Origin of the sequence: Ferrovibrio sp. (genome assembly GCF_025869515.1) — a bacterium.
In the GTDB taxonomy this organism is placed as follows: domain Bacteria; phylum Pseudomonadota; class Alphaproteobacteria; order Ferrovibrionales; family Ferrovibrionaceae; genus Ferrovibrio.
This window is the reverse complement of the sequence record NZ_JAOZVR010000094.1, coordinates 1-48,629: the sequence shown is the minus strand read 5'-3', so window position 1 is coordinate 48,629 and position 48,629 is coordinate 1. Positions and strand designations below refer to the sequence as shown.

Below are 48,629 nucleotides of genomic sequence, written 5' to 3'. Positions count from 1 at the left end.
ATCGGATGCATCCTTCGTGTTGCATCCCTGTTCAACCATCAGGCCGCGTTCCGGTTCCCGAACGGGCCTGCTCAGTCTCGCTGCATTGCCGCGACCAGACGCGTGATGTTCAGACGATACATCTTCACGAAGCTGTCGGCCTCGCCGCCCGGCGGCGAGAGCGCGTCGGAATAGAGCCGGCCGCCCACCTTCACCTTCGCCTCCCGCGCAATCTGCTCGATCAGTCGTGGATTGGCGATATTCTCGAAGAACAGCGCCTGCACCCGTTCGCGCTTGACCTGCCGGATCAGCCGCGCCACGGCTTCGGCCGAGGCTTCGGCATCGGTGGTGACGCCCTGCGGCGCCAGCAGCACGATCCTGAACCGGTCGGCCAGATAGCCGAAGGCATCATGCTGGGTGATCGCCTTGCGGTAGGCGACCGGCAAGGGCGCGAACTGCGCCACCGCCCAGTCATCCAGCGCCTTCAGCTCGGCCGCGTAGGCGGCACCGCGCTGGCGATACTGTTCGGCATGGGCCGGATCGGCCGCCGCCAGGCCGGCGGCGATGGTGGCAACGTAAGCCTGCATGCGCTGCAGGTCGTGCCACAGATGCGGATCGTCGACCGCGCCGGCCCTGGTTTCATGGCCATGATTGTGGCCGTGATCGTGGCCGGCCTGCGCGCCCATGCGGCGCGGCGTGATGCCCGCGGTGGCCACCACGCGCGGGCCGTTGAACCCCGAGGCTGCCACCAGACGGTCGAGCCAGGGTTCGAAATTCAGGCCATGCGAGACCAGCAGCCCGGCGGTGGCAACGCTGCGGGCATCGCTGGGCGTCGGCTGGAAGACATGCGCGTCGCCCATGGCCGGCACCAGCGTCGCAACCGCGACATGCTCGCCGCCGACCTGGGACACGACATCGGCCAGGATCGAGAAGCTGGCGATCACGCGCAGCTTCTGCTGCGCCTCGCTCCGGGCCGGCAGGACGACCAGCAATGCCAGGATCAATACCGCAAACAAGCGCATCTCAGGCCTCCAGATGACGGCGGCGGTGCCAGAGCAGGAACAGTCCCTGGCGACCGCAGCCGAGCGAGAGGATGTAGGCCGCGCCGGCAAACAGCACGATGGACGGGCCGGATGGCAGATCGGCATGGAAGGACAGCAGCAGGCCGCAGTAGCCCGACAGCGCCGCGATCAGCGCGGCTACCAGCATGGCGCTGACCAGCGAACGGCACCAGTAGCGCGCCGCCAGTGCCGGCAGCATCATCAGGCCGACCGCCATCAGGCTGCCAAGCGCCTGGAAGGCCGCCACCAGGTTGACCACCACCAGGCCGAGGAAAATGAAATGGTACAGCGCGCCGCCGCCGGGTTGCACGCTGCGCAGGAATTCCGGGTCGAAACCGTCGGCCAGCAGCGGGCGGTAGATCACGGCAAAGACCAGCAGGCTGATACTGGCCACCGCGCCCAGCAGCAGCAATGCCGGTTCATCGACCGCCAGCACCGAGCCGAACAGAATCTGCATGACATCGACCGCCGAGCCGCGGGTGGAGATCAGCGTGACGCCGAGCGCCAGCGCGATCAGGTAGAAGGCGGCGAAGCTGGCATCCTCGCGCTGGTCGGTGGCGCGCGTGGCGGCGCCGGCGGCCAGCGCCACCACCAGGCCGGCGATCACGCCGCCGATGCTGATCGCCGGCAGCGAAAATCCCGCAACCAGGAAACCGATGGCGGCACCGGGCAGGATGGCATGGCTCATCGCCTCGCCGAACAGGCTCATGCGCCGCAGCATCAGCACCACGCCGATCGGCGCGCTGCCCAGCGCCAGCGCACAGCAGGCGATCAGCGCACGCCGCATGAAGGCGAATTCGGCGAAAGGTCCGAACAGAAATTCATAGGCCGCGCTCATGCGGGTCTCCGGCGAGTCAGCATACGAGCATCAGGCCGCGTGATCGTGGTGATGATGATCATCACCATGATCGTCGATGGCACAGAGCGGCGCGTCTTCGTCCCAGGATTCCGACATCTGGCGCGCCGCCAGCTGGTTTTCCGGGGTCAGCACATCTTCGATATGGCCCCAGGCGATCAGACGGCGGGCGAGATAAACCGCGTCAGGAAAGTTCTGCCGCACCAGCTCGAAATCGTGCAGCACGGCGATCACCGTGCGCCGTTCGGCATGCCAGCGCCGCAGCAGCGCCAGCAGGTCGGCGATGGTGCGCGCATCCAGCGCATTGAACGGCTCGTCCAGCAGGATCACGCGGGCATCCTGCACCAGCACGCGGGCAAACAGCGCGCGCTGCGCCTGGCCGATGGAGAGCGTGCCGAGCGGACGCTGCTCGAAACCTTCGAGACCGACGGCGCTGAGGGCTGCCCGCGCCGCTTCGATTCCCTGCCTGCCGATGCGGCCGAAGGCGCCGGCGCGCTGCCAGTGGCCGAGCAGCACCAGTTCCAGAACCGAAATGGGAAAGCCGCGATCGAGGCTCGACTGCTGCGGCAGGAAGGCGATGTCGCGGGCCCTGAGCGGGCCGCGCTCGATGCTGCCCGCCGCCACCGGCAGCTGGCCGACAATGGCCTTCAGCAGGGTGGACTTGCCGGCGCCGTTGGGGCCGAGGATGGCGGTGAGCGAGCCGGGCGCAAAGCGGCCGCTGACATGATGCACCGCCGGATGACGGTCATAGGCGACCGTCACATCGGTGAGCCGGATTTCGCCTGGCAGCATCAGTCTGCTCCCAGGGCCCACCAGATCGCCGCCCAGAGCGCGGCGATCAGCGGCAGCAGCGCAGCCATGCGCAGGCCGATGCCGGCGGTGAGCACGGCAATCGGCAGATCGAAGGCTAGACGCTGGCGGGCCGGCCGCTGGGCGGCGGACCGATGGTGCTGGTGGTCGGGCATGGCGATGATCCTAGATGTTATCTTATAACATGCAGTATTCACCTCCCGTCAACCGCCATGCCCTAAACCGGTCACATTCCGCTGCCAAACCCGCCGCACCGGCCGGCTGGCCAGTCATTTCTGTGCAAAACCGAGTTCGATCCTCCATGGCCCGTTCGCCACGCCGCAGCAATCCGCAGAAGAAGTCCACCTCGGGCCGCGGCAAGCCGGGCAAGACTTCCGGTGGCCGGCTGAAACGGCTTTTCTCCTTCAACGCCTCCGGCAGCTGGCTTGGCCGGCTGGGCAGCCTGGCCCTGGTCGTCGGCATCTGGGGCTGCATCGCGGTCGGCGCGCTATTTGCCTGGTATGCCTATGACCTGCCCGATTTCGACGACCTCTATATCGTGGAGCGCAAAAGCTCGGTCACGCTGAAAGCCGCCGACGGCATGGTGCTGGCCACCTATGGCGACCTCTATGGCGAGCACCAGGCGCTGAAAGCCCTGCCGCCGCATCTGCCGCAGGCGCTGATCGCCACCGAGGACCGCCGTTTCTATTCGCATATCGGCATCGACCCGCTTGGCCTGGCGCGCGCGAGCTTCGCCAACCTGCGCGCCGGCCGCACCGTGCAGGGCGGCTCGACGCTGACGCAGCAGCTCGCCAAGAACGTCTTCCTCAGCCCGAACCGCACGCTGAAACGTAAGGTGCAGGAGCTGATGCTGGCCTTCCGGCTGGAGCAGAAATTCAGCAAGGATCAGATCCTGGAGATGTATCTCAACCGCGTCTATTTCGGCGCCGGCGCCTATGGCGTGGAAGCGGCGGCGCAACGTTATTTCGACAAGCCGGCAACGAAACTGACGCTGGGCGAGTCCGCCATGCTGGTCGGCCTGCTGAAGGCGCCGTCGAAACTGGCGCCGACCGGCAATATCAAATCGGCGCAGAGCCGCGCCGCGCAGGTGCTGCGCAACATGGCGGCTGCCGGTTTCATCACTTCCGAAACGGCCGAGGCGGCGATTGCCAGGCCGACGCAGCTGGCACGCTCGCGCCTGCCGCTGCCCAATGCGCGCTACTTCGCCGACTGGGCCATCGAGGAAGTCTACCAGCTGGTCGGCCGCGACCATGCCGATCTGACCGTCTACACCACGCTCGACAGCCGCCTGCAGGGTGGCGCCGAACGCTCGATCGACACCCTGATGGATCGCGAGGCCGAGAAGCAGGATGTCGGACAGGCCGCGCTGGTGGCGCTGGCGCCCGACGGCGCGGTGCGCGCCATGGTCGGCGGCCGCGACTATCTCGACAGCAGCTTCAATCGTGCGACGCAAGCCCGCAGGCAGCCCGGCTCGGCCTTCAAACCGATCGTCTTCCTGACCGCGCTGGAACAGGGCATCCGGCCCGACGATCAGTTCGTCGACGGACCGGTTGATATCAGCGGCTGGAAGCCGCGCAATTACGACGGCCAGTATCACGGCACCATGACGATGCGCGAGGCAGTGGCCCGCTCGATCAATACCATCGCGGTGCAGGTGGATGAAAAGGTCGGCCGCGAGAAGGTGATCGAGACGGCACGCCGCCTGGGGATAACCAGCGACCTGAAACCGCATCCCTCGCTGGCGCTCGGCGCCTTCGAAGTGGGCGTGCTGGAGCTGACCGCCGCATATGCCGCTTTCGTCAACGGCGGTTATGCGATACAGCCTTACGGTGTTCTGGAAATCCGCGACAGTCAGAACAGGGTGCTGTTCCGTCGCCAGACCGGGGGAGCTTACGCGCATATGATCGGCAGCGAAGTGCTGGGCGATCTCAACGACCTGCTGCGCGGCGTGGTCGAACGTGGCACCGGTCGCGCCGCCCAGATCGGCCGGCCGGTCGCCGGCAAGACCGGCACGACCTCGGATTACCGCGATGCCTGGTTCATCGGCTATACGCCGGACCTGATCTCCACCGTCTGGGTCGGCAACGACGACAATTCGCCGACCAGAAAGGTGAGCGGCGCCGGTCTGCCCGCCCAGATCTGGAAAAGCTTCATGGCCGATGCCCTGAAAGGCCGTGCGGTCAGCGACCTGCCGCAGGCGCCAAGCCGCAATTTCAGCCTGCCCTCGCTGTGGGACCGCATCGTCGGCAGCTTCGGCGGCGGCAGCCCGGCCCAAGCGCATCAGGCCGCACCGGTCCCGCCCCCGCCCCGCAGCACGATCGAGCCGGCGGCGCCGCCCCCCAACGAAATGGCACCGAATACACAGCCGAGCACCGAGCCGCAGATGATCTGGCAGGTCGGTCCGCAGCCGGTGGGCCGGTAATGCGGCGGTGGCTGGCGTCCCTGCTGTTCGTCTTCGGCCTCTGCGCGTCGGCGCAGGCGGCCGAGGGTGTGGTCAGTCAGCAGGTCAGCTTCACCTCCAATGACGGCAGCGTGCTGGCCGGCACGCTCACCCTGCCGGCCGGAACGACCGAGCGCGTCCCCGCCCTGGTGCTGCTGCAGGGCAGCGGACCGACCAACCGCGACGGCAACCAGCCGCCGGTATTGCGCACCGACCTGCTGCGCCAGATCGCCGAAGGCCTGGCACGGAAGGGCATCGCCACGCTGCGCTACGACAAGCGCGGCATGCATGCCAATGCCGCCGGCCGGCCAGCCGATCCGGCCGACTATGCCGCCTATTTCAACTGGGGCCATTTCGTCGACGACGCCTATGCAGCCTATGCCTTCCTGCGCGCGCAACCCGGCGTCGACCTGCACAAGACCGGCCTGCTCGGTCACTCCGAAGGCGGCACCATCGCGCTCGACCTCAGCAGCCGCCTGCAGGCCGGGGAGAAGCCGGCCTTCCTGATCCTGATGGCAACCGCGGGCCGCCGGCTCGATGTGATCGTGCGCGAACAGCTCGACCGCCAGCTCGGCAGCCTCAAACCCGGGCAGAAGCGCGCCTTCCTGGCCGAGAACGATCGCATCTCGCAGGCGATCCGCGATACCGGGACGGTGCCGGCGAAACTGCCGCAGGCGCTGAACGGACTGTACCCGTCTTACAGCGGGCCGTTCTGGCAAGCGCAGCTCAAGCTCGACCCGGCCGAACTGGCCCAGCGCTATCCGGGGCCGGTGCTGCTGGTGCAGGGCGATGCCGATATCCAGGTCTCGGCCCAGCGCGATGCGGTGGCGCTGGACCGCGCCCTGCAGAAACGCAGCGAGGACGACCACACCCTGATCCTGCTGCCGCGCACCAGCCACAATCTGAAACCGCTGCAGGACGACAAGGATTCGGGTATCGAAGGCGAGATCGATCCCACGCTGACCGACCGCATTGCCACCTGGCTGCTGAGCAAGCTCGCGCCCTAGACGGCCGCGCCAGACCGCCGGATCAGCAGCAGATAGCTGAGCAGCGTCGCCACGCCCATGGCGGCGACGGCGATACTGAGCGGCAGCGCCGTGTCATTCAGCGCATGGCCGACGGCGATGCCGGTGACAGCGGCGACGCTCATCTGCACGAAGCCCATCAAAGAAGCGGCGGCACCGGCCATATGGGCGAAGGGCTGCAGTCCGCCGGCCTGGCCCTGCGGCATGGTGAGACCGACCCCCATGGTGAACAGCATCATCGGGCCGATCAGGCTGAACCAGTGCCAGCCGCCACCCGCCATCCAGGCCAGCAGCTGCAGCAGTCCCATGCCCAGGCCACCCAGCGCGCAGAGGCCGGCGCCAAGCAGCAGCATGCGATCGACGCCAAACCGGTGCGTCAGCCGCGTGCCGATAAAGCCGCCGCAGATATAGCCGACCACGATCAGCAGGAAGCAGTAGCCGAACATCGTCTCGTCGACGCCGAAGACCACACGCAGCGTAAACGACGAGCCGGAGATAAAGGCGAACATGCCGCCATAGGAAAAGGCAACGCAGGCGACATAACCGCGGAAGCCTGCATGCCGCGCCAGCGTGGCGAAGTTATGCAGCATCGGGCCGATGCGGGTGGCCAGCGGATTGCGGCGCTGGTTGCTCTCGGGCAGGAAGACCAGCACGCAGAAACCGAAGATGCCGCCCGCCGCCGCCATGGCGAGGAAGTTGGCCTGCCAGCCGAACCAGCTGTGCAGATAGCCGCCCAGGATCGGTGCCACCGCCGGGGTCAGGCCCAGCACCATCGCCATCATCGACAGGGCCTGGGCGGCGGTGGCACCCTCGAACAGGTCTCGCGCAATCGCACGTCCCAGCACCACCCCGGCACAGGCGCCGAGCGCCTGGCCGAAACGCCACAGGATCAGCCATTCGATGCTGCCGGCAAAAACGCAACCGATCGAGGCCAGCGTATAGAGCGCCACCCCGGCCAGCAGCACCGGGCGGCGGCCGAAGCGGTCGGAGAGCGGGCCGTAGACCAGCTGCATCAATGCGAAACCGGCGAGAAAGACACTGAGCGTGAGTTGCACGGTGGCAGCGTCGGTGCCGAACAGCCCGATCAGCACCGGCAGCGACGGCAGATACATGTCGGTGCTGAGCGGCCCGAGCGCGATGGCGCAGCCGAGCAGAAAGACCAGGGCCGCAGAGTCGCGCGCCAGGGGTCGCAGCATCATTCTCACCCGTGCAGATGCAGGGCGGCACCGTGGCGGCGCAGCCAGGACCGGGCGGCGCGCAATTCGCTCTCGCTGCCGAGCAGGCGGGCGCAGAGCGACCAGAAGGCGACGCTGTGATCCATATGCTTCAGATGCGCCACTTCATGCGCCACCAGATAGCGGGCAATGGTCGGCGGCGCCAGCAGCAGACGCCAGGAGAAGGACAGGTTGCCATGCGCCGAGCAGCTGCCCCAGCGGCTCTGGGTGTCGCGCACGGTGACACGGCGGACGCTGACGCCGATCCCGGCCGCCATCTCGCGGGCTGCTGTGCCAAATTCCTCGCGCGCCCGGCGCTTGAGCCAGTCGCGCAGCCGGCGCGGCAGATGCTCGACCTGACCGGTGACATGGATTTCGCTCTCTTGTATCCAGACCCCACCACGCGCCGCCGGCCGGTGGCGGATCGTGTGCGGCGCACCATAAAGCGGCAGCACCGCCCCGTCCTGCCAGGGCTGGGTTTCCGGCCGTTCTTCCTGACGGGCCAGAATCCAGTCGACCTGTTCTGTCACGAATTGCTGCCCGGATTTCAGGCTTGCCCGAGTCGGCAGCACCAGGACCACCGAACCATCCCTGGGCATTACCCGCAACAGCATACGCCTGGCCCGGGAATCACGCTTTACGAGAAAGGGGAAGCTGCGCGCCCCGACGGTCAGGCTGTCCGGACCGATTTCCACAGGCGCAGAATAAGGCTTGGTCAATACCGGCCCCTTGTCATATAACCGTAACAAATCTTACGTGCGAACGTCATCGTAGGAACCATAAAAACGTCGGCCACCCCCGACTCAGGGCGGATTTCTTTAGCACTGGAGACTGAACAATGAAATCGACAGGGAAACTCGCGCGCGCCGCGTTCGCGCTGCTGGCTGGCACCGCTATTGCCTTCAGCGCCGGCGGCGCCTTGGCGCAGGCCAAGGATAATCGCATCGAGCTGCAGTGGTGGCATGCGATGACTGGCGCCCTGAACGAGCGCGTCAACGAAATCGCCGAAGGTTTCAACAAGGGCCAGGACAAGTACAAGATCGTTGCCGTCAACAAGGGCAGCTATCCGGAAACCCTGACCGCCGCCATGGCCGCCTTCCGGGCCGGCAAGGGCCCGCATATCGTGCAGGTCTTCGAAGTCGGCACCGGCACGATGATGGCCTCGCGCGCCGCGATCAAGCCGGTGTATGAGCTGATGGCCCAGAACGGCTACAAGTTCGACCCGGGTTCCTACATCAGTGCAGTGACCGGCTATTACAGCACCTCGGATGGCAAGATGCTGTCCTATCCGTTCAATTCCTCCACGCCGGTGATGTATTACAACAAGGATGCCTTCCAGAAGGCCGGCCTTGATCCGAACCAGCCGCCGAAGACCTGGCAGGAATTCGAGCCGATGCTGCGCAAGCTGAAGGCTTCGGGCAGCACCTGCCCGTTCCAGACCAACTGGCAGACCTGGGTGCAGCTGGAGAATTTCTCCGCGCTGCATAACGTGCCGTTTGCCACCAAGTCGAACGGCTTCGATGGCTTCGACACCGAGCTGAAATTCAACAGCCCGCTGCATGTCCGCCACATCACCACGCTCGCCGGCTGGATGAAAGAAGGCCTGATGGTGTATGGCGGCCGCAAGAACGAGGCGAACGCCAAGTTCGTTTCGGGCGAATGCGCCATCCATATGGAAAGCTCGGCCGGTTACGCCACCTTCGCCCGCGGCGCCAAGTTCAAGTGGGGCATCGCGATGCTGCCCTATTACAGCGACGTTCAGGGCGCCCCGCAGAACTCGATCATCGGCGGCGCTTCGCTCTGGGTTCTGGGCAAGCACAAGGCCGAAGAATACAAGGGCGTTGCCCAGTTCTTCGACTACCTGACCTCGACCGAGAATCAGGTCTGGTGGCACAAGAATACCGGCTACCTGCCGATCACCCCGATGTCCTATGAAGCCACCAAGCAGCAGGGCTTCTATGCGGCCAATCCGGGCACCGATACCTCGGTGCAGCAGATGATGCTGAAGCCGCCGACCAACAACTCCAAGGGCCTGCGCCTGGGCAACTTCGTCCAGATCCGCGATGTGATGGACGAGGAGCTGGAAGCGGTCTGGTCGGGCAAGAAATCGCCCAAGGAAGCCCTCGACACTGCCGTGGAGCGTGGCAACCGCCTGCTCCGCCAGTTCGAGCGCGACGCCAAGCGCTCATAATGAGCTGATTCGGTCCTCTTAACGGAAGCCCGCGCCTTGACTTTGTAAGGCGCGGGCTTTTCTTTGGCGCCCCATGGAAAAACGTGTCGTCTTTCAAAATCGCTATCTGCCCTATCTGCTGATCGCTCCGCAGATCGCGATCACCATTGTCTTCTTCTTCTGGCCGGCCAGTCAGGCGGTCGTGCAGTCGGTGCTGCGCGAGGATGCTTTCGGCACCCGCAGCTATTTCGTCGGCATGGAGAATTTCCTCGCCCTGTTCGAGGATGAGTACTACCTGAACTCCTTCAAGATCACCGCCCTGTTCAGCACGCTGGTCACCACGATCGGCCTGTCGCTCTCGCTGCTGCTCGCGGTCACCGCCGACCGCCTGGTGCGCGGCACCACCGCCTACAAAACCCTGCTGATCTGGCCCTATGCCGTGGCGCCCGCCGTGGCCGGCGCGCTCTGGGGCTTCGTCTTCCTGCCCGGCCCGGGCATCTTCGCCTGGCTGCTGCTGCAGGCAGGCGTCGACTGGAACTTCCACCTGAACGGCAACCAGGCGATGTTCGTCGTCGTCGTCGCCGCCACCTGGAAGCAGATCTCCTACAATTTCCTGTTCTTCCTGGCAGGCCTGCAGTCGATCCCGAAATCGCTGATCGAAGCGGCCGCCATCGACGGCGCCGGCCCGATCCGCCGCTTCTGGAGCGTGGTTTTCCCGCTGCTGTCGCCCACCCTGTTCTTCCTCGTCGTCGTCAACGTGGTCTACGCCTTCTTCGAAACCTTCGGCGTGATCCATTCGCTGACCCGCGGCGGCCCGGCCAAGAGCACGGAAATCCTGGTCTACAAGGTCTGGTATGACGGCTTCGAGGCGCAGGATCTCGGCGGTTCGGCCGCCCAGTCGGTGATCCTGATGGCCATCGTGATCGGCCTGACCGTAATCCAGTTCCGCTACATCGAGCGCAAGGTTCACTACTGATGATCGAGCGCCGCCCCGTTGCCAATGCCTTCGGTCACCTGATGCTGGTGGCGATGATTATCATCGTTGCCTTCCCGATCTATCTGGCCGTGGTCGCCGCCTCGCATACGATCCAGGATGTGTCGCAGACGCCTATGCCGCTGCTGCCCGGCGCCGAGCTGCTGACCAATACCGCGCGCGCCCTGTTCGACGGCCCGCAGCTGGTCGGCGTCAGTGGCGCGACCCCGGCCATCGTGCTGATGATGAACAGCCTGATCATGGCGATTGCGATTGCCGTCGGCAAAATCATCATTTCGCTGCTGTCGGCCTTCGCCATCGTCTACTTCCGCTTCCCGCTGAAGAATTTCTTCTTCTGGATGATCTTCATCACCCTGATGCTGCCAGTCGAGGTGCGCATCATTCCGACCTACAAGATCGTCGCCGATCTCGGCCTGCTGGATACCTATACCGGCCTGGTGCTGCCGCTGATCGCCTCGGCCACCGCCACCTTCCTGTTCCGCCAGTTCTTCATGACGGTGCCGGACGAGCTGGTGGAGGCCGCCCGCATCGACGGCGCCGGCCCGATGCGCTTCTTCTGGGACATCCTGGTGCCGCTGACCCGCACCAGCATCGCGGCGATGTTCGTGATCCAGTTCATCTACGGCTGGAACCAGTATCTCTGGCCGCTGCTGATCGCATCGGATTACAAATATCAGACTATCGTGCTGGCGATCGGCCGCCTGATCCGGGCGCCTGACGCCTTCTATGAATGGCCGGTGATCATGGGCATGGCCGTGCTGGCCCTGCTCCCGCCGGTGCTGGTCGTGGTGCTGATGCAGCGCTGGTTCGTCAAAGGTCTTGTTGAAACGGAAAAGTGAGCGCCCTCATGGCGAAGGTGACGCTGAAAAGCGTAAAGAAGAACTACGGCCCGGTTAAGGCCATCCATGGTGTCGACATGGAAATCGCCGATGGCGAATTCATCGTCATCGTCGGCCCATCCGGCTGCGGCAAGTCAACCCTGTTGCGCATGATCGCCGGGCTGGAGGCCATTACCGAAGGCGAGATCGTGATCGGCGACCGCGTGGTCAACGATATCGAGCCGGCCGATCGCGACATCGCCATGGTGTTCCAGAATTATGCGCTCTATCCGCATATGAGCGTGCACCAGAACATGTCCTATGGCCTGCGTATCCGTGGCATGGACAAGGCCAATATCGAAAAGCGCGTGCAGCGCGCCGCCGAAATCCTGCAGCTGCAGCCCTACCTGCAGCGCAAGCCGCGCGAACTGTCGGGCGGCCAGCGCCAGCGCGTCGCCATGGGCCGCGCCATCGTGCGCGAACCGAGCGTCTTCCTGTTCGACGAACCGCTGTCCAACCTGGATGCCAAGCTGCGCGTTCAGATGCGTCTGGAGATCAAGCGCCTGCACCAGCAGCTCGGCGTCACCTCGATCTATGTGACCCATGACCAGGTCGAGGCGATGACGCTCGCCGACCGCCTGGTGGTGATGAATCAGGGCCGCGCCGACCAGATCGGCTCCCCCTTCGATGTCTACGGCAATCCGGCTACCACCTATGTCGGCGGCTTCATCGGCTCGCCGGCGATGAATTTCCTTTCATGCCGGGTCGAAACCGGTACTGGCGGACCGAAAGCCGTGCTGGCTGACGGCACGGCCCTGATGCTGCCCGCCGAGTGGACGCCGCCGGCCGGCAATTACACGATCGGCATCCGCCCGGAAACCATGCGCATCGCCCGGCCGGGCGAGACGGCGCAGCTGCATCTCAATGTCGATGTGGCGGAAGAACTGGGCGCAGACACCCTGCTGCACGGCAAACTCGGCGATGAAGACCTGGTCGCGCGGGTGCCCAGCCATGCCGGTTATCACGACCATTCCCGTCCGGGCCTGATGATCGATATCGCCCGCGCGCATCTGTTCGATCCGGAAAGCGGCCTGCGTATCGCCTTGTAAAGCGGCAGTGAAAGCTTAATAGAGCTGGATAGCGCCGAGATAGGATCCGGACGAATTCAGATTCGGCCGGGCCTCTTCGGCCGTACGGCTGAGGGCGGTGCAACTATAGGTCGCCCGCACCGGTGCCGAGATCGAGCAGGAATACAGGTCAGCCTGGTTGTAGAAAAGCCGCGGGTCGCTGCAGTGTTTCTGCACCAGCGCCAGAATCTGCTCCGGCTTGTGGCTCAGCCGGTTATAGCAGAGGGAAAAATACGGCCGCCCGGTTACCGAATTATTGCTGGTCGGCAGCAGGCCGGTTTCGAACCGTCCGGAATCGCCAGGCTGCGCGCGGCCCAGCATATACGGCTCGCTGGAAACGATGCCGCAGCCAGCAAGTCCAAGCAGCAGGCCCGCGACCAGGCTGCGCCGAAAAGATGTTCCCGTCCCGACCATGGCGCCACTTTGCCGCGTCATACCGATAACGGCAAGCCCGGCCCTGACAAAACCGCCCGGTTTCAGGCATAATTGAAAGCGGAATAGCCTGATCTGCCAACACAATCCTGGAGATGTGATGTCGTGGCGCGGCAAGCCGGTGATTGTCACCGGGGGTATGGGGTTCATCGGGTCCAATCTGGTCCGTCGCCTGATCGATGCCGGAGCGACCGTCACCGTGATCGATCGCATGCTGGCGCAGTATGGCGCCAACCCCTTCAATCTGTCCGGCCTGCAGCCCGAACTGATCGAGGCCGATATCGGTGCAGAAGCGGCGATCTTCGAGGCGATCGGCAAGGCGGCGGTGATCTTCAATTTCGCCGGCCAGACCTCGCATATGGATTCGATGAAACAGCCGCTCGAAGACCTGCGGCTGAACCAGGAAGCCAACCTGCGATTCCTCGAACTGGTGCGCCGGGTCAATCCGCAGGTACGCCTGATCTTCAGCTCGACGCGCCAGTTCTACGGCCCGCCGCATTACCTGCCGGTCGACGAGAAGCATCCGATTGCGCCGCCCGACATCAACGGCATCCACAAATATGCCGCCGAGTCCTATCACATGCTGTATGCGCGGGTGCATGGCATGCGTACCACCGCGCTGCGCCTGACCAATGTGTTCGGCCCGCGCATGCGCATCCGCGACGCCAAGCAGACCTTTCTCGGCATCTGGATCCGCCATGTCATCGAGAACAGCCGCTTCGAGGTCTGGGGCGGCGAACAGAAGCGTGATTTCACCTTCGTCGACGATATGGTCGATGCCGCTTTTCTGGCTGCCGAGACCGAAGCGACCGTCGGCCAAATCTACAATATCGGCGGCTGCCCGCCGATGTCGCTGCTGGAACTGGCCGAACTGCTGATCAGAACCGGCGGCGGCGGCGGGTTCGAACGCAAGGAATTTCCCGCCGAGCGCAAGAAGATCGATATCGGTGATTATGTGGCTGACGATACCGCCTTCCGTACCGCGACCGGCTGGCAGCCAAAAACCGCGCTGGCCGATGGACTGAAACAGACCATCGCCTTTTATCGCGCTCACGCTGCGCATTACCTGTGAGCCTCTTATCCGTGAGACCGGCATGATTCCCCAGACCAATCCCAAAGCCGCCTATCTGGCACAGCGCGATGCCATTGACGCCGCGATCCGTCGTGTGCTGGAAAACGGCTGGTATATCCAGGGTGAAGAGGTCGCCGCCTTCGAACGCGACTTCGCCGCCTATGCTGACGCCAGGCATGCCGTGGCCTGCGCCAGTGGCACCGATGCGCTGATCCTAGCGCTGCGCGCCCTGGGCATCGGCCCGGGCGACGCGGTGATTACCGTGTCGCATACCGCGGTGGCCACCGTGGCCGCCATCGAGCTGGCCGGCGCGACGCCGGTGCTGGTGGATACCGACGAATACTGGACCATGGCCCCGGCCGCCCTGGAGGCGGTACTGAAAGACTGGCCAGCCGGGGCACCCGGGCCCAAGGCGGTGATCCCGGTGCATCTCTACGGCCAGCCAGCGGCGATGCCGGAGATCGCCGCGATTACCGAACGGCATGGCCTGATCCTGCTGGAAGACAATGCCCAGGCCCATGGCGCCACACTGAATGGCCGCATGGTCGGACACTGGGGCAAGGCCGCGGCCTATAGCCTGTATCCGACCAAGAATCTTGGCGCCATCGGCGATGGCGGCATCGTCACCACGGATAACGACGGGGTGGCCGATACGCTGCGGGCGCTGCGCGAATATGGCTGGCGCGAGCGCTATATCAGCGCCATCGCCGGCATGAACAGCCGGCTCGATCCGCTGCAGGCGGCCATCCTTCGGGTGAAACTCGGCGCGCTGCCGGCAGACACCGAGCGTCGTCGCGCGATCGCCGCGCGCTACTCCGCCGGCCTCGCCGGACTGTCGGGCCTTGGCCTGCCGAAAATCCGCGCCGGCGCGGCCCCGGTCTATCATCTCTATGTCATCGATGCCGGCTCGCGTCGCAACGAGCTGCAGGCGAAGCTGAAGGAAAGGGGCGTCGGCACGCTGATCCATTATCCCGTGCCGGTGCATCTGCAGCCGGCCTATCTGGGCAAGATCGCGCTTGGGCCAGGTGGTCTGCCCAATACCGAGCGAGCGGCAAAGAGCGTGCTCAGCCTGCCGCTGTTCCCGCAGCTGCCGGATGCCGATGTGGATATGGTGATCGCCGCGGTAAAGGCGGCCTGGACGTCCTGATCAGGCCGTACGGGTGATCAGGAAGACGCCGGCGCAGACCAGGGCGATGCCCGCGAGCTTCGACATCGTCAGCGCCTCGCCGTAAAGCCAGAAGCCGAGCAGCGCAACCAGAACGTAGGACAGCGATACGCTCGGAAAGGCGATCGAGACCGGTATCCTGCGCAGGGCATACATGTAGCTGAACGCCGCTGTGCCGTAGAGCATCAGGCCGATGATTGATTGCGGCGCCAGCAGCTGCTGCAGCAGGGTTTCGCCGCTGGCACCGGCCTTCAGCATCAGCTGGCCGGCAAGGCCGAGCAGGATGCTGACGCCAAGAGCCACATAATACCAGGTCATGCTCTAGTCTTTCTTTTCGGTCTGCACGGCGCGCGCATTGCGCTCCACGTCGCGCACGACGAATTGCGGCTTCCGGTTCACGGTCAGGAACAACCGGCCGAGATATTCGCCGACCAGGCCCAGCATGATGAGCTGCACACCGGCCAGCAGCAGGATGGCCGCCATCACCGAGGCATAGCCCTGCGGCGTGTGGCCGCTCAGGGCCTCGATCAGGATGATCAGGAAAACCAGCAGACCAAGCCCGGCCATGACGAAACCGACCAGAGTGCCGATGCGCAGCGGCATCACCGAGAAATTCAGGAACATTGACATGAACAGCCGCACCAGGCGGCGGATCGTGTAGTTGCTGCGGCCCTCGGCACGGGCCAGGTGCTGCACCTCCAGCCGGCCGATATTCTGCGTCACCTGCATGATCAGGCCGTCCACATAGGGAAACGGTCCGGTATGGGCGAGGATGCTGCGGGCGACGAAAGCGCTCATGCAGCGGAAGCTGGAGAGATACAGCCCTTTCGGCTTGTCGAGCAGATGGTCGGCGCACCAGTTGGTGAAGCGGCTGCCCAGGTTGCGCCAGGCGGCATGCTGCTTGTCGGCATAGTAGGTGTAGACGACGTCGTAGCTGTTATCCCTGGCATAACGCCACAGCCGCACCACTTCTTCGGGCGGGTTCTGCAGATCGTCATCCATGTTGATGATATACGCGCCGCGGGCATGGCTCAGGCCGGCCATCACTGCATTATGCTCACCAAAATTGCGCGCGAGATTCACAACGGTCAGCGCCACGGCATTCTTCCGGCACAAATCACGGCAGACATCGAGCGAATTGTCCGGGCTGCAGTCGTTGACCAGCACGATCTCCAGACCACCTGGCACCTCCAGCCGGGCCAGCGCCTCGACCAGCACCGGCACGCTGACGGCACCGTTATAGACCGGCACCACGATCGACAGGGCAAAAGCCGGGACCGGGACCTGGGTCGGTGCATTGCCCGTCTCGTTGATGATCTCGCCCTGCATGATCGCCTGCCTCATGGTTTTCTTGCCTCGATCCAGACCGAGCCGCCGAAGGGCAGCCGCAATCCGAAACCGGCGAGGTGCCGTTCCAGCGCCGTCACGGCGAAGAACAACCGGTCCTGCCAGACCGGAAAAGGCCGCACATCGCTGCCCTCGCCGCTGCCGGCCCCGGCCGCCAGCCGGTGCAGCAGCATTAGCGGAAACAGCAGGCTGTTCCAATAGCCGCCGGAAACCGCCGTAAAGCCTGCCGCCGCGACTTTGGCCCGCGCCTGCCCCGCGGTATAGCGCCGCAGGTTATGGACATGGGCATCATGCGCGGAGGCCATCCACTGATAGGCTGGCAGGTTGAGCAGCAGGCTGCCGCCGGGCTTCAGGCAGCGATAAAATTCCGCCAGCGCGGCCGCTTCATCGACACCGGCATGGCAGAGCACGTCGGCGCTCACCACCGCATCAAAGCTGGCCGATTCATAGGGCAGCGCATTCACCGTTCCGACCTGAACCGCCGAACCGGCACCAGGCGGCAGCTTGCCGCGTGCCAGTTCGGCCGCCTCGGCATCGAATTCAAGGCCGTGCAGGACGAGATCGGGCCGCATGGCCGACAAACGCGCCAGCAGCCCGCCGGTGCCGCAGCCGGCATCCAGCAGCCGGGCACCGGCCGGCAGCGCCAGGCGCTCCAGCCGGGCCAGCAGGGCGGCATGCAGGGCGCGATACCACCACATGGTCGCCTCCAACATCGCCATCCGGTGGTATTCCGCCCGTTCCATGCCCGATTCCCGGTTTTCCAATTGATTTCTACGTAAGCGAATGATTTACCAAGACCGCCCTAGGTTAGGCCAGTCCGGATTGCCGACGGTCAAGATGAACAAGAACTACAACCCTCAGGATACCGTGCTGCGGCGCGGATGGGACTGGCCGCGCCTGCTGCACGGCCTGGTGCTGGCCGTCTGCACCCTCTGGCTTGTCGGCTATTTCTTCCCGCCGATCAATCACGATACCGCGGTCCTGCTCTATATCTCGAAGGCTTGGCTGGGCGGCGCCCGGCTCTATATCGATGCCATCGACATCAACACGCCGCTGGTCTTCGTCGTCCATCTCCTGCCGGAAGCTATCGCCAGGGTGACCGGCATCCAGGGCACCACAGTGCTGGTCGCCTTGCTCGGCCTGGGCATCGCCGGTTCCTTCATAACCTGCCGCAAGGTGCTGGCCGCCAGCCTCGATCCGGCGCATGCCACGGCCGATGCCCTGCTGCCACTGCTGCTGCTGTTCCTGCTGATCGTCTATCCCAACAACATGTTCGCTCAGCGTGAACACATGATGCTGGTGCTGACGATGCCCTATCTGCTGGTGGCCAGTGGACGTGCCGACGGCGAGGCCCTGTCGACGCGACTGAAGATCGCCACCGGCATCATGGCCGGCGTGGGTTTTGCCATGAAGCCGTATTTCCTGGCGATGCCGTTATTCGTCGAACTCTATGTCGCCAGCCAGCTGACCCTGCGGCGCAGTCTGGCCGACCCCGCACCCTGGTCGGTCTTCGCCGTCTGCGTCGCCCATGCGCTGTTCGCCATCATCGTCACGCCGGAATATTTCACCATCGCCCTGCCGCTGGCCCGCGCCTTCTATAGCGAGGTCAGCCAGTGGAGCATGATCGACCTGGCGCTCAGCGCCAACCTCGGCCCGCCGACCTTCATCCTGCCGCTGCTCGGCATCGCCGCCTTCCTGGCGGTCCGCTCGCATATGGCGCGCATCATTTTCCTGGCCGGCATCGGCGGCCTGCTTTCGGGCTATGCCCAGGGCAAGGGCTGGCCCTATCACGCCCTGCCGGCCCAGGCGCTCACCCTGCTGCTGGCCGGCGTGATCATCGCCCATGTGATGGACCATGTCGTCTGGCCCAAACGCAGCGACAACCGCCCGGCCAAGCTGTTCGCCGCCGCATTAATGCTGCTGGTGTTCTATCAGGAAGGTCTGCACAGCCGGCCCTTCTTCAAGCAGCTGGAATACAGCGGTTCCGAGCTGCAGCGACTGATGCATGTAGTGAAGCAGGAAGCGCGCAACGACCGAATGCTGGTGCTGTCGCCCGGTATCTATCCGCATTTCCCGCTGATCAATTATCTCAACATGAAAATGACGATGCGCTTCGAGAGCATGTGGCTGCTGCAGGGCGCCTATGCCGACTGCCAGGAGCTGGCGCCGCTGTACAACCCGCCGGACGCGATGAGCCGGGCCGAGGAATTCGTCTTCCGCAGCGTGGCCGAGGATTTCTACAAGAAGAAGCCGTCGCTGCTGATCGTCGACAATGTGCCCGGCATTCCGCGTTGCCAGGGCGAGGCGTTCAACTATCTAGATTACTTCTCGCGCAACCCGCTGTTCGCCAAGCGGTTCGAGGACTACGACCGCGCGCTCGACCTCGACCGCTACACGATCTACCGTCGGCGCGACACCGCCCACTGAGGCCGGTCAGAACCCTTTATACGTGGAAGCTCTCGCCGCAGCCGCAGCGGCCTTTTTCATTGGGATTGCGGAACACGAAGCCGGACTGCAGCTTGTCTTCCTCCCAGTCGATCTCGGTGCCGAAGATATACATCTGCGCCTTGGCCTCGATCAGGACGGTGACACCCTTGTCCTCGACCACCTCGTCGAATTTCTCTTTCTCGGTGGCATACTGGATATCGTAGGAGAAGCCCGAGCAGCCCTTGGTCTTGATCGCGATGCGCAGGCCGAGCACCGGCTTGTCCGACTGCGCGATCAGCGTGCGCACCCGCTCCGCCGCCGCATCGGTCAGCGTGACCGGCTTGAAAGCCGGCCGGGTCGTTGCTGTCGTGGTTTCGGTCGTCGCCATTACATCACACCCAGTTCAAGCCGGGCCGCCTCGGACATATGCTCCGGGCCCCACGGCGGATCCCACACGACATCGATGGTCACCTCGCCGACGCCAGGGATGGAGCGGGTCTTCTGCTCCACCTCGGCAGGCATCGACTGGGCGGCCGGACAATTCGGCGAGGTCAGCGTCATGTCGATCTGGACATCCCGCGCCTCGTTGACCTCGACCTTGTATATAAGGCCCAATTCGTAAATGTTAACCGGTATTTCGGGGTCATAGACGGTCTTGATCGTCTCGATGACCTGTTCGCGCAACTCATCCAGGCTCCCAGACGCCTGGTTCTGGCCCGCTTCCGCCTTGTTTTCCGTGCCGGACGCCGACATCAGCCAAAAATCTCCCTGACCCGCCGCAGACCGGCGCACAGCGCATCGATCTCGGCCCGCGTGTTGTACATCCCGAAACTGGCCCGCACCGTGGCCGGCACGCCGAACCGCTCCATCAGCGGATGGGCGCAATGCTGGCCGACCCGGACCGCGATACCCTCGCGGTCAAGGATAGTGCCGATATCGTGCGGGTGAATGCCCTCCAGCACAAAAGACATCACACCGGCCTTGTGCCCGGCGGTGCCGATGATGCGCAGCGAATTGATCGCCGAAAGCTTTTCGGTGGCATAGGCGGTCAGGTCCGCCTCATGGGCGGCAATTGCCTCCAGGCCGATCGACTGCACGTAGTCGATGGCGGCACCCAGCCCCACGGCCTCGACGAAGGCCGGCGTGCCGGCCTCGAAACGGTGCGGAATGTCGTTGTATTCGGTCTTCTCGAAGCTGACCGACAGGATCATGTCGCCGCCGCCCTGCCAGGGCGGCATACCCTCCAGGATATCGGCCTTGGCGTAGAGCACACCGATACCGGTGGGGCCATAGAGCTTGTGGCCGGTGAAGACGTAAAAATCGGCATCCAGCGCCTTCACATCCACCGGCATGTGCTGCACGGCCTGGCTGCCGTCGATCAGCACCTTGACACCCTTCTCATGGGCGGTGCGGATCACATCGGCCACCGGCAGGATAGTGCCCAGTGTGTTGGAAACATGGGCCAGCGCGATCAGCTTCGTCTTCGGGCCGATCAGCTTGACGAACTCGTCCCAGATCAGCTCGCCGCGGTCGTTGATCGGCGCGACTTTCAGCACGACGCCGTAGCGCTCACCCAGGATCTGCCAGGGCACGATATTGGCGTGATGCTCCAGATGGGTGATCAGCACCTCGTCGCCGGCCTTCAGATTCTTCCAACCCCAGCTATGGGCGACCAGGTTGATCGCCTCGGTGGCATTGCGGGTGAAGACGATTTCGCGGGTATCCTGCGTGCCGATGAAATGCGCGATCTTCTCGCGCGCCTTTTCATAGGCATCGGTGGCCTGCTGGCTCAGGCTGTAGATGCCGCGATGCACATTGGCGTAAGTGTGTTCGTACATCCGCGTCATGGCGTCGAGTACCGCACGCGGCTTCTGGGCGCTGGCGCCGCTGTCGAGAAACACCAGCGGCTTGCCGTAGACCTTTTCCGACAAGATCGGGAAATCGGCGCGGATGCGCTCGATGTCGAAACCGGAATCCTGGCTCTTCGGAAGCGCGCTCATGCCGCGGCTCCCTTTTCAGCCAGCCAGACTTCGACGAACTCTTCGACATGATCGCGCAGCGCGCCTTCGGGCACCGCTGACACCACCTCATAGGCAAAGCCGCTGAGCAGCAGGCGGCGGGCTTCCGCCGCCGGGATGCCGCGCGCCTGCATGTAGAACATCTGCTGGGCATCGACATCGCCGATCGACGCGCCGTGGCTGCATTTCACGTCGTCGGCGAGGATTTCCAGTTCGGGCTTGGTGTCGATCTGCGCCCGGTCGGCCAGCAGCAGGGTGCGGCTGAGCTGCTGCGCATCCGTCTTCTGTGCATGGGGGGCAACGCGAATGCCGCCCTGGAACACCGCATGGCCCGCGTCATCCACCACATGCTTGAACAGCTGGTTGCTGCGGCAGTCGGGCACGGCATGATGCAGGAACAGGGTATGATCCAGATGCGCCTTGCCGCGCGCCAGCACCAGACCCTGGATATCGGCCTCGGCAGCGCCGCCGGCAAAAGTGACATGCAGCTCGTGACGGGCGAGGGCCGCGCCGGCCTGCACGGAGGCATGGGCGTAGCGCGCGCCGGCGCCGATGGAGACCTGGCCGAGCGCGGCATGATAGGCGGACGCATTCTCGCCCTGCAGACGGATATGACTCAGCCTGGCGCCCTCACCCACCGCGACATGGGCAAACACGTTGGTCCAGCCCGGGGCGGCAATACCGCCATCACGATAGCTTTCCAGCACGGTGGCCCGCGCGTTGCGGCCGAGCCGGATCAGATGACGCAGGTTGACCAGCGCGGGGACGCCGAAGGCGAGAATCTCGACCGGCTGTTCCAGCACCACGCCATCGTCGAGCAACAGCACTACCCCATCGCTGGCCAGTGCGGCATTCAGTTCACTCAACGATACTGCGCGGTCGGTGCCGGCGGCAGCCAGCACATCGCTCAGTGCGGTATTGGCCGCACTGAGCGGCAGCAGTGTTACGCCCCTGGGCAGGGTACCGATCCTCGACGCAGCGGCATCGAAGCGGCCGTTGACGAAGACCAGACGATAACTGTCCGCATCCAGTGTCGCCGCCTTCAGGCGGGCGGCATCGACGCCACCTTCATTCGCCGGCGGCGACCAACTCTGGCGCTCCAGCGCATTCAGACCGGTGAATTTCCAGCTTTCCAGCTTGTGGTTCGGCAGGCCGAGGCGACGGAAAACCTCCAGCGCCGCCGTGCGGCGTGCGGCCACGGCGGGTGTTCTGGCGCCCGGCAGGCCTGCGGCGGCAGCCTGGTAGACGCCGGCAAGCTGGTCGATGAAGGGGACAGCCGACATCACCTGATCCTTACGCCGCATCCGCGATAATGTCGGCATAGCCCTTGGCCTCGAGTTCGAGCGCCAGGTCCTTGCCGCCGGTCTTGATGATGCGGCCGCCGGCCAGCACATGCACCACATCGGGCACGATGTAATCCAGCAGGCGCTGGTAATGCGTGATCACCAGCGCCGAACGCTCCGGGCCGCGCAGTGCATTGACGCCCTCGGCCACGATCTTCAGTGCATCGATATCCAGGCCGGAATCGGTTTCGTCCAGAATCGCCAGCGTGGGCTCCAGCATCAGCATCTGGAATACCTCGTTGCGTTTCTTCTCGCCGCCGGAGAAACCCATATTGACGGCGCGCTGCAGGAACTTCTCGTCCATCTGCAGCTGCTTCATCTTGGCCTTGGCAGTCTTGAGGAAGGTCATGGCGTCCATATCGGCCAGGCCCCTGTGCTTGCGCACGGCATTCACCGCCGAGCGCAGAAAAGTGGCATTGGCGACGCCCGGGATTTCCACCGGATACTGGAAGGCGAGAAACAGGCCGTCGCGGGCGCGCTCTTCCGGCTCCAGGCCGAGCAGGCTGCGGCCGTGGAACAGGATATCGCCCTGGGTGACCTCGTAGCCATCGCGGCCGGCCAGCACGTAGGACAGTGTCGACTTGCCGGATCCGTTCGGGCCCATCACGGCATGTACTTCACCGGCCTTGATGGTCAGGTTGATGCCGCGGAGGATTTCCTTGCCATCAACGGTGGCGTGCAGGTTTTTGATCTCAAGCATGGGGGCAATCCTTAAATCTTAACCGACCGAGCCTTCGAGGCTGACACCGAGCAGCTTCTGGGCTTCGACCGCGAATTCCATCGGAAGTTTCTGCAGCACTTCCTTGCAGAAGCCGTTGACGATGGTCGATACAGCATCCTCCTCGGACAGGCCGCGCTGGCGGCAGTAGAACAGCTGGTCGTCGGAGATGCGCGAGGTGGTGGCTTCATGCTCGACCTTGGCCGAGCGGTTCTTCACTTCGATATAAGGCACGGTATGGCCGCCGCAGCGGTCACCGATCAGAAGGCTGTCGCACTGCGAGTAGTTGCGCGCGCCCGCCGCACCCGGCATCACGCGCACCAGGCCGCGATAGGTATTCTGCGCTTTGCCGGCCGAGATGCCCTTGGAGATGATCGTCGACTTGGTGTTTTTGCCCATATGGATCATCTTGGTGCCGGTATCGGCCTGCTGGGCGTTGTTGGTCACCGCGACCGAATAGAACTCGCCGATGCTGTCATCACCCTGCAGGATCACCGACGGATACTTCCAGGTAATCGCCGAACCGGTTTCCACCTGAGTCCAGCTGATCTTCGACCGCGCGCCGCGGCAGGCACCGCGCTTGGTGACGAAATTGTAGATGCCGCCCTTGCCGTTCTTGTCGCCCGGATACCAGTTCTGCACCGTGGCATAGCGGATTTCGGCATCTTCCAGGCAGACCAGCTCGACCACCGCAGCATGCAGCTGGTTGTCGTCGCGCATCGGCGCGGTGCAGCCTTCCAGATAGGAGACATAGGCGCCCTTGTCGCAGATCAGCAGGGTGCGCTCGAACTGGCCGGTCTTGGCCTCGTTGATGCGGAAATAGGTGGAAAGCTCCATCGGGCAGCGCACGCCCGGCGGCACGTAAACGAACGAGCCGTCGGAGAAGACCGCCGAATTGAGCGTGGCATAGAAATTGTCGGTCACCGGCACGACCGAGCCGAGATACTTCTGCACCAATTCGGGATGCTCACGCACCGCTTCCGACATCGAACAGAAGATGATGCCCATATCCTTCAGTTTGTCCTTGAAGGTGGTGGCAACCGAGACGCTGTCGAATACCGCATCCACCGCCACGCCGGCGAGAATCTCGCGTTCTTTCAGCGGAATGCCGAGTTTCTCGTAAGTCGCCAGCAGTTCGGGATCGACCTCGTCGAGGCTCTTCAGCGTCTTTTTCTTCGGCGCGGAATAATAATGGATGTCCTGGAAATCGATCTCGGGATAGCTGACCTTGGCCCAGGTCGGCTCGCCTTTTTCCCTCGCCATGCGCAACCAGGCCTTATAGGCGCGCAGGCGCCAGTCCAGCATCCATTGCGGCTCGCCCTTCTTCGCCGAGATGAAGCGGACGGTGTCTTCGCTCAGGCCCTTGGCCAGGATGTCGGATTCGATATCGGTGACGAAGCCGTATTTATAGTCGCCGGCCAGGCCTTCGACGGTTTCAATGGTTTGGGCATTGGCAGCCATGGGGCGTGGCTCCGACTTTAAACGTTGCTGGGGGCCGGCGCGGCGGCGCGCGGCGGCAGGGGGCCGAGGAAGTCGTAGGCGGGTCGCGCCAGCTCGGCCAGCGTCACGCCTTCCAGCGCGCTGCGGATCGCCGTGTTGATACGGTTGATGCCGCGGCGCGAGACACAGAGATTCTCGCGATCGCAGGCGCTGGGCTGGTGATGGTCCGAACACTGGGTCAGCGCGATCGGGCCATCCAGCGCCGTGATGATGGACGCGACCGTGATCTGCTCGGGCGCCGCCGCCAGCCGGTAGCCGCCATGCGCGCCGCGCTGCGATGCCAGCAGACCGGCCCGGCCCAGCTTGGCCATGATCTTGGCCACTGTCGGCCCCGGCAGGCCGGTGGCCGCAGCCGCATCGCTGACATTATGCACGCCGGCTGGATCGGCGGCGGCATGGGCCATGACCATGACGCCGTAATCGGCCAGACGGCTGAGGCGCAACATGTTGCAAATCCTTCGCAATTAGGAATCCGGAGCAATCCGGTCCGGATCATCGGCGGCAAATAAGACCAATTTGGTCTGGTATGCAAGATGATTTCTGTCGCAGGGAAGTCAAGCCGGTTAAACCGGGTCTTAAGGGGTTCTGGGGCAATGGTTAATATTGGGGTCGAATACGGGGATCAGTGGCGTGAATCGGAAGCAGCGGCGGGCACAGGAAAAGATGGCCGGAAAACAGCCCATGGGGGCGGTTCCGGCGCGAAGCGGGGCGGCAGCCGCGATACCGGTGCCGGCCCCGGAGGTACAGCGCGAGGCGAACCGCTTCAACGACCAGGCCCTGCAAAGCCATGCAGCCGGCCGCGCCGAGGAGGCCATCAGCCTGCTGCGCATGGCCATCACGCTCAACCCGGGCCAGCCGCTGTATCACAACAACCTCGGCGAATTGCTGCGCCAGCATGGCCAGATCGATCTGGCCATGGCCAGTCTGGATGAAGCAATCCGCCTCAACTCCAATTACGCCGAAGCCCACAGCAACCGCGGTAACCTGCTGCGCCAGCTCGGCCGCGGCGACGAGGCGATTGCCGAATACCGCATCGCGCTGAAGCTGAAGCCCGACTATGCCGATGCGATGAGCAATCTGGGTGCCGCGCTGATCGACAGGCGCGACCATGCCGGGGCCGCCGAGATGCTGAAAAAGGCCGCCGCGCTCAATCCCGATATGGGCATGATCCATCGCAATCTCGGCCTGGCGCTGTCTGCGCTGCAGGATCTGGCCGGTGCAGAAGCCGCTTTCAAGGCCAGTATGACCGCGCGGATCAGGCCCGCGGGCGGTGCGGCGGAGACGCATCTGCTGCTCGGTGACATCGCCCGCGCCAATAACGATCTGGATGGCGCCATGCAGTGGTACGAGCGCAGCTGGCGTGAACGCCCGGGCTATGGCGAGGCACATAACCGCTACGCCGTCACGCTGATGGTGCAGGGCCGCTACCGCGAAGCCTGGCCGCATTTCGAGGCGCGCTGGAGCCTGGCTGAAACCGATGTCGACAAGCGGCCCTTCACCCTGCCGTTCTGGAAGGGCGAGGCACTGGCGCCAGGCCAGAACCTGCTGCTGTTCACCGAACAGGGGGTGGGCGAGTCGCTGGTGCTGTGGAGCCTGCTGCCGGAGCTGCTGGCGCGCGGCATCACACCGATCGTGGAATGCGATCCGCGGATGATTCCGATCCTGGAACGCAGTTTCCCCGGCATCGAAGCCTATGGTCGCGCCAACCCGCCGCATCCCCGCTTCAGCGCGCCCGATCTGGCGATGCAGGCCACCCTGTTCGACCTCGCCCGCGTCTTCCGTCAGTCGCCGGCCGACTGCACCGGCGCCCTGCCGATCCGGGCCGATACCGCCCGTGCGGCGGCTTTGCGCGCGGACTATCAGGACGGCAGCGGCGCGCCGCTCATCGGTATCGCCTGGCACAGCACCAGCCCCAAGCTCGGCGCGCCCAAATCAGCCGCACTGACCGATCTGGCGCCCTTCCTCACCCTGCCCGGCCTGCGCTTCGTCGATCTGCAATACGGCAACCGCGCCGAGGATCGCGCGGCGCTGAAACAGGCGCATGGCGTGACCGTGATTGCCGATCCGGCGATCGACCAGATGAAGGATCTGGATGCCTTTGCCGCCCAGGTGGCGGCGATGGATCTGGTGGTTTCGACCAGCAATACCACGGCCCATATGGCGGCCGCGCTCGGCAAACCGACCCTGGTGCTGCTGCATCATGGCATCTCGCCGCACTGGTACTGGACCCGCGATGGCGAGATCACGCCATGGTACCCGACCGCCCGCCTGCTGCGGCAGCCCGCCACCGGCGACTGGCACAGTCTGGCCGAAACCGTGGCGGCGGAATTGAAGCTGCGCTTCCCCTCCGCTACATGAAGGGTATGGAACCCAATATCGAAACCGCCTTCCGTGCCGCCATGCGGCGCATGGCCGCGACCGTGACCGTGATTTCCACCACGGCGGAAAACGGCTCGCGCCATGGCATGACCGCCACCGCCGTTACCTCGGTTTCAGCCGATCCGCCGGCGGTGCTGGCCTGCGTCAACCGTTCGGCGGCGCTGCATGCCCAGCTCGGGCTTGGCCGCCGGCTCTGTATCAACCTGCTGCATTGCAGTCAGCAGCGTCTGTCGGAAGTGTTTGCCGGCGCGCTTGAAGGCGAAATCCGCTTCACCGAAGGCGACTGGCTGAACGATGCCGAAGGCGTGCCTTATCTGGCCGATGCCCAGGCCAATATCTTCTGCGAGGTCGAGGCCCTGCATGCCTATGGTACGCATTCGGTCTGCATCGGCCGGGTGACGCGTGTGGTCTGCCGCCCCGATGTGGCGCCGCTGGTCTACCAGGACGGCACTTATATGTGCACCGGGCCGCTGACCCCGTAGCTTAAACGTACCGGCTAGCTGTGTTGGGCCACCGTCTTGAGCAGGCGGCGGAACTCGTTCACCACCTGACGCTCGACAGTCTCGTTCAGCGCCACCACGCTTTTCAGTTTGCGCGGCCGCAGCGGCACGACCGCTGCCGGCGCCGCCATGGCAGTGGGACGTGGCTGCGGTCGCAGAATCGGCGGTGGCGCGCGGCGCGGCATCGCCATCACCTTGGCGCCAATATTCGCACCCGGGCGAGGCTGACCCAGCGGCGCCAGCTTCAGCTTCGGATGCTCCCTGAAACCGGCCGAGGCATAGACCGCGACGTCGGCGCGGCCGTCGGTGTCTTCCTCGATCAGCAGCAGGGTCGGGAAACGCGCCGCCAGCAGGGCAAAGGTCTCGTCGGGCAGGAAAGACGGCTCGGGAATGGCGCACCAGCGCCGCTGCGCCTCGAAACCGAGGGGCCGATTATGCGCGCGATAGATACGGGCCAGACTGTCGGCAAAACCGGCGTCCTTGTGGAAAACCAGCACGATCTGGCGATGCAGGTCATTGGGGCTGTGGCGGCGGCAGACCAGCAGCGCGAGTTCTTCGGGCCGCGCCCCGAGGGCGGCGGCGGCACCGAAGAATCCCAGCACGGTGCCTGCGGCACGCACGTCCTGGGTCAGAAAACCGAGGCGGTCGGCGTGGCGCAGCGTGCCGATAGGGGCGAAGAAGCGCGGGTTAAGGGTCATGGCCTGTCTCTGGGCAATATTCTAGCCGCCTCGCGGCCCGGAGTCTTGCCTCCCCCTTGGTTAACCAGAACCGCCTAATCGACTCTTAACCGATCAGCCTGGCCCACCAGCCATACCGCCAGCCGGCAATTGCGACTCCCACCAATATGACGAGCACCAGATACAGGCCCCAGGGTTGCTCTTTCTCGGCATAGGGGTCGGTCAGCGCCCGCTCCGATCCGGGCGGCAGTTTGGCCAGATGGGTCAGGCTGCCGCCGAAAGGAATATTGATCAGCGCGCGCGCATTCACCGCCCAGCCATTGGCATCGAGCAGCGGGCCGAGATTGCGCTGCCGCAGCTTCATCGCAGCGATAACCATCGAAGGACCGGAGACGATCAGCACGACACCGGTCACGGCGAGCGGGATCTGCCACCAGGCCAGATTGAGGAAGCCGGTGATCACGGAGGCCAGGGCCGTGCCGATGGCGCCGATGGCGAGGCCGATGGCGGCGAAGATACCGGCGAACTTGCCGGCATCGAAAGCCTGCTGTTGGGCCGGCTGCGCAGCGGGCGCCGATGCCGGCTGGCCGGAAATCGCCTGCGTGCCGGTCTGCAGCAGCTGCGTGGTCATCTGCTGTTCGTTCGCCTTGGAGCGGGCCGTGGCGAATTTCTCGATCTGGTCGCCGACGAATTTTCCGACTTTCTTGAACGGCAGCCAAAAGGCTTCACGGATTGAGATGGGGTGACTGACGATCTTGGTGATTACCGCATCCCAGTCGTTGCCGGCACGGTCGTAGAACACGCCGTTGCGGCCAACCATCAGCTGATCGGCATCGCCGGCGGTGACGGCGGCGGCGATCGTCAGCCTGTCCTTCGTCGGCCTGCCGTCCGCGCCGCGCCGCGTGCAGTCGCAATAGAGCAGATAGATACGGCTGAGTGCCGCCAGGGTTGCATGCCTGGCCGGATCATCCACGGCGATGCACAGATCGCAGGAGCGGCCATCGATGAACAGCGTCCCGACCTGGAACGTCGCCTTGCCGCGCCGGGTATAGAAATCCTTGAAGGAAATGAAATTGTTGAGCAACGGCACCAGGTCACGCACATAGCGCGCCAGCGTCTCCACCGCGGCGATGGCTTCGAATTCCGGGGCCAGCGCCGTATCGGCCGCGATCAGCGCATCGATCTTCTGCTGCACGCCGCCTTGTTTGATGGCCCGCAGCCGCGCGATCCCCAGCGGCTCGACCAACGCACCGGTCTTGCGCCGGAGCCAATCCATTGCCGGCGCCAGCCGCGCCTGTATCTCGCGCCAGTCGTCCTCGCTCAGCGAGCCGCGCTCGCCGCCCAGCAGCGGCGCCACGGCAGCGTCGCGCAGCCGGGCCATGTCGGCGGCCCAGGCCGGATTGACCCCCTGGCCGAGTGGCAACGGCCGCTCGGCCTCGATACGCGCCAGCGGAAACCCGGAAACCGCCACTGCACCGGCCGACAGGTCGGCATCCGCGATTGCAGCGAAATCCTTGTCATCGGCATTCAGTGCCGTGCCAGCCACCGGATCGAAGGCTGCCAGCCGGCAGCGGAAGAAGTAGTCGTCGAGCTTTGATGACAGCTTCTGCGCCGCCTCGACCGCCGGCAGCGTGCCTTCACCGAGCGGCAGAATATCGGGCTTGGCCAGCGCCTCGCCCCACCAGTCGAGATAGGCGTCCAGCGCCGCAAAGAAAACATCCGCCTCGTCCTTGCCGATGCCGGTCTCGCCACCGCGATCGGGCTTCTCCCCGACCAGCTTCATGATCTCCTTCATGACCTGGGCGGTGTCCGCATCTTCGCCGGCGGCCGATGGCGGCACGACACCGTCGCCATTCAGCTGCGTCTTGCCGAAAATACGGCCGACATCGGCAGCTTCGGCCGGGCTGATCGCGCCGGCATCGGCCTTGCCGATATTGGTGAGGATGCGCTTGGCCGATGCCAGAATCCGCGCGCCTTCCTCATGGTGAGGATTGATCTGATTGAGCGGCAGTTCGCTATGCCCCGCGAAGAGCACGTCGGGGTTCAGCACCATCCGGCAGGTCCAGTTCACGGCGGTCAGCAGTTCGGGGGCGCGGATGCGGCCATCCTTGTCGGTATCGATCAATTCGAGGGTCCGGCGGTCGAAATCGATGCCGCTGGTCGGACAGCTCAGCGCCAGCCAGAGTTTCTGGTCGAGGCCGGAGAGATGCCTGAGATCCTCGCCGGTTTCGATCCGCAACTGGTCGAAACCGCCGGCGCGGAAAAAACGCCAACGATGCGGATTTTCCTGCTGCGGACGTTCGCCAATCTTCGTTCCGGTCGAATCGGTCTGCGCTGTGGCCACGGGACGCCCCCTGAAAGACAATAGAAACAATGATATAGGCCGATGCCCGAACTGCCAATGGCAGCGTCAGAGCCAGCCGCTGCGCCGGAAGCGCCAATACAGGAAGCCGCAGACCGCAACGATACCCCCGAGCACGACGGGGTAACCATATACCCAGCGCAGTTCCGGCATGACGTCAAAATTCATGCCATAGATGCCGGCAATGGCGGTGGGCACGGCAAGAATTGCGGCCCAGGCGGCAAGCTGCCGCACCACATCATTCTGCCTTGCATTGGCCAGCAGGATCTCGGCCTCGAAAGCGGCAGATGCTCCCTCGCGCAGACCGGTGATCGCTTCGGCCACGCGCTGCACATGGTCATGCACATCGGCGAAATAGGGGCGGATCTCCGGCAGCATCAGCGGGGATTCGAGACGGTTGAGCCGATTGCTGACCTCCAGCAGGGGCAGCACAGTACCGCGCATGCCCAGCAACTGCCGGCGCAGGTGATACAGCCGCTCGATCGTCGGTCGATCCAGCGTTTCGTCCAGTACATGGGTTTCGATGTCGATCAGTTCAGCCTGGATGCCATCGATCACCGGAAAGAAATTGTCGGTCACGAAATCGACGATGGCATGCAGCACCGCCGCTTCGCCCTGTTTCAGCATGCGCGGGTTGCGCTCCAGCCGGCTGCGAACATCAGCATAGGAAGAAGACGCCCCATGGCGTACCGATATGACATAGCCTTTGCCGACGAAAATATGGGTTTCACCGTATTCCGGAGCACCTCCGACAAGACGCACGGTGCGCAGCACGACAAAAAGGGAATCGCCATAGGTGTCGACCTTGGGCCGCTGGTGCGCCCGTTCCGCATCTTCGACAGCCAGCGGATGCAGATCGAACTGGCGCTGCAGCGTCGCCAACGCCGCCGGTTCGGGCTCGTGCAGTCCGATCCAGATGAATTCCGCGCCTGACGGAACAGGGACGCCATCCGCCTCGAAAGGAAGGTCGGCCAGGCGACGGCCGTTCCCGTAGGCCGCACAAGCAATGACACCTTTCATCATGCCTCCGGAGCACTGTGACCGTCCATTGCTACACCAGACCGGACCCCGCATCACCCCTGCAGCGGCCAGAAAATCGGGATCAGCACAGTGCCGACGACCAGGACCAGCCCGGACAACGGCAGGCCGAGCCGCGAGTAATCTCCGAAGCGATAACCGCCCGGCCCCATCACCAGCGTGTTGCACTGATGGCCGATCGGCGTGAGGAAATCGCAGGCCGCACCCAGCGCCACCGCCATCAGGAAGGGATCGGGATTGAGACCCAGTTTCTGCGCCAGGCTGGCGCCGATCGGCCCCATGATCAGTACAGTGGCGGCATTGTTGAGGAACGGCGTCAGCAGCATGGCGCTGCCCATCATCAGCGTCACCGCGCCCATCGCCGGCAGCGCATCCGCCGCCACGGCCAGAAGGCCGGCAATCAGTTCGGCGCCCCCGGTACTGCTGATGGAGTCACTGACGGGAATCAGGCAGGCCAGCAGCACGATGATCGGTACATCGATGGCCTCGTAAGCCTCTTTCAGGGTCAGCACGCCAAACACCACCATCAGCACGGCGGCGCCGAAAAACGCCGCCGTCACCGGCACCAGCTTGAAAGCCACAACGAGCATGGCCAGGGTCAGCAAGATGATAGGCAGGAATTCCTGACGTCGGCGACCGAGGCCGATGGCGCGATCGACCAGCGGCAGGCAGGCGAGATTGCGCAGGGATTCCGCCATCGTCTCGCTCGGTCCCTGCAGCACCAGCACATCGCCGGCCTGGAAGCGAATCTGGCTCAGGCGCTTGCTGAGCGGCTGGCCGGAGCGGCTGATGGCGAGCAGACTCAGTCCCTCATGCTCGCGCAGGCGGAGCGAACGCGCCGACGATCCGATCAGGGAGGAATCGCCGGTCACCACCGCCTCGACCACGGCGACATCCTTGGGCGGTGTGCCGCGCTTGTCCTTTTCGCCAGTCGGCTTGTCGGCTTTCTCTTCCGTTTCGGCCTTGTCGCTTTTTGCGGTCGCGGCCTCCCTGCTCCTGGCCGAGGCGGCACTTGCACTCAGATCGAGCTTGGCTTCCTCGATCAGTTTGCGCAGGGCCATGGCCTCGGCGCGCAGCACCAGCGTGTCGCCGGCAAAAAGCTGCCAGTGCCAGGCCGGGGTATAACGACGGCGATTCTCGCGGATGATCGCCACTACCTCGACATCGCCCTCGCCCAGCAACTCGAGATCGCCCACCGTCTTGTCGAGCAGGGTGGATTTCGCACCGACCTGCACTTCGGTCAGATAGGGATCGGTTTCAAAAACCTGTTCGGCCGAAACCGGCGGCGTGCGGTTGCTGGGCAGCAGGCGCCAGCCGACGACCAGGAACAGAAAACCGCAGATGGCAATGCCGATGCCCACCGGCGCGAAATCAAACATCGTGAACGGCGTGCCGGTCAGTTCGGCGCGCACGCGCGCCACCAGGATATTCGGTGAGGTCCCGATCAGGGTGATCAACCCGCCGATCAGCGAACCGAACGCCATCGGCATCAGCAGCTTGGAAACCGAGGTGTCGGTACGGCGCGCCATCTGGATGGCAATCGGCAGCAGGATGGCCAGCGCGCCGATATTCTTCATGAAGGCCGACAGCACCGTGGTGGCGAAGGTCAGTGCCGCCACCTGCCGCGTGGTGGTGGTGAGGAAAGGTTCGGCCTTGCGCACCAGGCGACCGATGACCGTGGACTTGCCGACGCCGGCACTGATCACCAGAGCCGAGGCCACGATCACCACCACCTGGTCGCTGAAACCGTCGAACGCCTTGTCGACCGGCACGACACCGATCGCCACCGCAACCAGCAGGCCGAACAGGGCGACCAGATCGAAGCGGAAGCGGTTCCAGATGAACAGCGCGACGATGACGGCGATGAGGCCGAAGGACAGGGCTTGCTGGAGCGTCAAGGGAATACCCGGGTTGCTGAACTGACCTAACGTTGCTGTCAGGCCTGCGTTCCCTGCCCGGGTGGCGGAACTCCAGGAAAACCGGCTTGGTTCCGTCAGCGGCTGGCGGCGTCGCGAAAGGCCTGCGGCGCCTGCGGTCCCCACTGCGAATGCAGGCCGGTGCTCTTCGGATGCCGGCGATATTCGTGGCGGTTGTTCAGGACATCGGTATCGGTCCAGTGCTCATGCACTCGACCCCAGGGATCACGCCAGTAATCGAAAATCTGCGCCCCCAGCGTATGGCGGCCCAGTCCCCAGAGATGCAGGTCGGCATATTTCTGCATCATCGCATCGTGGCCGGTGGCGAGATCGTCGATATCCTGCACCTCGAAGGAAATGTGGTTGAGGCCGATACTGGCATGGCGGCCGAACATCATCACATGATGGTCGACGTAAGCCTCGCCCGCATCGACGCGGTTGAAGCTGGCCAGCAGCAACGAAGGATCGTCCTCGGCATGCACATCGTCGGAGGCGACGATGCCGAGATGGCGTTGCGCCCAGGCCACCGATTTCTCGATCTCTGGCGTGCTGATCACGGCATGGCCGATACGCTTGACCTGCGAGGGCCGGTGATCGACACGCAGCAACGTACCCGGACGGGCGAGCTTGTCGTAGCCGGCATTCAGGGTATGGGTTTCGACCGGCAGCGGTGCGGCGCCCTCGACGCCCCACACCACTTCCAGTTCCATGCCGTTATGTTCCCTGATCCGCACGCGCTTGCCGCCGCCGGGTTCGTCCAGCGATTCCACCGCCGAAGCGCCTTCGCCTTCCTGCGACAGCTTGTGCAGGTCATCGAGCGAATGCGCCCAGAAACCGATGCGCAGCACCGCCGGGTCACCCTGCTCGGTGATGTGGATATGGTGCACTGGATCGGTGCCGCGCATGTAGAGTGCATTGGCCGTGCGTTCGGTCCGCACCAGGCCGAACGAGGTGAGATACTCTTCCTGCCGGTCGAGATCGGGCGAGCGAAGCCGAATCCAGGCGATGTCCTTGATGCGAATGATCGGTTCGACCATGTCCGTCCTCTATGCTTACGGGACCAGCAGAATTTTGCCGAGCGAGTCGCCGCGCTCGATCATGCGATGGGCCTCGGCGGCCTGCGCCAGCGGCAGTTTCACGCTGACCGCCGGGCGGATCGCGCCTCTGGTCAGCAGATCGATCACTTCGGTCATGATCTGCCGGCGCAAAGCCGGGTCGCTGTCCAGCACATGCATCGAGAAGCAGCGCAGCGTCAGGCTTTTCGCCAGCAGCGCCCGCATCTCGCCGAAGATATCCGTCGCCGGCAGACCGGCAATGGCATTGTAGGAGACCAGCGTGCCCAGCGGCGCCAGCATCTTCAGGCAATCGACCAGGCCGGGCCCACCGACATGGTCGAGCACCAGATCGACGCCGCGACCGTCAGTCAGTTCCAGCACGCGGCCGAGCGGGTTTTCCGTCTTGTAGTTGATGATGTGGTCGGCGCCCTGTTCGCGGGAGAAACGCTCCTTCGCCGCCGAACTGACGCTGCCGATCACGGTGAGATCGAGGTGCCGCGCCAGTTGCACCGCCGCGGAGCCGACGCCGCCGGCAGCACCGGCGATGAAAACGCTGTGCAGTTTGCGGCTCTGCAGCACATCGCGCAGCATCGCCCAGGCCACCTGGTAATTCGGCAGGCAGGCGGCGGCATCGAGATCGACGGCCTCGGGCAACGGAAACGGTGCTGTTGCCGGCACCGCCAGGTATTCGGCATAGCAGCCGCCGCGCTGCGACAGTTCGCGTGCCGTGATCAGCACTTTCTGGCCCACGCCGAGATTGCCCACACCGGCGCCGAGCGCGGCGATCCGCCCGGCCATGTCGCTGCCCGGGCTGGTCGGCAGCGGCGGCATCCATTTGTAGACGCCGGTGCGGATCAGCACATCGGGCCAGCCGACGCCAATCGCCTCGGCCCGCACCAGCACCTCGCCGGGTCCCGGTGCGGGGGTAGCCACTTCGGCGGACTCGAGAACCTCGGGCCCGCCGGTCTTGTGAATCAGGACTGTCTTCACGCCATCATTCCTGCTGCGGGATATTCGCCTTCTTGATCACATCGGTCCAACGCGCGGCTTCCGAAGCGACCATGGTCTTCATCGCTTCCGGCGTACTGCCCTGCACATCGCCGCCGACGATTTCCTCGATCCGCGTCTTCACCTCCGGCCGGGCCAGCGCCTGCTGCACGGCGCCGTTCAGTTTCATGATGATCTCGCGCGGCGTGCCCTTGGGCGCGAACAGACCGGCCCAGGTGCGCACATCGAAGCCCGGCAGGGCGCTTTCCGCGACCGTCGGCACATTCGGCATGCCACGGAAACGGGTCGGCGAGGTCACGGCCAGCGCCTTCAGCTTGCCCGAGGCGAGCTGCGGCTGCACCGTCACCGCTGTCGCGATGATAATCGGCAGGTCGCCGCTCAGCAGGCCGGTAAAAGCCGCCGCCTCGCCACGATAAGGCACATGGTTCCACTGGATGCCGGCCACCGAAGCAAGCAGCTCGCCGGTCAGGTGATGCGTCGAGCCGACGCCGGCCGAGCCGTAATCCAGCTTGCCCGGATTCGCCTTGGCATAGGCCAGCAGGGCCTTCATGTCATTGGCCGGGAAATCCGGCTTCACCGCGATGGCGAAGGCGTAATAGACCACGGTCGAAATCATCTCGAAGCTGTCGACCGGATGGAACGGCAGGCTCTTGTACAGGCCGGCCGAGACCGCATGGCCGCCGGTGGGCAGGCCGATGGTGTAGCCATCGGGTGCCGCCGTGGCCACCGTGCGCGAGGCATTGTTGCCGCCGGCACCCGGGCGCTGCTCGACGATCACCGGCTGTTTGAGGATTTCGCTCATCGGCTGGGCCACCAGACGCGAGATCGCGTCGGCCGTGCCGCCGGCCGCAAAGCCATGGATCAGCGTGATCGGGCGGGTCGGATAATCGGCCGCCAGGGCAAGCGGGCTGGCGAGAACGGAAAAGCCGAACACGGCTCCGGCGAGCGCTGCGATTTTGCGCATGATGGTATCTCCCTAGACGTTTTCTGCGGATTACCGCTCCGAACCGGTTGATTTCGGTCTGCGGGCACCCTTGTAGTATTTGCATTAAGACCAGTTTTATGCATAATGTCTACAATAATGCATAAATCAATTCCGAGCATGACCCAGCCCGCCACACCCGTCGACCGCTCCGAAACCCCCTTCCCGACCGATGCGACCCTGGTGGAAAAGGCCTATGCCCTGTTGCGCCAGGCCATCGTGCGTGGCGCGCTGCTGCCCGGCGAAAAACTGAAGATCGACCTGCTGCAGAAGGAATACGGCATCTCCAGCAGCCCGCTGCGCGAAGCGCTGAATCGTCTGACCGCCGAGAATCTGGTGACGGCGGAAGGCAACCGCGGCTTCCGCGTCGCGCCTGTCTCGCTGGACGACCTGGACGACCTCGTGGGCCTGCGCATCGTGCTGGAACGCGAAGCCGTTGAAGCCTCGATCGCCGAAGGCGGCGACGACTGGGAGGCGCGCATCGTTGCCGCCTTCTACCGGCTGGAGCGCGAGGAAAAGCGTATCTACGAGGAGCAGGTACCGCTGAACGAGGAATGGAGCCAGCGCCATCGCGACTTCCACATGGCGCTGCTGTCCGGCGGCCGTTCGAAGCGGCTGGCCAATATGTGCGCCAGCCTGTTCGATCAGGCTGAACGCTATCGTCGCCTGTCCGCCTCGGTACGCAAGCGCGCCCATAACAAGAGCGGCGAGCACAAACGGCTGATGGACGCCGTGCTGTCGCGTGACCCGGTACTGGCCGCCGAGCGGCTGCGGGAGCATGTGCAGAAGACGGCGCAGAACATCGCCAATGCCATGAAGGCCCAGACACAGATACGGACCGAAGCCGAATCGGCCGAATAAGTTTCAATCAGTCCAAGCGTTGATCAGGGAGAGTGAGTATGAAGCTGGCATCCTTCACAGTTAAGGGCCGCGAATCCTTCGGCGCCGTGCAGGGCGACCGAGTAGTCGATCTCGGCCGCCATTTCGCCGGCACATACGCCACGCTGGCCGATTTCATCGGCGGCGCCGATTTCGCCGGTCGCGACAAGATCGTCGCTGGCATGAAAGCCGATCTGGCGCTGAATGAGGTGACGCTGCTGCCCGTGATTCCGCGCCCGGAAAAGATCGTCTGCATGGTGCGCAACTACATGGACCATCACCAGGAGGTGCTGGCCGCCGGCATGCATCGCGAGCTGTCGGAATTCCCGCCGATCTTCCTGCGCGTCTGGCGTTCGCAGGTGGCACATGGCCAGCCGATCATCCGCCCCAAGGTGTCGGAACAGCTCGACTGGGAAGGCGAGATGGCTCTGATCATCGGCAAGCCCGGCCGGCATATCGCGCCGGCCGATGCCTTCAACCACATCGCCGGCTATGCCTGCTATAACGATGCCAGCATCCGCGAATGGCAGTTCCACGCCAAGCAGATCGCGGCGGGCAAGAATTTCGTCGGCACCGGCGCCTTCGGTCCATGGATGGTGACCGCCGACGAGATTCCCGATCCGGAGAACCTGAAGCTGGAGTTGCGGCTGAACGGCAAGACCGAACAGTCGTCCAATACCAGCAACCTGATCTTCAAGATTCCCACCATCATAAACTACTGCTCCACCATCTTCGACCTGGTGCCGGGCGATGTCATCGTCACCGGCACGCCGGCCGGCGTGGGCTGGAGCCGCAAGCCGCCGCATTTCATGAAGCATGGCGATGTGGTGGAGGTGGAGATCGAGAAGATCGGCCTGCTGCGCAACCCGGTCGTCAACGAAGCCTGATCGCACAGAAAGGCGCAGCATCATGTGGACTGTCCGTAAATTCGTCACCTCCGTGGAAGAGGTTTTGCACGACCGCGGTCCCGCCCTGCCCGTGCCTTTGCGCATCGGCACGGCGGCCGTGGTGGTGAACAACCCCTATGCCGGGCGTTACGAAGCAGACCTGATGCCCGGCATGGAGGCGCTGAACGATCTCGGTCGCGAGGTGGCGCGCCGCCTGCTCAAGGCACTGGATGTCGCGCCGGCTGAAGTCGAGGCCTATGGCAAGGGTGCCATCGTGGGGGCTGATGGCGAGATGGAACATGGCGCCATGTGGCATCCGTCCGGCGGCTGGGGCATGCGCGCGGTGCTGGGCGATACCAAGGCGATCGTGCCGGCCGGCAAGATGATTGGCGCGGTGGGCGCGCGGCTGATGATGCCGCTCGGGCATGTGAACGCGGCTTACGTGCGCTCGCATTTCAACACCATCGGCCTGAGCATCGACGATGCGCCGCGCCCGGACGAGATCGTCTATGCGCTGGCGATGGCGACCGGCGGGCGGGCGCATGCCCGCCTCGGCGGTCTGGCGGCGGATCAGATCAAGGGCGAGGACGGGCTGCGCTGACGTTCAATCAGAACGACGCCCCGCAAACTAAAACGGCGCCCACTGGGCGCCGTTAGCGTTTTAAGGATGGTGGGCGCACCAGGGCTCGAACCTGGGACCCGCTGATTAAGAGTCAGCTGCTCTACCAACTGAGCTATGCGCCCCGACCCTTAAAACGAGGCGCGAAAATACCCGGATTCGCCGGAATTGCAAGCGCTTCGGGCGGATGATTTTCGGGGGAAATTCCGTCGACCGCCCAAAGGCTTAAATCGTCACGATTCGGCCCGAAACGGGTCTCAGAGCCCGCTCATATGGCGCGGGATTTCCACATCGCGGTGCACATAGCAGTTGATCAGCAGGCCCAGCCCGACCAGCAGCGTCATCATCGCCGTGCCGCCATAGGAGACCAGCGGCAGCGGCACGCCGACCACCGGCACCAGCCCTGAAACCATGGCGATGTTGATGAAGACATAGAGGAACAGCATGGTGGTGAGGCCGCCGGCCAGCAGCCGGCCGAACTGGCTGCGCGAGCGCAGGGCGATGGCATAGCCGTAGGCGATCAGCAGGATATACAGCGCAATCAGCACCAGGGCGCCGATCAGGCCATGTTCCTCAGCCAGCATGGTGAAGATGAAGTCGGTCTGTTTCTCGGGCAGGAAACTGAGATGGCTCTGCGTGCCCTGCAGGAAGCCCTTGCCGGAAAAGCCGCCGGAGCCGAGCGCGATCTTCGACTGCAGGATGTGATAGCCTGAGCCGAGCGGGTCTTCCTCCGGATTCATGAAGGTCAGTACGCGCTTCTTCTGGTAATCGTGCAGGAAATTCCACAGGATCGGCAAGGCGGAACCGCCGCCGACGATCACCAGCAGGAATTTCCAGGCCCGCACCCCGGCGAAAAAGAAGACCGCCCCCGACGAGGCCAGCAGCAGCATGGCCGTACCCAGATCGGGCTGCTTGATCACCAGGACCACCGGCACCAGCACAATCGCCAGCGGCAGGACCAGCCAGCGAATCTGCCCGGTTTCTTCATAGGACAGGCCGTGGAAATAGCGTGCCAGCGTCAATATCAGCGCAATCTTCATGATCTCCGAAGGCTGGATATGGACGACGCCGAGATCGAGCCAGCGCTGCGCGCCCATGCCGATGCGGCCGAACAGTTCGACGGCGATCAGCAGCAGCAGGCCGATGCCGAAGATCACGTATGACAGCCGCATCCAGACACGGATATCGGTGACCGCGATGGCCAGCATGACGATCAGGCCGATGACGAAGCGGGCCATCTGGCGGTCCGCCCAGGGATCGATATCGCCGCCGGCTGCGGAATACAGCGCGGTAAACCCGACGCTGGCAATCAGCGTGATCAGCAGCACCAGGCCCCAGTTGACGTCGCGCAGCTTGCGCCCGAAGGACAGGTCGTTACCGCGGCTGGACCAATGCGCCATCTTAGCCGCCCTCCTTGCGGGTTGCCGGCTGTCCTGATGCCGTAGTCGGTCCCGGCGCGCTGCGCGGTCGACGCGAGGGATCGAGTTTCTGCGTTTCCAGCAGGATGTCGCGCGCCACCGGCGCGGCGGCTTTGGAGCCGGACCCGCCATGCTCGATGATCACTGCGCAGGCATAGCGCGGCGCACTGACCGGCGCAAAGGCGACAAACAGCGCGTGATCTCGCTCTTCCCAGGGCTTCTCCTCGTTCTTGCGTACGCGGGTTTCGCGCTCCAGACGTGAGATGCGGCGCACCTGGCTGGAACCGGTTTTTCCGGCCATGGCATATTGCGCCTGCATGATGCGCGCGCCGGCGGCCGTGCCGCGCGGCGGCGAGGTGACGCGGATCATGCCTTCCAGGGCGATATCGAGCTGCTCGCGCTTGAGGCCGATGCTGGGCCAGCGCTGCGAGGCGGGCCGCTGGTCGGTGGCGGGACCCAAGGCATCGTCGGTGCGCACGATGCGCGGCTGCACGGCATAGCCGCCATTGGCCAGCCGCGCGGTCATCACCGCCAGCTGCAGCGGCGTGGCGGTGACATAGCCCTGCCCGATGCCGATGACGAGATTCTCACCCTGCGCCCAGGGCTGGCCCAGCACCGCCTGTTTCCAGGCCCGCGTGGGGATCAGGCCGCGCCGCTCGCCGGTCAGGTCGATGCCGCTCAAGTTGCCCAGGCCGAGCCGCTTGGCCATCTCGGCGATCTTGTCGACACCCGTGCGACGCGCCGTCTCGTAGAAATAGACGTCGCAGCTCTCTTCCAGGCCGGATGCCATGTTCATCGAGCCGTGGCCGCCCTTCTTCCAGCAATGGAAGGTGTTGTTGCCGAAATCCATGTGGCCCTGACAGAACACCCTGGTTTCCGGCGTCATGGCGCCGGCTTCCAGCGCGGCCAGGCCGACCAGCATCTTGAAAGTCGAGCCCGGCGGATACTGGCCCTGGATCGCCTTGTTGGTCAGCGGTTTGTATTTATCGGTGTTCAGCTGGCGCCATTGCGGTCCGGTAATGCCAACATTGAACCAGTTCGGGTCGTATCCCGGATTGGAAGCCAGGGCCAGGATATCGCCGGTATGGATATCCATCACCACGGCGGCGCCGCTTTCCTCGCCCAGCCGTTCCATGGCGAAACGCTGCAGATCGGCATCGATGGTCAGGACGACATCATCGCCCTGCTGGCCGTTATGCCGCGCGAGTTCGCGGATGGCGCGGCCATATGCATTCACTTCCATCTGGCTGTGGCCGGCGCGACCGCGCAGCTGCTCGTCATAGACTTTCTCGACGCCGCTCTTGCCGATGCGAAAACCGGGCAGTTCGAGCAGCGGATCCTCGCCGAGCTCGTTCTCGGCTACGGCGCCGACATAGCCCACCACATGGCTGAACGTGGTGGTGTAGGGATAGTCGCGGGTTTCGCCAACATCGAGCTGCACGCCCGGCAGATCGGGCGAATGCAGATTGACCTTGGCGAAATCGTCCCAGGACAGGTTTTCGGCCACCACCACAGGGACAAATTTTCGCCGCCGCTCGATCTCGCGCTTCACGCGTGCGCGCTGGGTGTCGTCGACCTGGATCAGATTCGACAGGGCCTCCAGCGTTGCATCGACATTGCGGGTCTGCTCGGCCACGATCATGACGCGGTAGTTGCGCCGGTTCGACGCCAGCTCCACGCCGAAGCGGTCCAGCACGCGACCGCGCCGCGGCGACAGCAGACGCATGTTGATGCGGTTCTCTTCGGCCAGCAGAGTGTATTTGTCGGATTCCATCACCTGCAGGTAATAGAGCCGGCCGATCAGCGCGCCGAACAGGCCGAGCTGTGCCGTACCCAGCAGCAGGGCACGGCGGGTGAAAACCCGCTGCAGGTCGTTATCGCGCCGGTTCATCGCCATGCGGATACACCCATCAGGCCGTCACAGAAGCGCGCAGCCAGCGGCGTTCGAGCCTGCTCAAACCCCAGTAGATCGCCGGATACAGCGCCAGCGACAGCAGCAGTTGCGCCAGCAGCGGCGCGGTCGGCTGCAGGCGCCAGTGCAGCACCGAGACGATCGCCCAACCGGCCGGCAGCACGGCACCGACCACCAGGGCGAATGCCGCCCAGTTGACCATAAAGGAGGAACCGAGGAAGACCTTGCGCTGCGCCATGCCAAGTTCATGCACCAGCACAAGGATCAGGGCATTCAGGCCAAGCGGCCCGGCCGATAGCAGATCGAGCAGCAGGCCGATCATGAAAGCGCCGACCATGGTCATCAGATCGGAGCGGAAGATGCTCCAGTAAAACACCGCCATCAGCGCGAAAGCCGGCGCCACGCTGTCGAAATGCGGCAGGCCGATCGGCAGCAGGCCGAACAGCACCAGCATCACGCTGCTGAAAATCGGCAGCAGGGCACGGATGCGGCGGCTGGTCTGGCGGAGCAGCGCGGACATCCCGCCGCCTCCTTAGGGCTGCTGCGGCGTCGGTGGCGACGCCTGCCCCATGCTCTGGCCCTGCCCCTGGTTTTGACCGGGGTGCTTTTGCGGAGGCAGCAGTGGCGGCAGCGCCGCGGCCGGATCCTCGGCATCGATGCGGGTTTCGTCGAACTGCATGACGCGCAGGAAATCGAGCCGGCCGAGATCGACCAGCGGCCGCACGCGCACGCCGCCATCGGTCGAGACGATTTCGGCCACCGGAATACCGGCCGGAAACTGACCGCCATCGCCCGAGGTGACAATATGCATGCCCACAAGAGGCTTGGCCGCGCCGGTCAGGTATTCCAGCCGCGGGAAGGGCGAGTTGTCGCCGGTCAGCACGGCGCGATGGCCGCCCTCCTGCAGCATCACCGGCAGGCGCGAATTCAGGTCGGTCAGCAGCAGGATGCGCGAGGCGCGGTAGCCGACCTCGGCGACACGACCGACATAACCGCCCTCGCCGATCACCGCCTGGCCTTTGCGCACGCCATCCTTGGCGCCGATGTTGAGCAGCGCGGTACGCACGAAGGATCCGCCGCCATCGGCAATCACGCGCCCGGTGACGAAAGTGTTGGTCAGGTCGGGGCCGGCAGCGAGCAGGCGCCGCATGCTGGCATTATCCTGCTCCAGCCGGCGCGCCACTTCCTGCCACTGCAGCAGGCGGGCATTCTCGGTGCGCAGGCGGAAGTTCTCTTCATGCACGAACAGGATGTCGTCGACCCAGCCGATTGCGGCGTTGATCACGCCGACCGGTTGCGCCACGGCACTGAGCACCGGCTCGAAGATATCGGCAACCAGGGCACGCGAGCGCTCGACCGCCGGGCGGTCGATACGACTGACCAGGATCAGGCCGACGGCGGCAGCCAGCAGCAGCAGGAACGCGAAACGCTGCAGCAGCGCCAGTATCGGCGCGGCAATCCAGGCACTGCGTCCGGTCCGTCTTGCCATGCGCCCCCGTCAGCTCCTCCGGTTGCCGTGTCTTGATCAGTACGGCGGGTTGTACAGAACGTGCTTCAGCGTCTTCATCTCTTCCAGCGCGCGGCCGGTGCCCAGGGCCACGCAGGAGAGCGGCTCGTCGGCGATCGACACCGGCAGGCCGGTCGCATGGCGCAGCACGAGATCGAGATTGCCGAGCAGCGCACCGCCGCCGGTGAGCACGATGCCCTTGTCGACGATATCGGCAGCCAGTTCCGGGGCGGTGTGTTCGAGCGCGACCTTGACGGCCTCGACGATGGCGCCGACCGGTTCGGCCAGGCTTTCGGCGATCTGGCGCTGGTTGATCACCAGTTCCTTCGGCACACCGTTCATCAGATCGCGGCCCTTGATCTCCATGGAGAGGCCGTTGCCGTCTTCCGGCGGAGCGGCCGAGCCGATCTGCTTCTTGATGCGCTCGGCCGAGGCCTCGCCCACCAGCAGGTTATGGTTGCGGCGGATATAGGCGATGATGGCTTCGTCCATCTTGTCGCCGCCGACGCGCACGCTGCGCGAATAGACGATGCCGCCGAGCGAGAGCACCGCCACCTCGGTGGTGCCGCCGCCGATATCGACCACCATCGAGCCGGTCGGCTCGGTGACCGGCAGGCCGGCGCCGATCGCTGCAGCCATCGGTTCCTCGATCAGGAAGACGCGGCGCGAGCCGGCGGACTCAGCGCTGTCCATGATGGCGCGACGCTCGACCGCGGTGGAACCCGAGGGCACGCAGATGATCACCTGCGGCGAAGCGAAGCTGCGCCGGTTGTGCACCTTGCGGATGAAATGCTTGATCATTTCCTCCGCCACCTCGAAATCGGCGATGACGCCGTCGCGCAGGGGGCGGATGGCCTCGATATTGCCCGGCGTGCGGCCCAGCATCTGCTTGGCCTCGTCGCCGACGGCCAGAACCTGCTTCTTGCCGCGGTTATTGGCGATGGCAACCACCGACGGTTCGTTCAGCACGATGCCGCGACCTTTGACATAAACCAGGGTATTGGCCGTGCCGAGGTCGATGGCCATATCGGCCGACATGAAACCCATCAAACGCGAGAACATCGAGTAAAACCTCACCAGCGTAAAATCGCGCCGTTATCGCCTCGGATGCCAGAGCAGCGCAACCCCCAGCCCCCATATTTTCCGGACCCGACAGACTCCGGGCCGGCCCCGGTAAAATCAGGCACCCACCTTACGCGCTCATGGCGGCCGGCGCGGTCTTTTCTCGCTTCACCAGCAGTTTGTTGAGCGCGTGAATATAAGCCCGGCAGCTCGCCACCAGCGTGTCGGCATCGGACGCCTGCCCGTTGACCGTCTTGCCGCCCTCTTCCAGCCGCACCGTCACCTCGGCCTGGGCATCGGTGCCCTGGGTCACGGCATGCACCTGGTAGAGCTGCAGATTGGCGGTATGCGGGAACAGGGCCTTGATCGCATTGAAGATCGAATCGACCGGGCCATTGCCGGTGGCCTTGACCGCCTTCACCGCGCCGTCGATCTCCAGCTCCAGCTCGGCGCTCTGCGGCTCCTTCGAACCGGCGATCACCTGCAGCGAGACGAAGCGGATGCGGTGGCTGTCATGCGCCACGGTATCGTCGACCAGCGCGACGAGATCCTCGTCGAACACTTCCTTCTTGCGGTCGGCCAGGTCCTTGAAACGGCCGAAGGCATCGTTGAGCTGGTTCTCGGCCAGATTGAAGCCGAGCTCTTCCAGCTTCTTGCGGAAGGCATGGCGACCGGAATGCTTGCCCATCACCAGCGTCGAGCGGTTCAGGCCGACCGATTCCGGCGTCATGATCTCGTAGGTGCCGGCATGCTTCAGCATACCGTCCTGGTGAATGCCGCTTTCATGCGCGAAGGCATTGGCGCCGACGATGGCCTTGTTCGGCTGCACCACGAAACCGGTGACCGCCGAAACCAGGCGCGAAGCTTTCATGATGTCGGTGGTCTTGATGCCGGTTTCGAACGGCATGGCGTCAGGCCGCGTGCGCAGCGCCATGACGATCTCTTCCAACGCGGCATTGCCGGCACGCTCGCCGAGACCGTTGATGGTGCATTCGATCTGCCGCGCGCCGCCCTGCACGGCGGCCAGCGAATTGGCCACCGCCAAACCGAGATCGTTGTGACAATGCGCGGAAAACCTGGCTTTATCGCTGTTCGGGATGTTTTCGATCAGGTAGCGCATCAGCGCCGCGTATTCTTCCGGCACGGTGTAGCCCACCGTATCGGGCACGTTGATCGTGGTAGCGCCGGCCTTGATCGCACTCTCGATCACGCGGCAGAGAAATTCGCGGTCCGAGCGCGTGCCGTCCTCGCAGCTCCACTCGACATCCTCGCAGAGATTGCGGGCGTGAGAGACGCTGTCGATCACCGCCTGATGCACGGCTTCAGGTTCCATCTGCAATTTGAACTTCATATGCAGCGGCGAGGTGGAGATGAAGGTGTGGATGCGGGCGCGCTTCGCCGGACGCAGCGCCTCCCAGGCGCGGTCGATGTCTTTCCTGCCGGCGCGGCTCAGGCCGCAGACGGTGGAATTGACGACGCGCTTGGCAATCTCGTTGACCGCCTCGAAATCCCCGTTCGATGCAATCGGAAAGCCGGCCTCGATCACGTCGACGCCCATGCCTTCCAGCACCGAGGCGATTTTCAGCTTCTCTTCGAGATTCATCGAGGCGCCGGGCGACTGCTCGCCGTCGCGCAGGGTGGTGTCGAAAATGATGACCCGCTCGCGCGGGCGCGATTCGCCGGTCGTCGCGTTGGTCATGGCCTAAACCCCTTCTCGCCTGCGGGGCATGCCCATCGGGGCCCGCTTCCGCAGAAATTTCGCCGCTGTTTCCGTGCTTTAACCATAAGTGTACACGCTCCGGCGGGGTCCCGGCAAAGGCCGAAAAACCCAAGTCTGACATAGACTTGCACCGGTACTCTCCAACAGCATGCTTAAAAAGGGGTGAACGGGCCGTCTCTGCAACCCGAATCACCTAATGCCCTGAAATCGCGGCTGAATTGAGGCCGGTGCCGGTTTCGGCCTGCCGGGCCCGAAAACTGCCGGACAGAGGTGGCGGATCGACCATACTGCCGGTATGGACTCCACTCCCTATCCAGAAGAGACGCAGATGCCTCGCAAGCCGTCTGAACTCCCCCGGGATCTACTCTGCGACCAGCTCGGCACCCCCATCGGCACCGCGCTGCTGGTCACCGATGCGGCGGGCATGCTGCGGGCGCTGGATTGGGATGGCCATGAAGACCGGCTGTTGCGCCTGCTGCGGCTGCATTACGGCGAAAACACCATCCTGAGCGCCAGCCCGGCGCCGGCCGCCCTGCGCCGCGCCCTGAACGGATACTTTGCCGGCGACCTGAAACAGATCAACGCGATCGCCTGCCAGACCGCCGGCACACCGTTCCAACGCACAGTCTGGGCCGCATTGCGCAAGATACCCGCCGGCAAAACGATGACCTACGGCGCGCTGGCGGCGAAGCTGGGCACGCCTGCGGCGATGCGCGCGGTGGGTGCCGCCAACGGCGCCAATCCCATCAGCGTCGTCGTGCCCTGTCATCGCCTCATCGGCGCCGATGGCACGCTGGTCAAGTATGGCGGCGGCCTGGAGCGCAAGCGCTGGCTGCTGGAGCATGAAGGCGCGGAGATCGCGCCGCGCCACACTGCCGCTGCCTGAGCACTCCGGGCGCGCCGCAAGCGTCAGGCCCGGCGATACAGCGTCACCACGCAGGCGCCGCCCAGGCCGAGATTATGCTGCAATGCCACGCGGGCGCCCTCCACCTGTCGCGCCTCTGCGGTGCCGCGCAACTGGTGCGTCAGCTCGTAGCATTGCGCCAGTCCGGTGGCGCCGAGCGGATGCCCCTTGGAGAGCAACCCGCCCGACGGATTGGTGACGACCTGGCCGCCATAGGTGTTGTCGCCGGCTTCAACGAAACGTTCCGCCTCGCCAACGGGACACAGGCCGAGCGCCTCGTAAGTGATCAGTTCGTTCTGTGCGAAACAGTCGTGCAGTTCCACCACATCGATATCCTGCGGCCCGATGCCGGCCTGTTCGTAGACCTGGCCGGCCGCGGCGCGGCTCATATCCGCTCCCACCACCTGCATCATGTCGCGCGCTTTGAAGGTGGAGGGATAATCCGTGGTCATGGCCTGGGCGGCGATTTCAACATCGCTGCGCAGGCCATGTTGTGTCGCGAAGCTCTCCGAGACCAGCAGGGCCGCCGCCGCGCCGCAGGTGGGCGGACAGGCCATCAGCCGCGTCATCACGCCGGGCCAGATCATCTGCGCCTGCATCACGTCGTCGACGCTCACCTCCTGCCGGAACAGCGCAAGCGGGTTGTTCTTCGCATGGCGGCTGGCCTTGGCGCGGATGCGTGCAAAAGTCTCCAGCTTCGTGCCGTATTTCTTCATGTGGCTCAGGCCCGCGCCGCCGAAATAGCGCAGGGCCAGCGGGATGTCCGGCATGCCGACCAGATCGTCGGTCACCGCATCGAAATCCTCGAACGGACTGGCCCGGTCGGTGAAGACAGATCCCAGTGCGCCGGGCTTCATCTGCTCGAAACCCAGCGCCAGCACGCAATCGGCCGCGCCGCTTGCCACCGCCTGGCGCGCCAGGAACAAAGCCGTCGATCCGGTCGAGCAGTTGTTGTTGACGTTGACGACCGGGATGCCGGTCATGCCGAGGCGATACAGCGCCTTCTGGCCGCAGGTGCTGTCGCCGTAGACATAGCCGGCATAGGCCTGCTGCACGAGGGCGTAATCGATGCCGGCATCCTTGAGCGCCAGCCGGCCCGCGGCGGCGCCCATCTCATCATAGGGCGCGCTGCCGCCCGGCTTGGCGAATGGAATCATGCCGACACCGGCAACCAGGACCTTGGCCATGACGTCTCCTCCGTTTCGCCTGATCTTAGGCGGAAACGACAGACCGGCAAACGAAAACGGCCGGCGGTTCATCACCGCCGGCCGCTGACGTAACGGGTATA

46 protein-coding genes and 1 tRNA gene are annotated in these 48,629 nt (G+C 64.5%); 15 read left to right on the top strand and 32 right to left on the bottom strand.

Features of this window, described 5'->3' with window-relative positions:
• Nucleotides 1-71: 71 nt before the first annotated feature.
• The 4 genes from OJJ21_RS16345 to OJJ21_RS16330 are packed head-to-tail and all read right to left on the bottom strand — an operon-like array spanning nucleotide 72 to nucleotide 2,861.
• Nucleotides 72-1,001 (bottom strand): zinc ABC transporter substrate-binding protein, encoded by a 930-nt coding sequence (locus OJJ21_RS16345; RefSeq protein WP_297687808.1) that lies wholly within the window; start codon nucleotides 999-1,001, stop codon nucleotides 72-74.
• A 1-nt stretch (nucleotide 1,002) separates the two neighbouring features.
• Nucleotides 1,003-1,878 (bottom strand): metal ABC transporter permease, encoded by an 876-nt coding sequence (locus OJJ21_RS16340; RefSeq protein ID WP_297687806.1) that lies wholly within the window; start codon nucleotides 1,876-1,878, stop codon nucleotides 1,003-1,005.
• A 30-nt stretch (nucleotides 1,879-1,908) separates the two neighbouring features.
• On the bottom strand, nucleotides 1,909-2,688 hold the full coding sequence (locus OJJ21_RS16335; protein ID WP_297687804.1) for an ABC transporter ATP-binding protein: 780 nt from the start codon (nucleotides 2,686-2,688) through the stop codon (nucleotides 1,909-1,911).
• Complete coding sequence (locus tag OJJ21_RS16330; RefSeq protein WP_297687802.1) at nucleotides 2,688-2,861, bottom strand: hypothetical protein; 174 nt, start codon at nucleotides 2,859-2,861, stop codon at nucleotides 2,688-2,690. Before OJJ21_RS16330 ends, OJJ21_RS16335 begins: the two co-directional genes overlap by 1 nt.
• A 146-nt stretch (nucleotides 2,862-3,007) precedes the next feature.
• Between OJJ21_RS16330 and OJJ21_RS16325 the strand changes: the two genes are divergently transcribed.
• Nucleotides 3,008-5,128, top strand: coding sequence for a penicillin-binding protein 1A (locus tag OJJ21_RS16325; RefSeq protein WP_297687801.1), 2,121 nt, complete (start codon nucleotides 3,008-3,010; stop codon nucleotides 5,126-5,128).
• Nucleotides 5,128-6,153, top strand: coding sequence for an alpha/beta fold hydrolase (locus OJJ21_RS16320; protein ID WP_297687799.1), 1,026 nt, complete (start codon nucleotides 5,128-5,130; stop codon nucleotides 6,151-6,153). The genes OJJ21_RS16325 and OJJ21_RS16320 overlap by 1 nt, the downstream gene beginning before the upstream one ends.
• Here OJJ21_RS16320 and OJJ21_RS16315 read toward each other — a convergent pair.
• Together OJJ21_RS16315 and OJJ21_RS16310 are read right to left on the bottom strand one after the other, a co-directional pair.
• Nucleotides 6,150-7,370, bottom strand: a complete 1,221-nt coding sequence (locus tag OJJ21_RS16315; protein ID WP_297687797.1) for a multidrug effflux MFS transporter — start codon at nucleotides 7,368-7,370, stop codon at nucleotides 6,150-6,152. The genes OJJ21_RS16320 and OJJ21_RS16315 overlap by 4 nt on opposite strands.
• Nucleotides 7,371-7,372: 2 nt before the next feature.
• Nucleotides 7,373-7,984, bottom strand: a complete 612-nt coding sequence (locus OJJ21_RS16310; RefSeq protein ID WP_297687811.1) for a SprT family zinc-dependent metalloprotease — start codon at nucleotides 7,982-7,984, stop codon at nucleotides 7,373-7,375.
• A 239-nt stretch (nucleotides 7,985-8,223) separates the two neighbouring features.
• Between OJJ21_RS16310 and ugpB the strand changes: the two genes are divergently transcribed.
• The 4 genes from ugpB to OJJ21_RS16290 all read left to right on the top strand — a co-directional run bounded on the left by ugpB (nucleotide 8,224) and on the right by OJJ21_RS16290 (nucleotide 12,476).
• Nucleotides 8,224-9,576 (top strand): sn-glycerol-3-phosphate ABC transporter substrate-binding protein UgpB, encoded by a 1,353-nt coding sequence (gene ugpB / locus OJJ21_RS16305; protein ID WP_297687795.1) that lies wholly within the window; start codon nucleotides 8,224-8,226, stop codon nucleotides 9,574-9,576.
• 73 nt (nucleotides 9,577-9,649) lie between these two features.
• On the top strand, nucleotides 9,650-10,531 hold the full coding sequence (gene ugpA / locus OJJ21_RS16300) for a sn-glycerol-3-phosphate ABC transporter permease UgpA (protein ID WP_297687793.1): 882 nt from the start codon (nucleotides 9,650-9,652) through the stop codon (nucleotides 10,529-10,531).
• On the top strand, nucleotides 10,531-11,388 hold the full coding sequence (gene ugpE, locus OJJ21_RS16295; RefSeq protein ID WP_297687791.1) for a sn-glycerol-3-phosphate ABC transporter permease UgpE: 858 nt from the start codon (nucleotides 10,531-10,533) through the stop codon (nucleotides 11,386-11,388). The genes ugpA and ugpE overlap by 1 nt, the downstream gene beginning before the upstream one ends.
• An 8-nt stretch (nucleotides 11,389-11,396) precedes the next feature.
• Entirely contained in the window at nucleotides 11,397-12,476 is a 1,080-nt protein-coding gene (locus OJJ21_RS16290) for a sn-glycerol-3-phosphate import ATP-binding protein UgpC (protein WP_297687809.1), read from the top strand.
• A 15-nt stretch (nucleotides 12,477-12,491) separates the two neighbouring features.
• On the opposite strand, the gene OJJ21_RS16285 is transcribed toward OJJ21_RS16290, so the two are convergent.
• Entirely contained in the window at nucleotides 12,492-13,043 is a 552-nt protein-coding gene (locus OJJ21_RS16285; RefSeq protein WP_297687790.1) for a hypothetical protein, read from the bottom strand.
• Between OJJ21_RS16285 and OJJ21_RS16280 the strand changes: the two genes are divergently transcribed.
• Together OJJ21_RS16280 and OJJ21_RS16275 are read left to right on the top strand one after the other, a co-directional pair.
• Nucleotides 13,027-13,998, top strand: coding sequence for an NAD-dependent epimerase/dehydratase family protein (locus OJJ21_RS16280; protein WP_297687789.1), 972 nt, complete (start codon nucleotides 13,027-13,029; stop codon nucleotides 13,996-13,998). The two genes, OJJ21_RS16285 and OJJ21_RS16280, sit on opposite strands and share 17 nt — an antisense overlap.
• 22 nt (nucleotides 13,999-14,020) lie before the next feature.
• On the top strand, nucleotides 14,021-15,145 hold the full coding sequence (locus OJJ21_RS16275; RefSeq protein ID WP_297687788.1) for a DegT/DnrJ/EryC1/StrS family aminotransferase: 1,125 nt from the start codon (nucleotides 14,021-14,023) through the stop codon (nucleotides 15,143-15,145).
• Here OJJ21_RS16275 and OJJ21_RS16270 read toward each other — a convergent pair whose 3' ends face one another.
• Genes OJJ21_RS16270 through OJJ21_RS16260 form a run of 3 tightly spaced genes read right to left on the bottom strand, consistent with a single transcriptional unit; the run spans nucleotide 15,146 to nucleotide 17,253 of the window.
• Nucleotides 15,146-15,481 carry an EamA family transporter gene (locus tag OJJ21_RS16270; protein ID WP_297687786.1) on the bottom strand — a complete coding sequence of 112 codons (336 nt, stop codon included), beginning with the start codon at nucleotides 15,479-15,481 and terminating at the stop codon, nucleotides 15,146-15,148.
• 3 nt (nucleotides 15,482-15,484) lie between these two features.
• Nucleotides 15,485-16,507: a glycosyltransferase family 2 protein gene (locus OJJ21_RS16265; protein WP_297687784.1), complete on the bottom strand. Its 1,023-nt coding sequence runs from the start codon at nucleotides 16,505-16,507 to the stop codon at nucleotides 15,485-15,487.
• Complete coding sequence (locus OJJ21_RS16260) at nucleotides 16,504-17,253, bottom strand: class I SAM-dependent methyltransferase (RefSeq protein WP_297687782.1); 750 nt, start codon at nucleotides 17,251-17,253, stop codon at nucleotides 16,504-16,506. Before OJJ21_RS16260 ends, OJJ21_RS16265 begins: the two co-directional genes overlap by 4 nt.
• Nucleotides 17,254-17,347: 94 nt before the next feature.
• Between OJJ21_RS16260 and OJJ21_RS16255 the strand changes: the two genes are divergently transcribed.
• Nucleotides 17,348-18,937: a hypothetical protein gene (locus OJJ21_RS16255; protein ID WP_297687780.1), complete on the top strand. Its 1,590-nt coding sequence runs from the start codon at nucleotides 17,348-17,350 to the stop codon at nucleotides 18,935-18,937.
• A 16-nt stretch (nucleotides 18,938-18,953) separates the two neighbouring features.
• Here OJJ21_RS16255 and OJJ21_RS16250 read toward each other — a convergent pair whose 3' ends face one another.
• From OJJ21_RS16250 to OJJ21_RS16220, 7 genes are read right to left on the bottom strand one after another with little or no spacing between them, the layout of a single operon-like run.
• Nucleotides 18,954-19,325 (bottom strand): iron-sulfur cluster assembly accessory protein, encoded by a 372-nt coding sequence (locus OJJ21_RS16250; RefSeq protein WP_297687779.1) that lies wholly within the window; start codon nucleotides 19,323-19,325, stop codon nucleotides 18,954-18,956.
• Nucleotides 19,325-19,690, bottom strand: a complete 366-nt coding sequence (locus OJJ21_RS16245; RefSeq protein WP_297687777.1) for an SUF system Fe-S cluster assembly protein — start codon at nucleotides 19,688-19,690, stop codon at nucleotides 19,325-19,327. Before OJJ21_RS16245 ends, OJJ21_RS16250 begins: the two co-directional genes overlap by 1 nt.
• Entirely contained in the window at nucleotides 19,690-20,937 is a 1,248-nt protein-coding gene (locus OJJ21_RS16240; protein WP_297687775.1) for a cysteine desulfurase, read from the bottom strand. Before OJJ21_RS16240 ends, OJJ21_RS16245 begins: the two co-directional genes overlap by 1 nt.
• On the bottom strand, nucleotides 20,934-22,238 hold the full coding sequence (gene sufD, locus OJJ21_RS16235; RefSeq protein ID WP_297687773.1) for a Fe-S cluster assembly protein SufD: 1,305 nt from the start codon (nucleotides 22,236-22,238) through the stop codon (nucleotides 20,934-20,936). The genes OJJ21_RS16240 and sufD overlap by 4 nt, the downstream gene beginning before the upstream one ends.
• A 10-nt stretch (nucleotides 22,239-22,248) precedes the next feature.
• Nucleotides 22,249-22,998, bottom strand: a complete 750-nt coding sequence (gene sufC, locus OJJ21_RS16230; RefSeq protein WP_297687771.1) for a Fe-S cluster assembly ATPase SufC — start codon at nucleotides 22,996-22,998, stop codon at nucleotides 22,249-22,251.
• Between the two features lie 18 nt (nucleotides 22,999-23,016).
• Nucleotides 23,017-24,477, bottom strand: a complete 1,461-nt coding sequence (sufB, locus tag OJJ21_RS16225; RefSeq protein ID WP_297687769.1) for a Fe-S cluster assembly protein SufB — start codon at nucleotides 24,475-24,477, stop codon at nucleotides 23,017-23,019.
• A gap of 17 nt (nucleotides 24,478-24,494) precedes the next feature.
• A complete protein-coding gene (locus tag OJJ21_RS16220) occupies nucleotides 24,495-24,962 on the bottom strand; it encodes an SUF system Fe-S cluster assembly regulator (RefSeq protein WP_297687767.1) in 468 nt (155 codons plus the stop codon).
• 235 nt (nucleotides 24,963-25,197) lie between these two features.
• Here OJJ21_RS16220 and OJJ21_RS16215 point away from each other — a divergent pair, with 235 nt between their 5' ends.
• Together OJJ21_RS16215 and OJJ21_RS16210 are read left to right on the top strand one after the other, a co-directional pair.
• Entirely contained in the window at nucleotides 25,198-26,874 is a 1,677-nt protein-coding gene (locus OJJ21_RS16215) for a tetratricopeptide repeat protein (RefSeq protein ID WP_297687765.1), read from the top strand.
• 5 nt (nucleotides 26,875-26,879) lie between these two features.
• A complete protein-coding gene (locus OJJ21_RS16210; RefSeq protein ID WP_297687763.1) occupies nucleotides 26,880-27,377 on the top strand; it encodes a flavin reductase family protein in 498 nt (165 codons plus the stop codon).
• A 14-nt stretch (nucleotides 27,378-27,391) separates the two neighbouring features.
• Here the strand turns inward: OJJ21_RS16210 and OJJ21_RS16205 are convergent, their stop codons facing one another.
• The 7 genes from OJJ21_RS16205 to OJJ21_RS16175 form a co-directional block, all read right to left on the bottom strand.
• The gene (locus OJJ21_RS16205) at nucleotides 27,392-28,093 is read right to left on the bottom strand and encodes a hypothetical protein (RefSeq protein WP_297687761.1); all 702 of its coding nucleotides are present in this window, start codon (nucleotides 28,091-28,093) and stop codon (nucleotides 27,392-27,394) included.
• Between the two features lie 85 nt (nucleotides 28,094-28,178).
• Complete coding sequence (locus OJJ21_RS16200; protein ID WP_297687759.1) at nucleotides 28,179-30,416, bottom strand: hypothetical protein; 2,238 nt, start codon at nucleotides 30,414-30,416, stop codon at nucleotides 28,179-28,181.
• Between the two features lie 66 nt (nucleotides 30,417-30,482).
• The gene (gene corA, locus OJJ21_RS16195; RefSeq protein WP_297687757.1) at nucleotides 30,483-31,457 is read right to left on the bottom strand and encodes a magnesium/cobalt transporter CorA; all 975 of its coding nucleotides are present in this window, start codon (nucleotides 31,455-31,457) and stop codon (nucleotides 30,483-30,485) included.
• A gap of 50 nt (nucleotides 31,458-31,507) precedes the next feature.
• Nucleotides 31,508-33,370 (bottom strand): SLC13 family permease, encoded by a 1,863-nt coding sequence (locus tag OJJ21_RS16190; RefSeq protein ID WP_297687755.1) that lies wholly within the window; start codon nucleotides 33,368-33,370, stop codon nucleotides 31,508-31,510.
• Nucleotides 33,371-33,465: 95 nt separating this feature from the next.
• Nucleotides 33,466-34,425 (bottom strand): hypothetical protein, encoded by a 960-nt coding sequence (locus tag OJJ21_RS16185; RefSeq protein WP_297687753.1) that lies wholly within the window; start codon nucleotides 34,423-34,425, stop codon nucleotides 33,466-33,468.
• Between the two features lie 15 nt (nucleotides 34,426-34,440).
• Nucleotides 34,441-35,433: a zinc-dependent alcohol dehydrogenase family protein gene (locus OJJ21_RS16180; protein ID WP_297687751.1), complete on the bottom strand. Its 993-nt coding sequence runs from the start codon at nucleotides 35,431-35,433 to the stop codon at nucleotides 34,441-34,443.
• A 4-nt stretch (nucleotides 35,434-35,437) separates the two neighbouring features.
• Nucleotides 35,438-36,415, bottom strand: a complete 978-nt coding sequence (locus tag OJJ21_RS16175) for a tripartite tricarboxylate transporter substrate binding protein (RefSeq protein WP_297687749.1) — start codon at nucleotides 36,413-36,415, stop codon at nucleotides 35,438-35,440.
• 138 nt (nucleotides 36,416-36,553) lie between these two features.
• Between OJJ21_RS16175 and OJJ21_RS16170 the strand changes: the two genes are divergently transcribed.
• Genes OJJ21_RS16170 through OJJ21_RS16160 form a run of 3 tightly spaced genes read left to right on the top strand, consistent with a single transcriptional unit; the run spans nucleotide 36,554 to nucleotide 38,800 of the window.
• Nucleotides 36,554-37,294, top strand: coding sequence for an FCD domain-containing protein (locus OJJ21_RS16170; RefSeq protein ID WP_297687747.1), 741 nt, complete (start codon nucleotides 36,554-36,556; stop codon nucleotides 37,292-37,294).
• Nucleotides 37,295-37,332: 38 nt separating this feature from the next.
• The gene (locus OJJ21_RS16165) at nucleotides 37,333-38,199 is read left to right on the top strand and encodes a fumarylacetoacetate hydrolase family protein (protein WP_297687745.1); all 867 of its coding nucleotides are present in this window, start codon (nucleotides 37,333-37,335) and stop codon (nucleotides 38,197-38,199) included.
• Between the two features lie 22 nt (nucleotides 38,200-38,221).
• Nucleotides 38,222-38,800, top strand: coding sequence for an amino acid synthesis family protein (locus OJJ21_RS16160; RefSeq protein ID WP_297687743.1), 579 nt, complete (start codon nucleotides 38,222-38,224; stop codon nucleotides 38,798-38,800).
• A 67-nt stretch (nucleotides 38,801-38,867) separates the two neighbouring features.
• Here OJJ21_RS16160 and OJJ21_RS16155 read toward each other — a convergent pair.
• The 7 genes from OJJ21_RS16155 to OJJ21_RS16125 all read right to left on the bottom strand — a co-directional run bounded on the left by OJJ21_RS16155 (nucleotide 38,868) and on the right by OJJ21_RS16125 (nucleotide 46,416).
• Nucleotides 38,868-38,943 (bottom strand) — tRNA-Lys (locus tag OJJ21_RS16155).
• A 132-nt stretch (nucleotides 38,944-39,075) separates the two neighbouring features.
• Nucleotides 39,076-40,218 (bottom strand): rod shape-determining protein RodA, encoded by a 1,143-nt coding sequence (gene rodA, locus OJJ21_RS16150; RefSeq protein ID WP_297687741.1) that lies wholly within the window; start codon nucleotides 40,216-40,218, stop codon nucleotides 39,076-39,078.
• A gap of 1 nt (nucleotide 40,219) precedes the next feature.
• Complete coding sequence (mrdA, locus tag OJJ21_RS16145) at nucleotides 40,220-42,133, bottom strand: penicillin-binding protein 2 (protein WP_297687739.1); 1,914 nt, start codon at nucleotides 42,131-42,133, stop codon at nucleotides 40,220-40,222.
• 13 nt (nucleotides 42,134-42,146) lie between these two features.
• Complete coding sequence (mreD, locus tag OJJ21_RS16140) at nucleotides 42,147-42,668, bottom strand: rod shape-determining protein MreD (protein WP_297687737.1); 522 nt, start codon at nucleotides 42,666-42,668, stop codon at nucleotides 42,147-42,149.
• A 12-nt stretch (nucleotides 42,669-42,680) separates the two neighbouring features.
• Nucleotides 42,681-43,637, bottom strand: coding sequence for a rod shape-determining protein MreC (mreC, locus tag OJJ21_RS16135; RefSeq protein WP_297687736.1), 957 nt, complete (start codon nucleotides 43,635-43,637; stop codon nucleotides 42,681-42,683).
• Nucleotides 43,638-43,673: 36 nt separating this feature from the next.
• Nucleotides 43,674-44,717 carry a rod shape-determining protein gene (locus OJJ21_RS16130; RefSeq protein WP_144066920.1) on the bottom strand — a complete coding sequence of 348 codons (1,044 nt, stop codon included), beginning with the start codon at nucleotides 44,715-44,717 and terminating at the stop codon, nucleotides 43,674-43,676.
• A gap of 130 nt (nucleotides 44,718-44,847) precedes the next feature.
• Nucleotides 44,848-46,416, bottom strand: coding sequence for a 2-isopropylmalate synthase (locus tag OJJ21_RS16125; RefSeq protein ID WP_297687731.1), 1,569 nt, complete (start codon nucleotides 46,414-46,416; stop codon nucleotides 44,848-44,850).
• Nucleotides 46,417-46,765: 349 nt separating this feature from the next.
• Here OJJ21_RS16125 and OJJ21_RS16120 point away from each other — a divergent pair, with 349 nt between their 5' ends.
• Nucleotides 46,766-47,323: a methylated-DNA--[protein]-cysteine S-methyltransferase gene (locus OJJ21_RS16120; protein WP_297687730.1), complete on the top strand. Its 558-nt coding sequence runs from the start codon at nucleotides 46,766-46,768 to the stop codon at nucleotides 47,321-47,323.
• Between the two features lie 23 nt (nucleotides 47,324-47,346).
• Here the strand turns inward: OJJ21_RS16120 and OJJ21_RS16115 are convergent, their stop codons facing one another.
• Nucleotides 47,347-48,528 carry a lipid-transfer protein gene (locus OJJ21_RS16115; RefSeq protein ID WP_297687727.1) on the bottom strand — a complete coding sequence of 394 codons (1,182 nt, stop codon included), beginning with the start codon at nucleotides 48,526-48,528 and terminating at the stop codon, nucleotides 47,347-47,349.
• Nucleotides 48,529-48,629: the final 101 nt, after the last annotated feature.

Coding starts and splice junctions, on each gene's coding strand:
- mreC (WP_297687736.1), bottom strand. CDS start 43,637: ATGGCAAGACGGACCGGACGCAGTGCCTGGATTGCCGCGCCGATACTG.
- OJJ21_RS16160 (WP_297687743.1), top strand. CDS start 38,222: ATGTGGACTGTCCGTAAATTCGTCACCTCCGTGGAAGAGGTTTTGCAC.
- OJJ21_RS16255 (WP_297687780.1), top strand. CDS start 17,348: ATGAACAAGAACTACAACCCTCAGGATACCGTGCTGCGGCGCGGATGG.
- rodA (WP_297687741.1), bottom strand. CDS start 40,218: ATGGCGCATTGGTCCAGCCGCGGTAACGACCTGTCCTTCGGGCGCAAG.
- OJJ21_RS16185 (WP_297687753.1), bottom strand. CDS start 34,425: ATGGTCGAACCGATCATTCGCATCAAGGACATCGCCTGGATTCGGCTT.
- OJJ21_RS16245 (WP_297687777.1), bottom strand. CDS start 19,690: ATGTCGGCGTCCGGCACGGAAAACAAGGCGGAAGCGGGCCAGAACCAG.
- OJJ21_RS16165 (WP_297687745.1), top strand. CDS start 37,333: ATGAAGCTGGCATCCTTCACAGTTAAGGGCCGCGAATCCTTCGGCGCC.
- OJJ21_RS16345 (WP_297687808.1), bottom strand. CDS start 1,001: ATGCGCTTGTTTGCGGTATTGATCCTGGCATTGCTGGTCGTCCTGCCG.
- OJJ21_RS16120 (WP_297687730.1), top strand. CDS start 46,766: ATGCCTCGCAAGCCGTCTGAACTCCCCCGGGATCTACTCTGCGACCAG.
- sufC (WP_297687771.1), bottom strand. CDS start 22,998: ATGCTTGAGATCAAAAACCTGCACGCCACCGTTGATGGCAAGGAAATC.
- OJJ21_RS16330 (WP_297687802.1), bottom strand. CDS start 2,861: ATGCCCGACCACCAGCACCATCGGTCCGCCGCCCAGCGGCCGGCCCGC.
- OJJ21_RS16320 (WP_297687799.1), top strand. CDS start 5,128: ATGCGGCGGTGGCTGGCGTCCCTGCTGTTCGTCTTCGGCCTCTGCGCG.
- OJJ21_RS16335 (WP_297687804.1), bottom strand. CDS start 2,688: ATGCTGCCAGGCGAAATCCGGCTCACCGATGTGACGGTCGCCTATGAC.
- OJJ21_RS16215 (WP_297687765.1), top strand. CDS start 25,198: ATGGGGGCGGTTCCGGCGCGAAGCGGGGCGGCAGCCGCGATACCGGTG.
- OJJ21_RS16290 (WP_297687809.1), top strand. CDS start 11,397: ATGGCGAAGGTGACGCTGAAAAGCGTAAAGAAGAACTACGGCCCGGTT.
- ugpA (WP_297687793.1), top strand. CDS start 9,650: ATGGAAAAACGTGTCGTCTTTCAAAATCGCTATCTGCCCTATCTGCTG.
- sufD (WP_297687773.1), bottom strand. CDS start 22,238: ATGTCGGCTGTCCCCTTCATCGACCAGCTTGCCGGCGTCTACCAGGCT.
- OJJ21_RS16265 (WP_297687784.1), bottom strand. CDS start 16,507: ATGAGGCAGGCGATCATGCAGGGCGAGATCATCAACGAGACGGGCAAT.
- sufB (WP_297687769.1), bottom strand. CDS start 24,477: ATGGCTGCCAATGCCCAAACCATTGAAACCGTCGAAGGCCTGGCCGGC.
- OJJ21_RS16210 (WP_297687763.1), top strand. CDS start 26,880: ATGGAACCCAATATCGAAACCGCCTTCCGTGCCGCCATGCGGCGCATG.
- ugpB (WP_297687795.1), top strand. CDS start 8,224: ATGAAATCGACAGGGAAACTCGCGCGCGCCGCGTTCGCGCTGCTGGCT.
- OJJ21_RS16250 (WP_297687779.1), bottom strand. CDS start 19,325: ATGGCGACGACCGAAACCACGACAGCAACGACCCGGCCGGCTTTCAAG.
- mreD (WP_297687737.1), bottom strand. CDS start 42,668: ATGTCCGCGCTGCTCCGCCAGACCAGCCGCCGCATCCGTGCCCTGCTG.
- OJJ21_RS16170 (WP_297687747.1), top strand. CDS start 36,554: ATGACCCAGCCCGCCACACCCGTCGACCGCTCCGAAACCCCCTTCCCG.
- OJJ21_RS16220 (WP_297687767.1), bottom strand. CDS start 24,962: ATGTTGCGCCTCAGCCGTCTGGCCGATTACGGCGTCATGGTCATGGCC.
- OJJ21_RS16260 (WP_297687782.1), bottom strand. CDS start 17,253: ATGGAACGGGCGGAATACCACCGGATGGCGATGTTGGAGGCGACCATG.
- OJJ21_RS16115 (WP_297687727.1), bottom strand. CDS start 48,528: ATGGCCAAGGTCCTGGTTGCCGGTGTCGGCATGATTCCATTCGCCAAG.
- OJJ21_RS16280 (WP_297687789.1), top strand. CDS start 13,027: ATGTCGTGGCGCGGCAAGCCGGTGATTGTCACCGGGGGTATGGGGTTC.
- OJJ21_RS16130 (WP_144066920.1), bottom strand. CDS start 44,717: ATGTTCTCGCGTTTGATGGGTTTCATGTCGGCCGATATGGCCATCGAC.
- OJJ21_RS16325 (WP_297687801.1), top strand. CDS start 3,008: ATGGCCCGTTCGCCACGCCGCAGCAATCCGCAGAAGAAGTCCACCTCG.
- OJJ21_RS16315 (WP_297687797.1), bottom strand. CDS start 7,370: ATGATGCTGCGACCCCTGGCGCGCGACTCTGCGGCCCTGGTCTTTCTG.
- OJJ21_RS16125 (WP_297687731.1), bottom strand. CDS start 46,416: ATGACCAACGCGACGACCGGCGAATCGCGCCCGCGCGAGCGGGTCATC.
- OJJ21_RS16340 (WP_297687806.1), bottom strand. CDS start 1,878: ATGAGCGCGGCCTATGAATTTCTGTTCGGACCTTTCGCCGAATTCGCC.
- OJJ21_RS16270 (WP_297687786.1), bottom strand. CDS start 15,481: ATGACCTGGTATTATGTGGCTCTTGGCGTCAGCATCCTGCTCGGCCTT.
- OJJ21_RS16175 (WP_297687749.1), bottom strand. CDS start 36,415: ATGCGCAAAATCGCAGCGCTCGCCGGAGCCGTGTTCGGCTTTTCCGTT.
- ugpE (WP_297687791.1), top strand. CDS start 10,531: ATGATCGAGCGCCGCCCCGTTGCCAATGCCTTCGGTCACCTGATGCTG.
- OJJ21_RS16240 (WP_297687775.1), bottom strand. CDS start 20,937: ATGAGCGCGCTTCCGAAGAGCCAGGATTCCGGTTTCGACATCGAGCGC.
- OJJ21_RS16310 (WP_297687811.1), bottom strand. CDS start 7,984: ATGCCCAGGGATGGTTCGGTGGTCCTGGTGCTGCCGACTCGGGCAAGC.
- corA (WP_297687757.1), bottom strand. CDS start 31,457: ATGATGAAAGGTGTCATTGCTTGTGCGGCCTACGGGAACGGCCGTCGC.
- mrdA (WP_297687739.1), bottom strand. CDS start 42,133: ATGGCGATGAACCGGCGCGATAACGACCTGCAGCGGGTTTTCACCCGC.
- OJJ21_RS16275 (WP_297687788.1), top strand. CDS start 14,021: ATGATTCCCCAGACCAATCCCAAAGCCGCCTATCTGGCACAGCGCGAT.
- OJJ21_RS16205 (WP_297687761.1), bottom strand. CDS start 28,093: ATGACCCTTAACCCGCGCTTCTTCGCCCCTATCGGCACGCTGCGCCAC.